The sequence below is a fragment of the Pseudomonas sp. GW821-FHT07G10 genome, assembly GCF_059418545.1.
In genome coordinates this window covers 1-53,756 of sequence record NZ_JBWKQB010000037.1, presented here as the reverse complement: position 1 = coordinate 53,756, position 53,756 = coordinate 1, and the positions used below count along the sequence as shown (strand labels likewise).

The window sequence follows — 53,756 nt, the reverse complement described above, 5'->3', positions numbered from 1 at the left end:
CCACCCGGTTCAACACCGAATGGGGCTCGATGACGCTGAACTCGCCTTAGGCGACGTTCATGGTCTTGATCGTTCCCACGCTCTGCGTGGAAATGCCGCCCCGGACGCTCTGCGTCCGCTGTAGAGATGACGCAGAGCGTCACAAGATGCATTCCCACGCGGGAGCGTGGGAACGATCAACCCCGGCTCACAAAAAAGCTCCACCCGGCTCAACACCGAATGGGGCTCGATGACGCTGAACTCCCCTTAGGCGACGTTCATGGTCTTGATCGTTCCCACGCTCTGCGTGGGAATGCCGCCCCGGACGCTCTGCGTCCGCTGTAGAGATGACGCAGAGCGTCACAGGATGCGTTCCCACGCGGGAGCGTGGGAACGATCAACGCAAAAAAGCCCCACCCGGCTCAACACCGAATGAGGCTCGATGACGCTGAACTCGCCTTAGGCGACGTTCATGGTCTTGTGGGTATCGATCAAATGCTGCACCACACCAGGATCTGCCAGGGTGGAGATATCGCCCAGACCGTCATATTCGGCGGTGGCAATCTTGCGCAGGATACGGCGCATGATTTTCCCCGAACGGGTTTTCGGCAGGCCCGGCGCCCACTGGATAACATCCGGCGAAGCAATCGGACCGATCTCTTTACGCACCCAGTTCTTCAACTCAAGACGCAGCGCTTCGCTCGGTTCTTCGCCACCGTTGAGGGTGACGTAGACATAGATGCCCTGCCCCTTGATGTCGTGCGGCACACCCACCACCGCCGCTTCGGCGACTTTCGGGTGAGCGACCATCGCGCTTTCGATCTCGGCGGTCCCCATACGGTGACCAGAAACGTTCAACACGTCATCCACACGACCGGTGATCCAGTAGTAACCGTCCTCATCGCGACGCGCACCGTCACCGGTGAAATACATGCCGCGGAAGGTCTTGAAGTAGGTGTCGACGAACCGGTCATGGTCGCCATACAGCGTGCGTGCCTGGCCTGGCCACGAATCGAGAATCACCAGGTTACCCTCGGCAGCGCCTTCGATGATGTTGCCCAGGTTATCCACCAACGCCGGCACTACACCGAAGAATGGTCGTGCTGCGGAACCCGGCTTGAGCGCGTGAGCACCCGGCAGCGGGCTCATCAGCGTGGCGCCGGTCTCGGTCTGCCACCAGGTATCGACGATCGGGCAGCGCGACTGGCCGACGTTTTTGTAGTACCAGTCCCAGGCTTCCGGGTTGATCGGCTCACCGACCGAACCCAGCAGACGCAGACTGCTGCCATCGGCGCCTTCGAAAGCAGCCTTGCCCGAGGCCATCATCGCGCGGATCGCGGTCGGCGCGGTGTAGAGGACATTGACCTTGTGCTTGTCGACGACCTTCGCCACCCGAGTGATATCCGGGTAGTTCGGCACGCCTTCGAACAGCAGAGTGGTCGCGCCATTGGCCAGCGGGCCATAGACAATATAGGTGTGGCCGGTGACCCAGCCGACGTCGGCGGTGCACCAGTAGATTTCGCCCGGGCGGTAGTCGAACACCCGCTCATGGGTCAGCGCGGCGTACAACAGATAGCCCGCAGTGGTGTGCTGCACGCCCTTCGGCTTGCCAGTGGAACCTGAGGTGTAAAGGATGAACAGCGCTTCTTCAGCGCCCATTTCTTTCGGCGCACACACGGTGCCCGCCACTTTCATCAGGTCTTCGTACCAGATGTCGCGGTGCTGGTTCCACTTGATGTCGCCACCGGTGCGCTTGCACACGATGACCTTCTGGATGCTGCTGGTTTCCGGGTTGGTCAGCGCGTCATCGACGTTGGCCTTGAGCGAGATTTTTTTGCCGGCACGCAGGCCTTCGTCAGCGGTGATCACCACTTTCGATTTGCAGTCGATGATCCGACCGGCCAGGGCTTCCGGCGAGAAGCCACCGAACACCACCGAGTGAATCGCGCCGATCCGGGCACACGCCAGCATGGCGACCACGGCTTCGGGAATCATCGGCATATAGATAGTCACCACGTCGCCGCGGTGCACATCCTGGCCACGCAGGGCGTTGGCGAACTTGCAGACTTCTTCGTGCAGCTCGCGGTAGGTGATGTGGCGGCTCTCGGCAGGGTCATCGCCTTCCCAGATGATTGCCACCTGATCGCCACGCTCGGCGAGGTGACGGTCCAGGCAGTTATAGGAAACGTTCAGGGTGCCGTCGGCAAACCATTTGATGTCGACATGGTGATCATCAAAGGAAGTCTGCTTCACCGTGGTGAAAGGTTTGATCCAGTCGAGGCGCTTGGCTTGCTCGCGCCAGAAGCCGTCCGGGTTGACCACCGACTGCTGGTACATGGCCTTGTAGGTCGCCTCATCAGTCAGCGTGTTGGCCGCAACCTCGGGACGAACGGGATACAGAGAAGCCGCACTCATCTTTCTTACCTCGGTGACATAGTTGTAGTTGTTGTATGCCCCAGTTGTAGCCGGGGCGGGCCTATAGAACCATTCGACGATGGTAGTAACAAGACCCTACAAAATGTCGTGTTTGCCCCTCAAGCCGCTCAAAACCGGCGCATACCGCGATTTTTACCCCTTTGAAAATGCTTGTTTCAGGACCCTTGAGGTCGTTTTCGGGTGATTGTTACAAAAACCGCCAATAGTCTTTATCAAAAGCACGGCTATATGAATGACATTCCCCCGCTTAAAATCAGCCTCGCCAACAACGGCAAAGTGATTAACCACGTTACAGCCCCCACGAAGGCACGTTAATCCAGGTTCTCTGTTCAAGCTCCACACGCAACCTCAAAAGGGTTGCGTGCTCCCTCACGACCCTAGAAAGGTAATATGGATATGAAAGCTTTATTAGTTCTGTCCCTCAGTAGCCTTTGCGCCACCGCCATGGCTGATGAGATCGCGACAGACGCTGCCAGCCAGCAAATGCCGGTGGAGGAATACACCTACTCAACCGACCTGGACATCGCCAAAGTTGTATCGATGAGCGAAATCCCCAATGTTTGTGAAGTTGTACCGGCCCGCATGGAATATGAAGACTCCAAAGGCCAACGGCATATTCTGCGATACAGCGTGATGGGCAATGGTTGCTCTAACGGTTAATCGCCCACGTTAGACCCAGAACTCTTTACCACTGCCGGCCGCAAGAAATCACTCTTGCAGCAAAGATGCCCGGATGCACACCCGATCCTGGGACTGTTGCACCGCATCGCCCAATAGAAGTGCGACCAAGGCACTCGCACTCACCTGATTCTTTACCGCTTGATCTACCGCGCTGCGACCTTCTGGCCGCAAGTGCAAGGAACGTCGAGCACTACACATCGATTTATACGATTGTTTTAAGCATTTATTTGCGCTTTTTAATCGAAATAGTCCGAGTAGTATGAGCTTCACACCCACTGAACAAAACGCACAACACCCGGAGCTACCCTCATGAAAACCAAACTGATCCTCGCCCTGACCCTCTCCGTACTGGCTGCCAACACCTTTGCTGCCGATGGCTATGACCGCACCGTCGCCGCCGACGGCTACGATCGCACTGGTTCCGCCACCGTCGCCGCTGACGGCTACGACCGCACTGGTGCTGCCACTGTTGCCGCTGACGGCTACGACCGCACCGGTTCTGCCACCGTCGCCGCTGACGGCTACGACCGCACCGGTTCTGCCACCGTCGCCGCTGACGGCTACGACCGCACCGAAGCCAGCCGCCTCAGCTAATAGCTGAGCGCGACGTCACAGCCCGGCCTCGGCCGGGCTTAGTTGTTTCTGGATACCCAAAAAACCCCGTAACACCGCATAAACCATAAACCGTAGGAGCGAGGCTTGCCCGCGATGACCGCGCAGCGGTCAATCTCAAAAACAATCCACCACCCGAACCGAACACAATTCCCTCACCCAATCCCGCCAAACTCTCTGCAACTACCGCTGCAACGCCGCTCCACCGACCTGACGACACAACTCGATGACCTCCCTTCCTCCAATACAAAAAACTCATGGCCCCAGGCAAAAAAAAATCTCCTGCGGTCAAAGCCCTATAAACCCTTGCTCCGCCTTAAAAAGCCCCTCGACAGTCGATCCCTATGCCACTTCGTCGCACCACAAAAGCAAAAAAACACCTATAATGCCGCGGTAAATCGGGCCCGCAACATCCCCTTACAGGAGGATGAAAGCAACGCTGAGGCCACCGCAGGAGCTGACGACGTCATCTCCACCCCTCAGCGACTTCAGAACACCCGTACACATTTCTGTTTATTGCCTGCGTAGTGCTGCAACAAACGATTCCTTTAGATCCAACGCGGCCAGCAGGTCGTGTGAAACACCCACCATAAGTGTTTTTCACACGGGCAATCTGGCCCTCACGCAGGAGACGACACGTCATGCTGAGCTGGGACGAATTCGACAAAGAGGACGGTGAAGTCGCCGCCAAAGGCGCCAACGCCGGCCACGCTTCTGAAGCCAACATGGACCGCCTCGACAGCGCCGGTGGTGCCGCAGCTCAAGAAGCCCGCGCCGTAACCGCCACCGACTCCGCCGCCATCATCCGCGCCAAGGCTGCTCTCGATAACCTCGACATCGCCGAAGGCCTGGCCGAGCTCGAAGGCGCTTCCGCCCGTGTTGCCGTCGACGAAAAGCGCATGATCAACTGCCGCGCCGACCTTAACCAACTCGTACCGTTCAAGTACGACTGGGCCTGGCAGAAGTACCTGGACGGCTGCGCAAACCACTGGATGCCGCAAGAAGTCAACATGACCGCCGACATCGCCCTCTGGAAAGATCCGGAAGGCCTGACCGACGACGAGCGCCGCATCGTGATGCGCAACCTGGGCTTCTTCTCCACCGCCGACTCCCTGGTTGCCAACAACCTGGTACTGGCCGTGTACCGCCTGATCACCAACCCGGAATGCCGCCAGTACATCCTGCGCCAGGCGTTCGAAGAGGCGATCCACACCCACGCCTACCAGTACTGCATCGAATCGCTGGCCATGGATGAAGGCGAGATCTTCAACATGTACCACGAGATCCCATCGGTCGCTAAAAAAGCCACCTGGGGCCTGAAGTACACCCGTTCGATCTCCGATCCGAAGTTCGAAACCGGCACCGTCGAGACCGACAAAGAGCTGCTGCGCAACCTGATCGCCTACTACTGCGTTCTGGAAGGCATCTTCTTCTACTGCGGCTTCACCCAGATCCTCTCCATGGGCCGGCGCAACAAAATGACCGGCGTCGCCGAGCAGTTCCAGTACATCCTGCGCGACGAATCCATGCACCTGAACTTCGGCATCGACGTGATCAACCAGATCAAAATCGAAAACCCACACCTGTGGGACGCCGAAATGAAGGAAGAAGCTTCGCAGATGATCCTGCAGGGCACCCAGCTGGAAATCGAATACGCTCGCGACACCATGCCGCGCGGCGTACTGGGCATGAACGCCGCGATGATGGAGGACTACCTCAAATTCATCGCCAACCGTCGCCTGTCGCAGATCGGTTTGAAGGAAGAGTATCCAGGCACCACCAACCCGTTCCCATGGATGAGCGAAATCATGGACTTGAAGAAAGAGAAAAACTTCTTCGAGACTCGGGTTATCGAGTATCAAACCGGTGGCGCGCTTAGCTGGGATTGATTCCCGGAGCTGGCCACGATCTGCCGCTCATGAATTGAATCGGCAAATCGCAAAAATCAAAAAGCCCTGAACCTGTTCAGGGCTTTTTTATGGGAGATGGTTTATCAGAAAGCGGCTTGCGCCGAGACCGGAAATCAAAACCGGACAACACCCGACAATCCGCTTTTTGCTGCTGTGCCCGAAGACGATTTCCACGCGGTAATTTCAATAGCCGGAAAAAACAGTGAATTTTTAGCCACTGGAAAATCACTGAAAGAACGGCATACGACCAATTTCAAATTGATATTACGCCCCAGACTTTTCTCACTACGCTCTCCTTCGGATGGAACCACACTCAGGAGAAATCATGGACAGGTCACCGTCACACTCATCGCCTCAAACAGCCGTCACCGTCGTTCCCGAATCCAGGTTCATGCAGAACTACCGCATTGCCAGCGCCGTTCATGGCGGCAGCTCGGCGTCGGCGATCATGAACGGACAGGGCAACGTGGAACTGTTCACCAGTGGAACAGACACCTTGGTCTGGAACATCTACCCCGACCCCAACAGTGAAACGGCCAGCGCTTCAACCCAGACCGGCCTGGCCGGTGAAGTCATCGCCACCGGCGTCACCCCTTCGGGCAACATTGTGCTGTTCGTGGCTCAGGGAACCAACCTGCTCTACACCGTAGAACAACCTCAATCCGCAACGCGCTGGTCGCCGGCCAGGTTGATCGACGTGCCCTTGCCGTCCAAGGCTCGGCGCATTGCCAAGATCTCCACCGCGCAGATCAGCGGCAAGCTGTACATCGGCGTCCTGGTCGAAACGGCCGGCAGTGTGGGCATAACCTACAACTTCAGCTACGGCATTTGGGACAGTAAAGCGCCAACGACCCTGAACCGCACCACCTTGCAGATCCAGACCCTGAATGCGGTCTGGACCGGCAGTGCCGACGTCACCGCCGCCTACAGTGTCTACGACACGATCATCCTGCAATATGTCGTCAGTTCCGGGCAGGTCGTTCGCCCACGGATCGCCGCCAGCTTCCGCACCATCGATGTGGCGGCCGCCACTGACTCGGCGGGCAATACCCAGGTTCTGGCGATCCTCGCCGACGGTAATGCCTACACATTGGTCGGTGGAGGTGCGCAGCCCTTTAGCTGGGCGCAGATGAGCATCGGTGCTTCATTCAAGCAAGTCTCCTTGCTGCCCTCCCGCCCGCAGATCAATGGCTTGCTGCTGGGGACCGACAACACCCTGCACCACACGATCCAGTCAACCCAAACGACTATCGGCTGGTTGCCTCCAGCCCCCATTTTCAAGGGCGCCCAGTCGTTTTGCGCGACGCTGGATGATGGCGGTATTGAAGTGTTCGCCCTCAAGGCGCAACAAAATACGGTCGTGCACCTGACCCGTGAAACCCTGAGCAGTAACTGGGAAATCGCGCAACTGGAGATTCAGGCCAGCGGCAGCATCGAGGACTTCGCGTCTTACAGCACGGATGTGGCATTGTTCAGTCAGCTTGGAACGCCGTTGGTGGAAACACCGGTCCAGGTGTGGACGGCCGAGCCTTCGCGCCTGGCCATCAATGGCAGTGTCTACTACGTCACGCCCCGGCGCCCGGTCCGAGTGCTCACCAACAACGCCGGCGTCTTGTCCATTGCCCAGCAAACCGATGCGCTGGCGATTCCCGCGATACTGATCAATGTCCCCACTCTGATGTCGCCGGGCGAGTCCATCGAGATACGGCAAAATGCCGAGGTCCAGGACTCATTGCGCAAGGCCGATGGAAACGAGCTGATGAATGCCAAGCTGGCGAATGGCACTCCCTTGTTGACTGGCCAGTACCATAAACAGGAGACCGCCAACGCGGTAGCCGAGGCAGTCAACCGCTGCATGAATCTGACCGATTCTGCGTTCATGTTGCCGCAGACAGGCACCCCTTACCTTGACCCTCGCCGTCCGAGAGCGGGTGTCTCTCTACGCTCGGACACTGCGCAGCTGGCGCAGACTTTCGATCGCGCAGAGGTGCCGGATCAACATTGGCGGCTGTCGGTGCAAAACGGTCAGCTGGTGTTTACCGATCTGTCGGCGGAAACCGCCCATAGCGAGCTTCTGTATCTGCGCAGCAGCGCGATTTCGGCAGGTTTGTTCGGCTGGCTGGAAGATATCGGCGATTTCATCGCCGGAGTCGCCCAAGGCATCATCGAAGTGGTCGACTATGTCGTCAGCAAGGTGGCAGCCGGGATCCAGGCGGCTTTCCACTTCATCGTCAATGGCGTGACGTATCTGTTCGAGACCCTGATCGACACGGTGGAGAAAGCCTTTGACCTGGCCGAATCGGTGTTCGCGGCGGTCAAGGTGTTCTTCCAGGAGCTCTATGAGTGGCTGGCATTCCTGTTCAACTGGAATGACATTTTGCGCACCCACGATGCACTGGCTCACATCGTCAATACGGGGTTCGATTTTCTCGCCGGCGCGGCCGGCGGTATCCAGAACAAGGTGGATACCGGGATTAATACGTTGCAGGGCCAGTTGCAGCAATGGTTCAACCAGGCCAAGACCACCATTGCAGGTAGCCACAGCCTCGGAGGGTATGAGCAGGCAAACACCCCGGATGATCCGGCCACCAGCAAGTCGGTGGCCAACAACATCATCTACAACGGCCTGGTGAACAATGCGTCCTCCGCAACGTCCGCCCAGGGAACCTTCATGCTGGCCAACGAACTGGGCGACCCGATCAGTGATTTCATCGCCAAGCTCGGGACCCTCGTCGACGTCACCGAAGCCTCCCAGGCCTTTGCCGATGCCCTGACCTACCTGTCGGACCTGGGAACCAACCCGGACCAGATTTTCCGCAAGTTGCTGGCGGCCTTGATGAGCGTCGTTGAAGGGGTGCTCCAGGCCATACTGTCCGGTGTCCAGGCCGTGGTCGATGCCCTGCTGCAACTGGTCCAGTCATTGGTGACCAGCATCAAGGGCCTGCTGAACGCCGAATGGAAAATTCCGTTTGTCAGTGATCTCTATCGACTGATTACCAACGGGTCGGCGTTGACCACCCTGGACCTGGTAGCGCTGGTGCTGGCCGTGCCGGGCACGATTCTCTACAAAGTCCTCAAAAGCACTGCGCCGTTCCCGAACAGTGACAGTGTCGTGCACTTCAAGACAGCCTTCAATGCCCAGCGGCTGCTGGTCGCCACGGGCTTGGGATCGGCCAATGGCCGTGTGCGCAACCGGATCACCGACGATGTCTGGACGGGTTTCCTGCCCAGGGATCTGGCGTTGGTGACGGGCGTGCTGGGGTCGGTTTCCTACTTCTTCTATGGAGCCCTGACAGCCCTGGGCGATGGCATGCCGCCGGAGCAGGCACCACCTGCCATCGTCGGCTACGTCGCTTATATGCTCGAGCTGTCCGCTCAGATTTGCAGCTGTCCGTGGTTCCTGTCCGCCGGTGCACCAGGGTGTGCCACCGCCGATGGCGCCGGTCGCACGCTGTGGATCTATACCTGGGTCGGTCTGGTGCTGGACATGGTGTTTCTCGCGCAATGGAAACGTATGCCTGAGAACAAGGACGACCTGGGCGTGGTCGCCACCTTCATTTATGGCCTCGGTCATCTCGGAGCGGCTATCCCGGCGTGCATTGGCCAGAGCGCCACGACCGTGGCCTTGAACGTCGTACCGTGCATCCCGGAAATCTGCAAGCCACTGCGCCTGACCCAAGTGGTCGCCGCCACCGAGGGCTTCTCGCTCGCAGGGCAAGCCGCCCTGGATGCCATTTGCTACACGTCCACCACGGTGCTCAACGTGGTGGCAGTCAGTGCCGCAACCAACCCACCCACCGAGGATGTTGCGCCGACGCGCACCACCATCCTCCCAGCCTGAGTCAAAAGGAGTTTGACATGTTAATAGTCTCTAAAGAGTCAGCCACCGTTGGTCATGGATACCTTTCGCGCTTGCTACGCGGCCCGGCAGTTCTACCGCAGGCTGATCAGCCCAGCCTCCGGGGTGCCTATAACCAGGGTATCTACATGCGCCCTAACCAGAGTAACCAGGGGACCGTGCCGGCGGGATCGCCTCTGTGCGCCTGTCCTGATATCTGGATTGCCGGACTTACGCCGGTGACCAATTACCAGACCGCGCTGGCTACTGCCGCCAGCTACGCGACCCAGTCCAGCGACTCCATCACTCAAGGTGGCCCTAACTACCTCTACGTCCGGGGCAAGAACGGCACGGCGGTTCCACGCACGACCAAAGTCCAGCTGTACGGTGTGCCCTGCGCCGCCATTCAGTGGCCAGGAAACTGGGCCAACTTCGCCATTCCCACCGATCTCGACCATCCGGACGGCACACCGCCGATCTATACCTCGTCCATGGTCAACCTGGGGTCCGGCAACATTGGTGTGGCCGCCGATACTTTTGTCTGGGCCAACCCGCAACCCCCTACTGACGGAAGCAGCCATTACTGCCTGATTACCTGGCTCAACAATGAGAGCAACCCATTTCCCGATGTGCTGACACAACTGGACATGGCGACCCTGGTGACGAACAACCTGCAATTTGGCTGGCGAAATGTGGCCATGGCTTCCGCCCAGTCACCGACGATACAGATCAATACTCAACTGATCATCCCGGACGATGTCTCGCCGGGAAGTCGGGAATATTCCTTGCAAGTCACGAACAATGGGTTCACGCCTAACACAGACAACAACGGCTGGACCTTCAGCCTCTCCTGCAGCCGCAACGACGCCAAAGGCAACCCTATTTCGATCGGCAACACCGCCATGCCCGCGCTTAGTCACTTCGTCGGCGTGCGTTGCTGGCTCGAACCGGGCTATAGCGCCACCCTCACACTCAACCTGTATCGCAACAACGGGCCGGCAGCCCAAACGGGCGCGTCGATGGATGTCACCCCGGCTTACTACTCAGATGGCACTCCTCAAGAACTTGAAGAGGCTTTGCAAAGGGGGCTGGTGGACTTTGCGATGTCCCACGCGTTGCACAGTGCCTATCGTGGTACCACCAACGCCAACATCCGTCCACGAGCCGTTGTGTTGCTGGGCGCTGATGGTCTGCGCATCAAATAACCGAACAAGGAGTTCACGTCATGAGCGAAGCCGTCGTTAACTTATTCAGCCGTAGTACCCCGAGCGCCGAAGATATTTATCTGCGTAACAACCTGAGTTCCAAAGGCGTCGTGCCCTTTTCACCGCCATTGGGGCTCTGTCCCGATATCATTCAGAGCGATGTTCCGGTCAAGGATTTTCAGAACGAGTTCAGCTCCGTAGACAGTTGGCAAAAGGCCTACAATGTCGAGCCCCTCGGGGCGCAGCAAAACTACTATTACGTGCGTGGCATGAATGGTAGCCAGTCCACGCCAACGGACTCGTTCTCCTTGTACTACGCCCAGGCACAGGTCTTCATGCTGCCGGTCATTTGGAAGGGCAATCTGCTCTCTACCGCCCTGGGCTGCGAGGCATCGACAGTCACGGCAACGCCGGGGCATATAGGGGTCGGCCAGGAGGCGTTTGTATGGACGCCGCCACCGGTCAATCTCGACAGTTATTTCAACCTGATCGCCCAGGTCAACACTGGGAACCAGCCGAACCCCGTGCCCACGGTGGGTGGTTGGCTGGACCTGGCGAAGCTGATTGGCCAGACCCCCACCTTCGGATTTCGCAATCAATCCATGGTGGAAGGCAATCAGTGGGTACGCCGCCAGCAACTGCGTGTCCCAGCCAACTTCACGTCGGCGCCCATCAGTATTGCCATCTCGGCCACCGGGCTGACCGGAACCACGGCCAGCCTGTTATGCGACACCGTGGCCCCCAACCAGAAGCCGATTCTGCTCGGCCCACTGACGATCCCGGCCGATGGTCTCGTGACCGGCGCACAGTTCACGTTACCACCGGGGTACACCGCCAACCTGGCCGTCCAGTTCTGGAACCCCGACAACGTCAAGATTGCGCCAGGCGCCAGCTTGCGGGTGACGTTCAGCTATCCGATCACCACCGGCGCCGAGTTTGAACGGGCGGTGCAAGAGCAGTTGGTCAATCACAGCGTCAATGACGAACTGAATCGGCCGATCGGGGCCTCGATCCAGCCCAAGGCCATGGCAATCGTCAGCCAACTCACGTTTACCTTCAGCGCGGAAAATCCGTTGAGCCGACACTCGTAAGCGGCTGCTTACCTGGACAGCGCTGCTCTCATCCAGTGAGGGCAGCGCTTGAAAGGGAGCGGGGAAATCGAGGTCGGGTTGGCGGGGACTTACCGAGACTCGCCCGCGTAACGATCGCCAAAAGCCAGGCCCTGGACGATGCGATTGCCATCCTTGGGCGACTCCACCTATCTTTAAAATATCAAACGCCGAATGCGTCTTATCAGGCGATAGGGTGGAACAGGTGTAAACCTATTTCAGGACTAGATAGTTGATGAAAATCTACCCGTGAGCGACCTACATCTTTGAAGGATTTCCTCAGGATGCGTGAAGGTCTAATCATTTTAACCTGTAGGAAATCTCGTAGACGTCGTACTCGCCACTCAAAGAGGCGATCCACACCCACGCCTACCAGTACTGCATCGAATCGCTGGCCATGGATGAAGGCGAGATCTTCAACATGTACCACGAGATCCCATTGGTCGCTAAAAAAGCCACCTGGGGCCTGAAGTACACCCGTTCGATCTCCGATCCGAAGTTCGAAACCGGCACCGTCGAGACCGACAAAGAGCTGCTGCGCAACCTGATCGCCTACTACTGCGTTCTGGAAGGCATCTTCTTCTACTGCGGCTTCACCCAGATCCTCTCCATGGGCCGGCGCAACAAAATGACCGGCGTCGCCGAGCAGTTCCAGTACATCCTGCGCGACGAATCCATGCACCTGAACTTCGGCATCGACGTGATCAACCAGATCAAAATCGAAAACCCACACCTGTGGGACGCCGAAATGAAGGAAGAAGCTTCGCAGATGATCCTGCAGGGCACCCAGCTGGAAATCGAATACGCTCGCGACACCATGCCGCGCGGTGTACTGGGCATGAACGCCGCGATGATGGAGGACTACCTCAAATTCATCGCCAACCGTCGCCTGTCGCAGATCGGCTTGAAGGAAGAGTACCCAGGCACCACCAACCCGTTCCCATGGATGAGCGAGATCATGGACTTGAAGAAAGAGAAAAACTTCTTCGAGACTCGGGTTATCGAGTATCAGACGGGTGGGGCTTTGAGCTGGGATTGATTCCCGACCTAAACGCGACAAATCAAAAATTTAAAAGCCCCGAGCTCCTCGGGGCTTTTTTTGTGCAAGAAATACTTTGTTTGCTACATCATTACTCAACAACCAACTACGCATTATCCCAGAGAGCAATCGAAGGTGTCTGATACCAGACTAAAGGGTTATCCTCACAAAGAAGCAAAAATACAAACTCCTCCAACATAGGAAGCAGAAACCCTTCAAAAATCAGGCGACACCCACCAGCATAGTTCTCCGAAGAAATGTGATACTCCGTTTCCTTATTATGTACGACAGAGCATCTAATCCTGTAAACCAAAGAAGCAAAAAACTTATAAAAATTACCACCAGAATGACTCACATGACCTTGAACCCTCACCAAAAAGTCATTTATAACACTAGTGTGCGCTGTATTTACCGCTAAAAAATTTCTCCAGGACTGCTGTACAAAGACACCGAAACTTGCCGACGAATGATTTAATAAAAAAGCAGACTTCACTAAATCCTCGAGTGCGCCAAGCTCATTGACATCTACTCCTTTATAAAGCCTTTTGAAATCGCGAATCGAAAACATCGCACCACTATTCGTGCGCTCCAACTTTACAATTGGAGCTCTAAACATAAAATTCTCAACAACATGATATATTGACAAAAACTTAGAGAGCGCATCATCTCGCTCAATATATTCACCGAGAATACCTACAACCTCCACAAACTGAGCATACTTCTGGGACGGATCAAACTTATTAATCGAGGAATTCACAGGCCTCGATGGATACCTAGTAACTTTATTAATCCTCTCTCCTACAGAAACCATATGAAGCTTCAATAAAATTAAAACACTCTTTTGAAAAGACGCCACCGCATTAATTTCACGACAAATTACAACATCATTCTGTCGAGAAAAATCAAACCTTGATGAGAGCAGCAATACTACATAGAGAAGTTCAACATTATTAACCATCGCAAGTAGTGAGTCGAGTGAGCGTTGATCACAAAGCTTGACCCAAACAATATTGCGATCAAAATCTTGAATATTGGTCGAAAAAGCCTTTGAATCATAATCCAGATTAGCGGTAAAAAAATCAAGACCGCCTAATACATTCTCATCCGCAACCGACGTGGTGAACCCAGCGATTTTTTTTGCAACGCAAAGCACAAAATTGATACGCTCAAGCTCTAGTATTGGGCAGGTCTGAAAAGCTGAACTAAACTCAATAAAAGTAGAATGCAATCCACCAAACTCAGAGTAAATTTCAGCATCATGAAAACAACTGGAAAGCGCATCCCTATGCGCTCCAAGCCTTTCACAAAAACCGTCGAACACAGAAACTTGATCCAAACTCAATCCAACACAATAATTTTCAATATCAGCACTGTCTTCCGAGCAAAGAACGTCTATTTGAGATATCAAAAAATCATATAGAGCATTAATTTTCTTCATAAGACGCCCCACCGAAAATAGACGACCATTCAATGGGGGTTTTAAAATCAGACCGAATGAATGCGGTGAACGCATTAAAAATATAACGCTTATTTACTCCCCCCAAGTTCACCTTTGCCGGATCTAGATTTTTTCGATATTCTTCGTATTCAGATAAATTACAGAGACTTATCTTCGCCCCTAAAAGCCTCACAAGATTTTTGATATTATTCAGATGATCGGTCTCGTGTCCAATAGCAGCAAATAACGCTGCCAACGTCACTTCACGACCAAACCATAACACCCCTTCACTTCCATATACAGCGGCAACATTATCATCTAGAAACTTTATAGAGCTTAGAAAGTCCTCTAAAAACTCATACGTAAATAGCTCCATCAAAGCCATGTAACTGTCTTCGTCGCTTTGCATTTTTTGAACGAGATCAGAATTGGTAGTTACAGGCTTCTTCTGGACATAGGACAAAAGTGCCGAAATCAAATGCGAAAAGTGGTATACCCCCACACGTCGCTGACTATTAAAATTCGATGAAGAAACATGCTTCTCTTTAATTATCTCTACCGACCTTGACTTAACTTGCTCCATCACAGGAAGAATATTATTAAATAGAAGCTCTAACTGATGCTTTATATTCACAGGCTTATGACCAGCATTCAACATAAGCATCTTCTTAACCTCATCTTGCGGCGTAAGGTTCTCCCACAACTCGAACCATTGATAATTATTATTGAAGCAATCCTCGAGCGCCTCTCGCCCATTCTTCTCGCAAAAAGATTTAATCGCGACAAGTATGTTACCGGTTGATCCTATCTCGGAAACCTCCTTCCTAAATTTCCTCTTAAGCTGAAAGTCTGTCAACCCAGACGAAAACTCCTCCAAATTACGCAAATACAAATCCTTTGTATTTTTTATTATTTTCAGGCGATGAGTTCGCTGCAGCCCATCCAGAATCTTGAAATTTATTAGCACTTCACCGCCGGAATCAAAGCTATCCTCATCGGCAATAAGAGTTATTGACGGAATATGACCTTTAGACAAGACCGTATAAACAAGACCATCCAGGTATATATTATTTACTATCGCTCGCTGTATGTCATACGCAGCATAGTCCGCTGGAAGCGTTTCCATATAATCTGACAGCGTTGCCTTGATCAAAAGACAAGTCTTGTCGCCTTCCTTCTTCTCATCCAAAATCGAATATTTCATCCAAACTCCATGAGACCAAGCCAATATTTTCAGCGAAAAATAAAAAAATCAATTACAAACACCTAAAAACCTAACCAAACCGCTTTCAACCCTTCCCCAGAGCCTCTGAAGGTACAAAGCATCTTATAGTCCCTGAGGATAGGTTGAAACGAGTAAAAAAACCAACTAAAAACTGATAGTACCTACCATACCGATACTGACCTACAGAGGGACGCAAAAATCCTCTCACGCAGTGAGGAGTGTATCCGCACCATGCTTTTAAACTGCGAGCGAGGCCTTTCGATGCTCAGCATTGCGCTGTATCGACATAATTCCTGAACGTGTGCGAGGTTAAGCATTGGCTAGGCCTCGCTTAAGCCGACACTATGCACTACCCAAAGCTCAAACTTGGGGACGGCTAGGGCGCATCAAAATAGGTAAGCTTCTTTTACCAACGATGGATCACTAAGGGCGACATCAAGATTGCGCCCATCGAAGTTGATCTCACTCGACCAGCAAGTGTCGCACTCTAACTATTCGCGCCAGCGCCGCGAGCGTGGCTCAATTCAACTATCAAAAGGGTTAAAGATCCACCGTAGGAGAAATGCAATGAGCTACAAATGGTAAATCTACTGGCAGCTCTCGAAGCGATGCGCAAACCCGCAGAGTGCTGTTATCCTCAAGGACGGCGTCGACTGCTCAGCACTTTTGCTATAGATGTGACCGAGTGAATGTAATTCTTACACCATTTTAAACATTCACTGACAAGACTGCTGAAAAAATCTGATCATCAGGCAGATAAGCTCGCTCCTTCTCTTGGATCTTCTTACATGCTACTGCATAGACAACCGAGGCTATTTTGTTAGCAAGCAACGGGGGCACAGCATTTCCAACCTGATGAAACTGCTGGGTCCTATTCCCCTGAAAGAAATAATTATCAGGGAAAGTCTGAAGTCGAGCAGCCTCTCTGACAGTCAAGCTTCGACATTGCTTGGGGTCGTAGTGGATGAAGTAATGACCGTCCTTTGATATATGGCTAGTGATGGTCGTTGCCGGAAGCTCCTCAAGCTGCACTCTGAAGCGATCACTGAACTTTCCAGTTTCCCAGTTCTTATGAGCTGGTGCCAGCCCGGACAGACTAAATTGTTGATGTCCTTTCGGAGACGTCTTGTAGGCCCGAGCATAGACACTAGCAAACATGTATCTGCGCAGGTCAGAAGACATGTGCCCGCGCGCATCGTGATTCAGCCAGTGCTCTAAGTTGTCATCGCGATACCATCGGTCCAGATTTTCATCGTAGGTTCTTCCGTCCCCCTTCCGGCGAGGCACTCGAAGCGCGCCAACATCAAGAGAGGCTGAGAGAAGAGCTTCACGTGCAATCTTCATCGCGGAATCGAGTTTCGGCTCTACTCTGCCGTCGACTTCCGATCTGAGCTCATCGAGCTGATTGGCAACTTCCTTGTACCAAGCTTCGCTGTCATCACGCTGTTTCGTCAATCGACTACGAAGTTCTGGAAGATCACCGAGAACCTGCTTTGTGCTGACTCGTCTAGTGATCTCGAGGATGCTTCCGTAGTCAGGAATATTTCCCTGATCGTCTTGGGCGATACCCAAGAGAATTACCCGATGCCTGGCTTGAGGAATGCCGTGTTCCTCCGCTTTAATGATGAAGCCGCGAGGATCCACCTTCTCCAAATCGTCACCAGGGCCGAAGGACTGGCCAGTTACGAGGGAGCAGATGCGATATTTTGTGCCGGGCTCGGGATCGCCGAGCGCCTTGTTAGGGTCAGTAAGGTCCTGCAAAATCTGCGCAAAGATACTCTCACCGGCAACCTTAGAGGACAGGATGCCCTTCACGTTTTCCATCACAAAAACAGCAGGCCTCCTTTCCTTGATGATTCGTAGATACTCCTTGTAGAGGAAATGACGATGATCATTTTCGGCGCTGTAATCGACCTTCGCCTTATTTCGTGCCCGACCTACTACAGAATAGGCTTGGCAAGGAGGCCCCCCAATAAGCACCCAAGGTCGATCTTCCAGTCGTTTGTCGAGAATTTTGTCGAGCTCTTCGTCGCCCTTCTCTGATCCCAAGGTGATACACCTAGCCTCTTTTTCAGCCTCCAACCACTCGGCTTTGCTCTTATCACTGAAAGGTTCTTGACTATAGCCGTTGCAGAAATCGTAGTAATCGCAAAGCCGATCAGGATTTTTCAGCTTGAGAAGTCTGAAGAACGCTCTCAGCTTTAGCGTTTCCCGAGCAACCGGGTCCATTTCAGCTGAGACCACGATCTCGAAACGGGTTCCGTCACCCGATGACGCAAACCCCTCGCCAAGCCCTCCAGGGCCGGCAAAGAGATCGACGATCTGGATTGGCTTCGAAAGCTCAGTGTTGCATTCGATAGCTTTATCTCGGCCTAACGGCAAATTCATCTGGGGCTCGGTCATGGACATAGTCAGCAAAGAAGTCAGGTCTCGCATGATGGCCGCTATTCGCGGCAGCAATACATCTCCCGAGATGAAGGTCCGGAAGCTGCTGCATCGGCATGGCTTCAGGTATCGACTGCATCCTCGGAAGCTTCCAGGTCGGCCAGACGTAGTGCTTCCTCGCTACAACGTCTGCATTTTCATTCATGGCTGCTTCTGGCACAGGCACCCTGGCTGCAGGTATGCCACAACCCCTCGGACTCGCGAAGAATTCTGGCGATTGAAATTCGACCAGAACGTGGAGCGAGACCTCAGGAACAAAACCGAGCTGCTCCAACAGGGGTGGCGTGTCTTCGAGCTTTGGGAGTGCGGCATTCGCGGGCCTGAAGCAGAAATGTACTGGCTTCTGGAAGCCGTGCCGGATTGTAATCAAAAATACGTCTCCTGGCCCGAACTTCCTGTGGTGGGTATCTGATGGCTTGTGAATGGTCAATGCCCGATCGTTCGTCGCCTGCTTTGCCCGCCTTTATCTGAAGTAATCCAATCCGCTGTCCTGCGCAAAATAGGCTGGGCCAACAGGGCAGAAAATGGCAAAGTGATGTTACACATTGCAGGCAGTCTGGAAGTTGGATGGAAAGCCAAGTTCAGCGAACCGTGCCGATACCTATGGACAGCAAGTAAGGATTGTTTCGATGACAAACCCGCAGGTTGAAACCTTCGCCCGTCAGATCCGCGAGAAACTTCCTACACACGACTCTCCAGAGCAGGCTGCAGAAGCCTTGAAGAGGGATCTCACCAGCATCGGATTCTCGTTTACCTCTGAGATGGACCAGAATCTTGCAGTAGCGCTCGAGCAGGTAGTCGCGTCGTTGGAAGATGTCGAGATTTTGCGTCGCAGCTCGTTGATCAAGAAAAGGGACCCTTGGTACAAGGGGGCTGGCTCGAAGGATGTTCATTGGCCAGCTCTGAAGGGCTATCTCACGAACAGCAAGGGCTGGGATAAAAGCACCATCGCGTCTATCGATGAGAGCTCGTCAGAAGTTGTCTCGCTGCTTGCAAATCCAAATAACGAAGGTTTTCGCCATCGTGGTCTCGTAGTGGGTTATGTCCAGTCCGGCAAGACAGCGAACATGACCGCCGTGATCGCCAAGGCTGTGGACGCCGGATACAACCTGATCGTACTGCTGGGCGGTGTGACCAACAAGTTGCGTGCGCAGACCCAGCGACGTATCGAGCACGACATAGTAAATCGCCACCGCCATTTCTGGCAGTTGTACACCACCGAGCAGGATGACGGGGACTACACGTATCCTGCGAATGGCTCGTTCACGATGCCAGTTCCCGGACGAGCGCAGCTAGTCGTGATGAAGAAAATCACCTCACGGCTCGAGACCTTCCGCAAGACGATTATTGATGACAAGGGCAAACCAAAAACGCCCTTGGCCATTCTTCGGCAGCTCAAGGTACTTCTGATTGACGATGAGTGCGATCAGGCATCGGTTAACTCGTCGAACAACGATTACGACATGACGAGGATCAATGCCGAGATCCGCAAGATCATAAGAGCGCTTCCCGCGGTATCTTATGTGGGTTACACGGCGACACCATTTGCCAACGTATTCATCGATCCGTACCCGCTGAATCAGAATGATCTGGACGACCTGTATCCGGAAGATTTCATTACTACTTTGCCTCGCACTGATGGCTACTTTGGTGCCCGTGAGGTCTTTGGATACGCGCCAGCTAATCCTGATGGTCCGGAGTCTCCCGAAGAAGCTGGCAGAAACATGATTCGCCATGTGCCGGATGAAAAGCTCAATCTGTTGCGACCAGTCCGCACCAGCGAAAAGGATTCGTTCCACCCGCAGATGGCTGAGGAACTGGAGCATGCAGTGCTCTGGTTCCTGCTCAGTTGTGCAATCCGACGGGCGCGCGGCCAACAGGACCAGCACATGACCATGCTGGTTCATACCTCCCCTTACATCATTCAGCACAAGCGGATGGCGAAGCTCATCGAGCAATGGATCGAAGGAAACTTGGCTGAATTGACCGGTGATTCTGGTGAACTCCAAAACAAGATGAGGCGGGTGTTGGAGGAGGAGACTGCCCAGGTTCCGTTGGAGTACGACCGTATTTATTCGCTGGCCGACCTGCGTCCTCATCTCAAGAACACCCTGGATGCTCTGGAGTTCGCTATCGAGAACGGTGAAAGCTTTGAAAGGTTGGATTACACCCAAGAACCAAAGACTTACATCGTGGTGGGGGGGACAGTACTGGCTCGCGGACTGACGCTTGAAGGTCTGTCCGTTTCATTCTTCCTACGCACTTCCATGCAGTATGACACTCTGCTTCAGATGGGCCGTTGGTTCGGTTATAGAAAGGGGTACGAGGATCTGCCTCGCCTCTGGACGACCGCTGAACTCGCGTCCAACTTCCGTGCACTGGCGCGTATTGAAGAAGAGATCCGCGAAGACATCAGCAACTACCGCAAGCATGGCGTCACTCCCAAGGAGTTCGCCGTTCGGGTTCGTTCCATTCCAGGTATGGCGATTACTGCTGCATCCAAGATGCGACATGCCTATCGCAGCAATATCAGCTTCGAGGGCCGACATGTACAGACCATTCGCTTTGATCACCAGAGTGTTACCAAGGTAACGCGCAATTGGGAAGCTGCCGTTCAGTTCGTCGACGATGTAGATGCTAAGTACTCATTTCAAACTCAAGGTGGTGGCAAGCGTCATCTCGCGCGAAACGTACAACTCCAAGAGGTACGTAGGTTTCTAGTGGCTTATGACATCTGTGAGCACCACATGGATCTGAAGAAGAATCTTCTTCTCGGTTACATCGATCAAGCAGCAGAAAGTCTGCAGGAATGGAATGTCGGCATCATCACTCCGACTGGCGTGAGAGAGGCTGAAAAATCACTGGGCGTTCTTGGCCAAGTGAATGCTGCTCGCCGCTCTCAGTTGAAAGACAACGAGAGAGGATATGCCGACATCAAAGCGTTGATGTCCAAGAGCGACATTCTTATCGACACCATGGACCCGGAGACAGTCAAAAGTAATGGTAGCTGGGCAGAGATCAAGAATGATCGCCCACAAGTCCCGCTCCTTTTGCTGTATGTGATCGATGGTAAATCCGAGGCACAGTCGACATCTCGCAAGGATCTGGACGCCGTTGGTGATCTGATAGGTATTGGTATTGTTTTCCCGGGAGCGCCCGATCAAGCGGGCGACTATTTCTCGGTGGAGCTGGACGCCCCTGTACCCGAGCAGATTGCGTCGGAAGAAGAATTGCTGGCCGAAGTGCTGGATGGGGCGGTTGATGACTAAAAGGGCGATCGAGCGTTGGAGGCGTCTGAAGGCGACCGGCACGGGTGATGGGGTGATTGAGGTTCCCAGTATTGATTCGGGAATCGCGACGGGCTTTGGCACGGCGCGGTACGCGATCGGAGCTCAAGGGCAGCCTCGCCTTCTGGTGCCTATCGGTGGACAGATTGCGGCCCGTGGGCTGACGTCAACTTCAAAGCTTCTCGTGACAACCTCGAGCTACACGGTATCCAGCAAGGGTACGTTGTTTATCGACATCATGTGCTTGGACCGAGCTCTTGATATGGTGTTTGCTGAGCTGGCGGAGGAAATCCTTCGACGGATCAAGGAGGGGTTTTCACCGCTCAAGGCCGTCACTGCATCTATCGACGATTTCCGGGAACTCTTGAAAGAGAAAACTCGTGAAGAAGTCCCGGAAAACAAGGTTCAGGGGTTGGTAGGCGAACTTGAAGTGATGCGGCGTCTTGTCACTCACAATCAGGTTGCTACGGAAACTTGGACTGGACCTTTTGAACTCCGCCATGATTTTCGGCGAGGCATCCATGCGCTCGAGGTGAAGACCTCTGGTCGATCCGATGCAACTCGAGTATCCATTCATGGCATCGACCAGCTGGCTGCGCCAGCAGGAGGTACACTTCACCTTGCCCATGTTCGTCTGGAACGAGTCGAAAATGGCCAACTTTCAGTAGGCTCAGTCTTTGACGGTCTGCTTATGTTGGGGGCTGACAGAGAAACGCTCGAAAAGGGATTGGAGGCCCTAGGATGCTCGGATCCTCATGGAGGTGACTGGAATCGCCTCTCTTTTGATCTTGAAGGAATGAAGGTCTACAGAGTTTCCGAAGGATTTCCACGAATCATTGGTTCTAGTTTCACTGGAGAGTTTTTGCCTGCCGGCGTTTCGTCTCTGGAGTATCAGATCGATCTAAGCCATGCGAAGACCTTTGAACTTTCGACCAATGAATTCAAAATCGCCTTTGAAAGGATTGCTGGATGAAGCGACTGGAGCTTTTTAGCGAACCCTTCGCCAAGACAGGAAATATCGCAGCAGACGGTTTCAGACGGCTGCTGGGCTGTCCTGCTCAAGATCTTCTGCAGACAATGCTCCGCGAGTCCATTCAGAACAGCATTGATGCTGCTTTGCCGGGGTTCGGCCCATCGCTGTTGATTCGATTACGCACGCTGACATCCCAACAGTGCACTGCATTGAGGGAGTTTGCGCTGGTAGACCTTCCCTTGGGCGATCACACCCGGAATGAGATAGCAACCTCAATCGGAACAGCTGGGCTTAAGGTGCTGGAAATCTGTGACTTTCGCTCCACCGGTCTGTGTGGGCCGACGTCGGGGGATGTCGCGTCAGATGGGGGCGAAGCGCTCGACTTCGTAAACTTTCTGCGAAACGTGGGTGTTGCTCGCGACACTTATCACGGTGGAGGGACCTACGGTTACGGGAAGACATCTCTATATGCGATGAGTGCGTGTTCGACGATTCTCGTGGATAGCCAGACGACTTGCGAAGGTAAACCTGTGCGTAGGTTCATGGGGTGTCACTTGGGTTCGGCGTTCGATGCCAATACGGCCGATAACAAGCGCAAGAGATTCACAGGGAGGCACTGGTGGGGCATCAGTGATGGAGACGGTGGCATCGATCCCCTGACTGGATTCCATGCAGAAGAATTGGCGGCGTCGCTTGGGATGCCTGATCGAGATCTTAATAATACGGGGACTTCAATCCTGATCCTTGATCCTTACATCGAGGAGGGAGAAGAGGCGAGGTCAATCGACCACTATGTCCAAGAAACTATTCTCTGGAACTTCTGGCCAAGACTTACTGCGTCAACGCCTGAGGACAAGAAGCTAACCATTCGGGTGGAAATCGAGGGGCGCGATGTCGCATTGCCGGTTCCGGACGACTTTCCTCCGTTTGATTTGTTCGCCTCAGCTATGAAAGCTTACAGAAATGATTCTGATGATGTGCAAACTATCAGGAGCGAACGTCCTAAAAAGGATCTGGGTAAGCTGATCATCAAAAAAGGGCTTTGCGCCGATCGTCTGGGTTCCGCTCGGGATGAGAACTCAGGGATACCTCAGCAGGCCAGCCATATCGCCTTAATGCGACCTGTTGAGCTGGTCGTGAAGTATATCAAGGGTACTCCTTTTGCCGACGCACGTTTTGAGTGGGCCGGAGTATTTGTATGTTCCGATGAGGACGAAGTGGAATCCGCGTTTGCCATGTCCGAGCCTCCTGCACATGACGATTGGATTCCTGACAACCTTCCAAACCGTAACGCGAAAACATTCGTGCGTGGTGCTCTCAAGCGAATCGAGCAAGCCGCCAGTAACTTCGCGACACCAGTCATGTCAGTCGCAAGTGAAAGCAAGGAGCGTGGTCCTTCGCTTGCTGGGACTGCCAGCCGCTTGGGACGCCTGCTTGATTCAGTTTCGGGAAAAGGTCCGGGCAGACCTAGGCCGGTCGTACGACCACCATCCGTAAAGCAGGAGCTCTTCATATCGCCTGCTCGGTTTATCCGTCTTGAAATTGACGCTAAGAATCGGCGTTGTGCCATTTTTGAAGCGGACCTGCAGAACGATGGGATGAACGCAACACTTGAAGTCTCGGCTGAATCTCATCTTGTTGCAGATGGTGCCATAGCTGATGGTGAGGATCTGCCGGCTGGCTTTGAAACCCGGGTAATCGGGATGTCATTCGATGTCATTAACGAAGCCACTCCTGGGCCAACAATCAAGGTAGGTACTGAAAGTGGCACCATCAGCATTTCGGTCGTGAGTCCACTTGAAGCAGCCGTAGGAGTGCGACTTCGCTTTCTGAACGAGGCTATAGAATGAGCCGTATAGCCCTCCCATTTCTGACCTTTCCGAATGAAGTGGTCAACTTTAGCGGCTGGATGATCGGCCCCCCCGGTGAACCTTTATCCCCGGCTTCTGATATTCTGGAGAACTGGGATTATGAACAAGACATCCAAGTTAATGTTCATGTCGATATAGACTTTACTGAAGCAGCAGATCGATTAGGAATTGATGCTACTGATCTGAAACTGGCGGTAGTGCTCATGGCCGGCACCGGCTCTGGCAGCTTGCCCCGTCGAGTAGATCGCCTGAAGACTGCAGTATTAGATATCAACGAACCAGAGGTTACGCTCGAGGCGACAATTCCAGGACGCACCCTGTCAGGGCAGCTGCAGCTTAGCCTCAGAATCGTTCTTGAAGCCCCTGTTAACTCTGGGAGTCCGTTATCGCCGAAGCAGCGGGGCGCGCGCCTCTGGCAGCATCACAAACATATCCTTATCGAAGATGGTGGCGATTCCAGGTTCCCTGTTGAGCTTGCCAGCTTTTCCGAAAGCTTCAAGGCCAGGCCAGAGCAATATGCTCCTTGGCTTGTAGATTGGAGCCCCACAACATTGGATGCGGACTTCAGCGGAAACGTAAGGCTGTACGTCAATTCCGATATCGAAAGCATTTGCGCAAGGTTCGTCGAAGGTGATGCGCTGACGCTCCAGGCAATGGTCGCTGATGTGATGACACAGATCATCGAAGCGGCCCTAGACGTAGAGAGTGAAGCGGAACTTGATCGATATGAAGAAGGTTCGATCGGTTACCAAGCGAGAGCGTGGATGGAGATGTCATTTCGTGGACAAAATCTAGAACAAATCCGACAAATGCGAAGCTATGCGCCTGGGAAGTTCAAGGCGTTGATTCTTGCGACAGCCGACTTTGGAGAGGGTGAATGATGCGTGTTCCACTTCTGCCGCGCCTGAAAGCTCACGGTGTCGCCACAATTCTTGAGAAAATGAAAAGTGAGGCCCCATCTGCCAGAGACTGCATCGATCGCTTAAGAGAATACGCAGCCTTGAAGACGAGCGCCCCAAGCGGTGGAACCAGAGCTGATAGCGTGGCCGTCAACATAACCGCTGAGCTAAGAAGGATTGCTCAGAAATCGGGTTTTCCAATTTCCAATACCCAAGCAACTAGAGCGCAATTCGACCAGGACGCAGCCATTTACCTTGGCCAGTTGGAGGAGTTGCGGAGTGGCGAAGCATTACGTGATGACATCTGGGCGTTCATGACAACTGTATTGGCCCCTGACATCGTCGCATGGCGTTTCACCGACAAGAATCGCGAACGCGTAGCGCGGTTTGCAGGCGGTGTTCGCAACGCGTTTCAGCGGCTGTGGGTACGAGGTACTATTTTGGACAGAGGCGAGAGCCACGCGCATCGCTGGGAGCTGTTAAAGCAATTGACCGAGGATGCAATGGTTCAGATTTTCGAGCGTGCGTCGATAGGTGGGAACCCTCCCCTTGCCATCGCAATAGCTGAAGGTTGGCTCAACACGGCAGCCAAAGTCGGTCGAGGTCCTATGGAGGGTGTCATGCGTTCTGCCACCAAAATTCTTCGAGTGAAGAACCAGATCATTGATCTGGGATATCTAACTCCCGAGGAGCTCGAGCACGTAGTCTCAAATACGTTCAATACTGCGGCACACGCGTTCATTAACACTGTTGAGCCTGAGCTTGTGACCTGAAAGAGAGATCCTGGATGCTGGCGCTCAATTTCAGCTGACAAATGATGACCGAATTTGAAGGGTTGACCGTACTGCATTGACGCCCTAGGCTCTCTAGTCGGCGCCTAAGAAACGCCTCAACCAGAGCGGTCCTCCGCACCCGACAATCATGCGGCTTTTTTTCGCCAGCGGTTTTTTGACGCCTGTGAAAAAATCCCCGTTATGTCGGGAGTGGGCGAATACAAGACCCGAAAGGGGAATATGTCCGGCCCGTCTCTGGTGGGTTTCTTAGCTCCCGACACCCATAACGAATGCCCTAAGAAAGCAGCCAGAGGTAACGGATATGCCTAAGCATCTGACCTTCACGATGAAGGTGAACCACCGTATTCACGCAGTCCCCCCGACGCTTCCAGATCTGGAGGCCCGTCATGTCTGAACCACTCATCCCCACCCTTTTTACCCGCCACAACATTCACCTTCATGCCCTCCTTGTGGAGAACCAGGCCTGGTTCTGTGCTCATGATCTGGGGCGTTTGATGGGCAAGTACCTCGACGAGCGCATGTCGCGCAAGCTCGATGCGGACCAGCGGCAAATGATGTTGGTGTACGCCCACGGCGCAGCAGAAGAGCGACTGATGCTGAGCGAGTCAGGTGTGTATGCTCTGTTGGTTTATCATTATTGCCCGGATTATCGACTGCTACGCGAGTGGCTGACGCATCAGGTGGTGCCTACGTTGCGTGATGCGCGACCTTCGCGAGCAGTCGAACGGCCAACCTTAAGTATGCTGGACTGGCCGAAGATGTCGCTTTGCATGCTGCACTGGCAGGATGAGCCGTGGATTCGGTTGCGGGATATGCCTTGCGTGCTGGTGGATGATCCGTTCAATCAACGTCAATCCTGGTGGAGGAAGGCGTCACGGGTGCTGCGAGGGTTTTGATTGTTTCTTGCTGAAATGAAGAAATCCGCTACCTGAAGTTCAGGTGGCGGATTTTGTTTATGCGACATATTTACCGACGCCATCGCGAGCAAGCTCGCTCCCACAGGGGATCTGCGGCGGGTTTGGAAATCTCAGTGTTCCGCCCCCGTCACAATCGCGCCGAAACCACCCGCCCCCCATACTGCGGAGTAATCCTGTCAGCGCCTCATAGGCTGCCTTCGATTCCATCGATGATGTCCTTGGGCGTCTTGTCAAAATCCGCAGATATCCGAATTTTCCCCTTCAACCGCCCAGGCTTGCGTACCCGAGGCGCATCGACATGGGGCAGCAGATCCAGATAAGGCTTGCCGGCCTTGGCGATCACAACCTTGTCGCCATGCCATGCACGCTCAGCAAGTTGGGAGAGCTGGGATTTTGCTTCGTGCATGTTTACTTGTACCCGTTCAGTCATATGGCACCTCCACAGAGAGGGCTAAGCTAGCCGAAGCCGTGGATTTTCGATAGGTAAGGTGTCGAGCTGACCGTCTGTCAAAAATGACTTCTCAAGACTCCCGACTGCCGATGAAGCAATTCTGAGCTGTCGCGTTGCGCCTGAACTGTCATCGGCGCTGCCATCACTCAAGCGACAAAGATGAGTTCACCTTGTCGCTTTATGAGAAGGTGAAGCGGTTGAAGCGCGAGTAATAGGCGTCCGTTGCTCGGCCTCTGTGCGCATGTTGGGTTTTGTAGTTGGCTGGGGGATCGCCATCGCGGGCAAGCCTCGCTCCTACAGGGGATCGTTGCCAGTTTGGGAGCTCAGTGTTGAAAGGGCCGCAGGAATATCCTGCGGCCCTTTTTTCTGTCCGCAACAACCGCTACGCAATCACCTCCCCAACCCACTAATCCGCCACGGACAAACCGCTTCCCTCACCCCGCTCGGCCCAACGATCTCCGGTGTCTGCCCCAACGACCGGGCACTCAGGACGCTGGTGACTCGGTCGATCAGTTGATCAAACCCCAGACTCGCGTCTTCTTGGTGAAGTTTGCGCAGTTGTTCCACCAGGGCGTAGGTGAAGGCGCCGTAGCTGTTGGCGCCGACCTGGTATTCGCTGGCTTTTTCGTTTTCCCGGGCAGCGTAGAGCATCAGGGGCATGTAGGGGCCGTGGTGGCCGTAGAGTTTGCCCTGGCGCAGCAGTTGGTTTTTTTTCTCGGGGCGCAGGCCGGTGGCGGCGCCTTGGGTGCTGCGGGTGCGGGTAAGTACGCTGGATTTGCTGTCGGCGGTATGTGCGCTGAAGTCGCGGCCGTCGCTGTCGGCCGCATACACCCGACGGTCCCAGTCGCCGGCGTAGGGGTCCCAGCGCAGCATGCGGTGGCGGATGTCGCTGGGTGGGGTGATGCCGCGCACGCGGCCGGTGCCGCGGGTCATGCCGCCGGCGTAGCAGCAGTCGAACATGACGGTGAGTTTGGCGCCGTGGCCGTTCGGGTCAAAGGGCAGATGGCTGTAGAACTGGCGGAACAGTTTGTCGGTGAAATGTGTGCTCTCGTCATCCCAATCGAAGTCGTAGAGCACCAGGGTTTCGTCCATGCGGTCGGCTTCGCCGCTGCTGCTGTAGGCCGGCAGTTGGGTGCCGTGGCCGGAATAGAACAGCACCCGCTCGTCTCCAGCGCGGGCGCCTTCGACCAGCCATTCCAGGCGTTCGACAAAGTTCGCCTGGGTGGCTCGGGCGTCATGCAGCAAACGAATGTCGCCGGCGTCGTAGCCACTTTCCTGGAGCATGCGGCTGATCAGGTAGGTGTCGTTGATGCAGCCGTCGAGGCGTGCGCTCGGGTCGGGGTAATCGTCGATGCCGACCACCAGGGCGCGGCGTTTACGTTGGCCGCTGCGAGAGAGGAACGCCGGTACTTCCAGGATGCGCGCCGCCACCACGTCGCGGGCCAGTTGCGGCCAGAGGCTGGTCTGGCTGGCGGGTGCCGACAAGTAGGCTTGCGCGGCGTGATTGAGGTCGAGCAGGTCATCACGCAGCGGCACGCTGAACTCGGTTTGCAGGTCGATACGCGCCGAGTCCGGCGAAGTGATCGGCCGGGTCAGCAAGCCGTCGTTGGGGTTATAGAGGTGGAACCAGCGGCGGATGCCTCGACCGTTATCGCTCAAGCGCATGACCCGCCCACCCCACACTTCGCGCATCACCAGCGGCAGCGCGATGGGTGAGCCGAAGCTGACGAACACCCGGCCATCGATGCGCTTGAGCGCCGAGCCTTTTTTGGCCACCGAACGGCGCAAGGCGTCGTAACCGATCAGGCTGCCCAGCCCTTGAGCGAAGATGATCTGCGGGTCGAACGCGTCGATCTTCGCCAGCAGATGCTGGGTCAGTGCGGTGCGCAAATCGGCGTCTTCGATCCATTGCACGATGGCGCCGACGGTGCTGCGCAGCATCTGATTGACCGGCAGGCCCCAACTGCCGAAGGTCTCGTCAGCCTTGCCACTGGCGTCTGCCCGCAACATTGCCAGGCCTCGGGTGATCTGGGCGAAATCCGGCCCCTCCTTGAGTTGGTCATCGAAGGGTAGAAAGTCGATGTCCTGATCATCGATCTCGCGACCGTTCTGTGCCAGTTGGCTGCGGATCAGCGCACGCCATTGTGCCTGCCAGTTCGCGTCGGTGCCGCCCTGCCCGCTGGCTGTCTGGGTAAATCCCACACCGGGCAGGCACAGGACTCGCAGTCGCGAGGGCGCAACACCCGGCCCCGGCTCTGCCTGAAAGGCTTTGCTGACGGGCTGCGCAGCGGCTGGAGCCGGGGCGGGTTGGCCGTATGCGGTGACCATCAGGTCCTGCAGGCGACGCAGCTTCGCCTCCAGGTTGTTCGCACTCGGCACGGCGGACGTGAGGGCGGCTTGTCCGGGATCACGCAGTGCCCGGGTGCGGTTGTCGAGAAAACTGCTGACGCCTTGGGCGCTGTTCTTCCAGACTTGCTCCGGATCAAGACCGTCGAGGTACCCCGTGGCGCTGTCCACCACCTGCCGGCTGAGGGTCGCAAGTGTAGACTCGATCAATGGCAGACCGGCGCGGCTTGGCACCGCGGTGGGTGCCAGTTGCAGCGCTGCAGTCACGCTCGCGGCGCTACGCCAGATCGGCGCATTACCGAAGTGCTGGGCCGCCACCACCCGTGGACCAAGGGCGCTGCGCGGTAATTTGAAATGATCGCAAAGAAAGGCCAGCAGGCTGGTGTGATCGTAATGCTGCGCCTGGAGTGTGCCCGTCCAGGGAATCAAACCCGGCTTGAGCCACGGCGATGCGAGGATCGCCGGCACACGAATGCCGAGTCGGGTGAAGGGGTTGGGCCAGTCGACATCGGATGTTGCGTTGGGCGAAACACAGGTCGGCGGCACCACATGGTCATGGAAGCCGCCGTGCTCGTCGTACAGCAGCACGAACAACGTCTTGTTCCACAGGTCTGTGTTGGCCGACAACGCGTTGAACACATCACCGACAAACTGATCGCCGAAGCGCAGATCTTCCGGTGGATGATGCGACACGTTGGGCCCGAGCTTGCCGTTGAGCAGGCCATAGCTCGGCTCGATCCAGGACAGTTCGGGGAGTTTGTTAGCGGCGACATCCGATTTGAAGTCGTCGATGCCCAGATGCTGCAAACCACCCTTGACCAATGCCGCCAGCGGGATGGCGCCGTCGGAGTAGATGCGTACATCGTGGCCCTTGTCCCGCAGCAACGAAAAAATACTGTCACCACCAAATTGCGCAATCAGGCTTTTGATACCGGCCAGCACCGTGCCCGTGGACGGCATCAGCACGCGGCCGTTGCTACTGCCAAGCATGGCGAAAAAACGGTTCGGCCAGGTCGGGCCCGGCACCGACGCAAACCAACGGTCGCACACCGTAAAATGACGCGCCAGTCCCTGGATCGCTGGCAGCGGATCGGTGGCCGGCGTGGCACCGAACGGGATGTAGTTCATCGCCCGCTGAGCCATGGATTGGGACCAGGTTTTGTAAACTTTAAGGTCGGTGCGGGCCTTGTCGTAGGCGTCCTGCGCAAAGCCATCGAGCTTGGGTGCGCTCAGGCTGGTCTTGAGTGACACATCCAGTTGCTTCACTACATCGACGAACTCATGGCCAAGATCGAAACCTTCGCTGTCCTTCGCAGGCGTTGCCGGTGGCGAAGGCGCGGGCGGTGCCCACAGGCTGAAGTAATCCGGCAATTCCGCCGTTTGAGTGATCACGATCGAACTGCCACTGGCGAGCGTCAGCGGGTTGGTACTTGGGGCGTTGCGGTCGATGCCATCGCACGCAGGATTGATGCTTTTGTAATCACCCAGTAAATGATCGAAGGAACGGTTTTCCATCATCAGCACGACGACGTGCTCAATCTCGGCGGGCCAGTTGTTCGGCATGTTGCGCTCCCTGAAATGAAGTCCCTGATTTCGATGTCTCTGGTTTCAAAGCGCTCAAGGCTTGGGCTGCGGATCGGCTTTGCTAGCTGATCGAGCGTAGCTGGCGAGTTGTCTTTCACGAGATTGCTGGCCATCTGCATGCCCGCTGCAAGCAAGGTGTCATTGCGCACCAGGCCTTAGCATCCCGAGAATCGCGTCCAGCACGACCGATCCAGACACCCCCGACCTCCTTGTTGGCGCGGCTAACGACAGGACGGGCAGTGCGCCACTACACACCTCATGACAAGGAAGGGAGCGCGGCCACCCGTGCACAACGCTAGTTAAGGTATTGGCCCTTGTCCATTGGCGAGTTCATCCCACCCGGCACTGGCAACGAACGTGAAAGAGTTGGTGCACCCCACAGCCCCACCCGCTATTAATAGGCCATCCCCTTTCAGGATCAGCAAGCGAATGAAATTCGACAAAGCCTACTGCCTCAGCCTCGATGAAAAGCTGTCGATTTATGACGTGCGGGATTTGAATTTCGACGAGACGATGGCATTCGATTCGGCCAGGGAAAGCTTTCAATGCCCTAACGATGCATGCCGGGCGGCGTTCGATGCACAGAACGTGTTGGGTACGTTCAATGCGAAGAACGTCAACTATATAAGGACGCCACATTTCAAGAATGTGCCCAGCACCCGGCACGTTGATGGCTGCCCTTACCTCAGTCCTAAAGCTTTGGCCTCGGGGCTGGATGCCGAGGGCGATAACGATCGGGAGGAGCATTTCCCGTCGGAGTTGCTGCTCACCCGTCGCCAATATGTGCGCAAGCCATCCAGTCCGGCGACAGATGTTGCCTCTCCACAGGATGAGCTGAAGACGCCGTCTGCGAACAACGCCACGGAGCACGCGCCCCGTGAAACAGCGCCGGACAAGACCAGCGTGTTTGCCCATCCGGTGGAATGCTTTGTGTCGAACATCGATGACAAGGAGCGGCTCAAAAGCATGCCGCTCAAGATCGGTGAACAGACAGCGTCCTACTGGTCGTTCTTCAAGAAGATTGAATACCTGCAAGACAACAAAGGGCTGATTTACTGGGGCAAGATCAAGGAGATCAAAGACTACAAAACCAGCTTCCGGATCGATTTCGAGAAGAAGGTCTGGGTCGAGAAGAAGCCTTACTCAGTGAACGTTTACCTGAGCAAACAGCTGATTGAGAGCTACCGCAAACGCAAAGCCTTCCTGGAGGAGATCAAGAACGCCATTGGCAGCGAGCGGGACCTGTATTGCTTCTTCTATGGTGTGACGCCGGAGTTGAAGCAAGTACCGAGCAAGAAAAACCCCGAACAGACCTTCGGGGTGTTCAGTGGTGATATCGAGAACCTCGATCACTTCATCATTCGTGAGGCGCCGGGGTTGGAGGCGAAACAGTGAGCCAAAAAAAAAAAGAAGCCACTGCCGCTACACCCCCTGTAGGAGCCGAGCTTGCTCGCGATGGACGTTAACGATAACGCGTATTTTCTGAATGAACGCGCTGCCCTTGAGTCCATCGTCGGAACGCCGCCCGGAGCAAGCTCGGCTCCTACAGGGGGGTGTAGCGTTTGCCTCAAGCCTACAACAGCTCAAAACTCTGCTCTTTCACATCCTGAGAATCCAGACCGATTTGCACCCGGAACTCGCCCGGCTCGGCGGCGTATTTCAACTGTGTGTTGAAGAACTTCAAGTCGCTCTCATCAATGGTGAAGTGGACAGCTTTCTCCTCCCCGGCCTTCAGCATGATTTTTTGAAAGTTTTTAAGTTCTTTGACCGGACGACTGACGGATGCAACGACCTCTCGGATATACAGTTGAACGACCGTTTCGCCGTCGCGCTTGCCGATGTTTCGCACCGTGATGCTGGCATCGACGTTGCCATTGCTCTTGAGTGTTGGAGCCGACAGGGTTACTTCGGACAGGCTGAAATCGGTATAGCTCAGTCCATAGCCGAAGGGATAAAGCGGACCATAGGATTGATCGAAATATTGAGAAGTGTAGTTGCGAGGCCCACCCGGTATGTAGGGGCGACCGGTGTTCAAGTGGCTGTAGTAACTCGGGATCTGCCCCACGGAACGCGGAAAGGTGATGGGTAGCTTGCCGGACGGGTTGTAGTCACCGAACACTACATCGGCAATGGCGTTACCCCCCTCAGAGCCGCTGTACCAGGTTTCCAGAACCGCATCGGCCTGTTCCTGCTCCTTGCCGATGGACAGTGGACGGCCGTTCATCAATACCAGTATCAGCGGTTTGCCAGTAGTTTTCAGGGCGGCGATCAATTCACTCTGGCGCCCTGGCAGATCCAGGCTGGTTCGGCTTGCCGCTTCATGAGACATACTACGAGGCTCACCCACCACGGCAATCACAACATCGGCTCGCTGTGCAGCCTTGACTGCTTCATCAATCATTTCTGCTGCCGGACGAGAGTCGTTCTCGACTTCGGACACTCCCAGGTATTTAACAACCTCCTGATCCTCCGTGAGATTGGCTCCTCGGGCATAGATCAGCGAGCCCTTGTTCATCGCGCTTTTCAGCCCGTCGTAGATCGTCACGGATTGCGAGGCCATGCCGCTTGCAGACCAACTGCCCATGATGTCGACGGTACTTTTTGCCAGCGGGCCAATAAGTGCGATCGTTCCCTCTTTTTTTAGCGGCAAGAGCCCATTTTCATTCTTCAGCAGCACCAACGTCTTGCGTGCCACTTCACGGGCTTGCGTTCTGTGCAGACGGTTTTCGGCGTTGATATCAACGGGGTCGTCACTGGCAACGCCGATGCGCCGGTAAGGGTCTTCGAACAGCCCCATGTCGTACTTGGCCCCCAGGACTTCCCGCACTGCGTTATCAATATCGCTCTGAGAAATAGCGCCAGACCTAAGCAGTCCTGGTAGCTCCTGACCATAGGAGGAATCGTTCATGCTCATATCAATGCCAGCCCTGATTGCGAGCCTGGCAGCTTCGCGGTCATCCTTCGCAACACCATGCTGAACCAACTCGGTTATCGCACTATGGTCGCTGATGACCAGGCCCTTGAAACCCCAGGCTTTGCGAAGCAGGTCTTGCATCAACCATGTATTGGAAGCTGCTGGCACACCATTTATCGAGTTAAGCGCCACCATGACTGCTCCCGCGCCACCATCAATCGCCGAACGATAAGGTGGCAGGTAGTCCTGGTACATCCTGGCCAGGCCCATGTCGACGCTGTTGTAGTCGCGTCCCCCCTCGACAGCACCATACAACGCAAAATGTTTAGCGCTGGCCATGATGCTGTCGGGTGCATTCGGGCTTTTGCCCTGATAGGCCTGAACCATCACTTTGGCAATGCGGGAAACCAGATAGGTGTCTTCACCGAAGCCTTCGGATGTGCGCCCCCAACGAGGATCACGGGCGATATCTATCGTCGGTGCAAAGGTCAAATCGACACCGTCCGCACTGGCTTCTTTCGCCGCCGTGCGACCGCTCAACTCGATAGCGTCCATATCCCAGCTGGAGGCCAATGCCAGGCCAATGGGAAAAATGGTTCGATGACCGTGTATCACGTCCCAGCCGAAAAACACTGGTATTTTCAGGCGGCTACGTTGAGCCGCATCCTGCATGGGGCGGTTTTTGTAACGGGTCACAGAACCGAACATACCACCGACTCGCCCGGCAGTGATCTCTTGGCGCATCCTTTCGGGAGTCATGATGTCATCAATAGCGATCAGCCGTAGTTGGCCGACCTTTTCTTCCAGGGTCATCTGCTCTATCAGGTTAGCCACGAAGGCATCCTTGTTTGACGATGCCATATCGGCCAGGGCCGGCAAACTGATAAAACCGATCAGGGTACACAGCAGACGTAATCTCTTCATGATGCCATTCCCTGGAAAAAACGTTGTGGTGCACACCGCCTGCTTGCCTTTAAAACGCAACCTTTGCGCGTATTGAAATCAGGAAGCTGACGTCCAATTGTTGCTTTTATTGTTAAACGTCAATTGAGCTTTTAGGGTCTTACATAAAATATCGTAGTCGACTGTCAGCTCTTACGGCGAGGCAGCGCTGAAAATTGGAGAAGCAGATGTAACCGGGCGAATTTTCCGGCCTCTGATGCCCAATCAAACTCACTTCACCCACAGACCGACCACCACCACCACCACCACCACCACCACCACCACCACCACCACCACCACCACCACCAGCACCAGCACCAGCACCAGCACCAGCAAACCGATGTAAACCCTGCCTGAGCGAGAAAAAATAGAATCGATCAAAAAATGAGTTTGATCCGGGTATAAAACAACTGTACAAAAACACAGTATTTTATTGAATCGCCACTCTCGAACCCCGGAGAAAACCATGGCCTCTCTTGCGATGAAAATCACCCTCGAACGTATCGCCCTTCATCAATTCACCCCCGAACACTGCGCACAGGCCCGCGAGCTATTGGGCTGGAGCCTGGAGCAGTTATCTCAGGAATCAGGGGTTTCGATAGCCGCCATCCAGCGGTTTGAAGCCCAAGGGGAGTTGCTGGACGTCACTCGTCTGGCCCTGGCCTATCGGCTGGAAGCGCAAGGCCTGGTGTTTTTCCCGGGCTTTGCGCCGGGCAGAGGCATGAACATCAAAGGCACGACACCTGATCCGGTCGGGCGGGCTGATTACGCGATGATTGAGTGAACACCGATACGAACAGAAGCCGGCTCCTCGGTTGGCAGCAGGCTTCGATCGACGAACTATTGCTGCCTGAAGGCCGGGGCCTGCCATGCCAGAGAGGCTTGCTCATAGCTATAGGCAAGTGCCAGGAGCCTGGCGTCGCTCCAGCGCTCACCATAAAAGAAAACCGAGGTTGGCAAACCGTCAGCGTCTATGCCTGAGGGCACCGTGATGCCCGGGTAACCGGACAAGGGCGCGACGAAAATCGCAGGTGATGCAACATCGGCAATCAATGCTTCCAGGTAACGCATTTAGCGCACTCATCCGGATGAGTGCGGTGAAGTGATATTTCAGAGTTCCATTCATGAATAGACATCCCGTAAATGCTGAAGGATGAGTGATTAATTCACTCTCTCGGTCAGCCTAGGGCAGGGCTCGGGATAGCCCCCCGAGCCCCTTTCCTCTTCACGTGTATGACTATTCAACCAGACGCGCAGCCTGTCAGGTCAGCGCGTTGTGCTCCGAGCACGGCACACTCTCCACCTCCAGCCACCACGCCCGTCCACGCTGGGGTTGTGTCAGGTTGAACGCTTCACCCATTTGGGGCGTGGTGATGGCGATATTTCGCTCCCAGGCCAGGGCCAGGATGCGGTCGAAGGGTTCGTGCCAGGCATGCATCGACAGATCGAACGTGCCGTTGTGGATCGGCAGTAACCAGCGACCTTTGAGGTCGATATGCGCCTGGAGGGTTTGCTCTGGCTGCATATGAATATGCGGCCATTCGACGTTGTAGGCGCCGGTTTCCATCAGCGTCAAATCAAACGGGCCGTACTGTTCGCCGATGCGTTTGAAGCCATCGAAATAGCCGGTGTCGCCGCTGAAGAAGATCCGTGTATCGCCATCGATCATGACCCAGGACGCCCACAGCGTACTGTTGCCATCGAACAGGCCGCGTCCGGAAAAATGCTGGGATGGTGTGGCGATGAAGCGAATGCCATCCACTTCAGTGCCCTGCCACCAATCCAGTTGGCGCACCTTGCTGGCGTCGATCCCCCATTTGATCAAGGTATCGCCCACACCCAGCGGCGCGAGGAAGTATCTGGTTTTGTCGGCCAGTTTGAGAATGGACTGATGATCGAGGTGGTCGTAATGATCGTGGGACAGGATCACCGCCTCAATCGGTGGCAGTTCTTCCAGGCTGATGGGTGGCTGATGGAAGCGCCGTGGACCGGCCCACTGCACCGGCGATGCGCGCTCGGCGAAGACCGGGTCGGTCAGCCAGAACTTGTCATGCAATTTGAGCAGCACGGTCGAATGGCCGAGACGGAACACGCTGTGATTTGGCGCAGCCAACAGCGCTTCGCGGGTCAAGGCTTGTACAGGGATAACCCCGGCCGGTCGAGTGTTGCGCGGTTTGTGGAACAGCATGTTCCAGAATATCCGCAAGGTTTTGCGAAAGCCTTCGCGCGGCACTGCTACAGGGTTGCGGAAATGACCTTCGTCCCGCAAAGAGCCTTTGAGGCTGGGGGCGCTGTCAGCGCGAGATGAGAGAGTGGCCATGATTGAGGTGACTCCAAGGAAACCGGTGAGGTTCCGGTGCTCCGTTGTTGGACGATAACTGGCCAATGCATACACGCATTAGCCGCAAGCTCTATTTTTTACCGCGCAATTACACTGCACAGTGTAGTTTCAAGATTGCAACAAACGAGAGAATAAGTAAACTGCGAAGTGTAATTTTCATTTCACCCGCCGAAGCCTATTTATGACAGTTGCACTGCGCCTCACCGACCGAAAACGCGAAGCCATCGTCCAGGCGGCCATTGTCGAATTCCGGACCAACGGTTTCGACATCACCAGCATGGACAAGATAGCCGCCACGGCCGGCGTTTCGAAGCGCACGGTGTACAACCACTTCCCCAGCAAGGAAGAGCTGTTCGCCGAGATCCTGAATAAATTATGGACCAGCATCAGCACCCAGCAGGACACGATCTACCGCAGTGATCTGCCGCTACGCGAGCAACTGGAAGTGTTGTTGCGGGCCAAACTGCACATGCTGGCGGACAACAACCTCCTCGACCTGGCGCGTGTGGCAATTGCCGCCACGATCCACTCCCCCGAACGGGCCCAGGACATGGTCGCCAGGCTGGGAGAGCGTGAAGAGAGCCTCACCGTGTGGATTCGCGCGGCCCAGGCCGACGGCAGGTTGAAACCCGTCGACCCGTGTTTCGCCGCGCAGCAGGTGCAGGGGCTGATCAAGGCATTCGCCTTCTGGCCACAAATCTCCATGAACCAGCCAGTGCTGTCACCCGAGATGCAGACCACCGTTGTAGCGTCTGCAATGGATATGTTCCTGGCCTGCTATCAGCTGTAGTCCCGTCCACTCGGGGAAGATTCCCTGGGGCCCTTCCTCGCCTGCTCTGCTGGGGGCGGCCTTCGCCCACCAGTACGCTTCAGGTCTATGCCTGCCTGCCGATGCTGACGCTCTACCCGCTGGCGGTAGGCACGGTGTGTTACCAGCTGGCAATCAAGTCAGTTAAGCGAACGCTGCCCCTTGTAGGAGCGAGCTTGCTCGCGATGACGTTAACGATAACGCGTGTTTGCTGGATAAACGCGTCGCCCTCAGGTCCATCGTCGGAGCGCCGCCCGGAGCAATCGAGCGTCGACCGGCTGCTCCTACATTTTGCCGGACATGCCTCTGGAGCAAGCCAGGGAGTTCGTGGAACGCTTGCGTGAAGTCTTCAGCAACTACCGCAGCCAGGAGATCCCTGAGCTTGAGGTGAGCTTGAGCATTGGTCTTGCCGCTTACCAGTTACCGTTCGAGGATGCCGCGATGTGGCTCAACTAGGTGGACAAAGCGCTGTACGCCGCGAAAAACTCCGGGCGCAACAAAATCAACGTCGCCACGAGCGACCCGGTCAGAGAACCCGCGATTGCCCGTCTGGCACAAGCCCACTGGATGCCCTTAGAGGATTTCCTCAATCGTGGGTACTCGGGGCTATAGTAGACCCCAGTCCCATGGCATTGCAGAGAGCACTATGAACTCAGTCAAACCCGAAGCAGAGCCTGGCTCTAAAGTCGATCACCTGCGCTTTCACCGCCCTCACGCCCATCTGGCGCCGACCTTCGGCACTGACAGTTTTGCCTTGAAGGCTGAAGCCTTTGCCCGTTTTTTCGGGACGCCGACCTTCCTCGGCGCGCAAACACTGATTGTCGCACTCTGGATTGGCGTCAACCTGGCTGGACTGACGAATTTCGATGTCTATCCGTTCATCCTGCTGAACCTGGCTTTCAGCCTCCAGGCAGCCTATGCCGCGCCGCTGATTCTGCTCGCTCAAACTCGCCAGGCGGCACGGGACAAAGCCCATTCCGATGCGGATGCCCTGCACCGTGAAACCCTTGCCCTTGCCAACGCCGAACGGCAGACACAAGCCGCCCAGACCACAGCACAACTACTGGAATTACTTGAGCAAAACACCCGTTTGACCGAGATGACCAAGACCCTGACCGAGCGCATCGAAAACCTGACCTCCGAAATGCATCAGCATTTTGTGCGCAAGGATGAGCCCAAGGTTTGAACCCATCGCGCCGGAGGAACAGAACTAAGGCAAACGGACGCTGCGCGCCAGTTCATCGAACAGCGTCACCACCGAGCGCAAGGTGCGGCAGTCCGGGCGGGTCAGCAGCCATAGACTGGTGTCGTAACCGTGCAGGGGCTCACTCAAGGCTTGCAGTCCCGATTCACCGATCAGGAAGTCCGGCAGCGCCGCGACGCCCAACCCGGCACGCACCAGTTCGGTGACCGACAGCATGCTGTTGCAGCGGTAATTGGGCAGCACGCCGGGCAACTGCTGACGACGCCAGGCCACGGTTGGATGATCCGGCAGGAAGTCATCCGGGGCGATCCAGGCAAGCCTGGCCAGGTCACTGGGGTCGACCGATTGCAGGTAAGCCGCACTGGCGCAAACCCGGTACGACACCGAGCCCAGGCACCGCCCGACCAGATGCTGCGGCGGTGTGCAGGTCAAGCGCAACGCGATGTCGGCGTCGCGGCGGCTGAGGTTGGCAAAATCGTTGGACGTACTCAATTCGATGGTCAAGGCCGGATATGCCGGCATGAACTGCGCCAGTGCCGGCAAAAGCAAACCTTGCAGGACCGAATCGGTGCAGGTCAGGCGGACCGTGCCACTGATAACTTCCCCACCTTGCTCCACACCAATGCGTGCCGCTTCCAGCGCTTGCTCGGCACGCTCAGCCTGTTCGGCCAAGGCTTGCGCCATGCTGCTCGGTAGATAGCCTGCGCGGCTTTTCTCGAACAACTCCTGACCCAAGGCGGCTTCCAGTCTGCGCACCGCACGAAATACCGTCGACACATCGACCTTCAACAGCGCGGCTGCACGGGCCAGAGAGCCGCCACGCACCAGCGCCAGGATCAGCGACAGGTCCGGGTAATCGAGTTGATAGTGCGTTGATGCATTGAGCATTTGGGTAAACGCCAATATTGATTGCGTGAGCGCCAATCTATAGTGGGCTCCAGGAATCAACAAGCCTTGGCCGCACCAGGAGAACCACATGCAAACCCCTTCAGATAAGCCCCTCATCCATATCGCTCTGATCGGTGACTACAACCGCGATGTCATCGCTCACCAGGCGATCCCGATGGCGCTGAGCATGGCGGCCGAGAACGCCGATCTGAAGGTGCAGTTTGAGTGGCTGCCCACCGAAAGCATCACATCGGCCACCCAGCTGAATGGCTTCGACGGTTTCTGGTGTGTGCCGGCCAGCCCTTACCGCGATATGGACGGCGCACTCCTGGCCATCCGTTATGCCCGCGAACAACAACGACCCTTTCTGGGGACCTGCGGCGGTTTTCAACACGCAGTGCTTGAGTACGCACGCAACGTGCTCGGCTGGGCCGATGCCGAGCATGGCGAGACGTCACCGGACGCCGCCCGCGCCCTCCTCACGCCGTTGAGTTGCTCGTTGGTCGAGGCCGTGGATGGTATCTGCCTGGTCGAAGGTTCGTTGATCGCCAACGCCTATGGCGCACTGCAAATCCGCGAAGGTTATCACTGCCGGTACGGCGTCAATCCCGAGTTCGAAACGCAGCTGCTGACACAAAGCCTGCACGCCACCGGACACGACTCGGCGGGTGATCTGAGGAGCGTCGAGCTGCGTGGTCATCCGTTCTTCGTCGCCACGTTATTTCAGCCCGAACGCGCCGCACTGGCCGGCACGCCCCCGCCTCTGGTCAGCGCATTTCTCAACACCTGCGCGGGGAACCCGGCATGATCGCCAAGACACCAGCGACGCCCTACTACGCGGTGATTTTCACGTCCCTGCGAACCGAGGGGGATCAAGGCTACGAGCAAGCCGCCGGGCGCATGCTCGAGCTGGCCCGCGAGCAACCGGGATTTCTCGGTGTTGAGTCAGCCCGCGGTGAAGACGGGCTCGGCATCACTGTTTCCTATTGGGCCAGTGAGGCTGCAATCCTCGCCTGGAAACATCACGCCGAACACACCGAGGTCCGCGAGCAGGGGCGCTCGACCTGGTATGAGGCTTGTCATACACGGGTGTGCAAGGTTGAGCGCGCTTATCGGTTTGAAAAATAGTCGAGCGTCGGGGGGCGTTAACTGCCGGGCCAACGAGTACTGCACAGAGCCGCACAAAAGCACGGAAATACCGGCTCTGACATACGTAATGTCGGTATGGCGATAGCACAAGTGGCGTTCAGTTGTTAAAAGGTAATCCTTGGACATCGCTCTCTACGAAAGGACTTCGAATATGCCCGTCACCTTCCGCAAAAGTGCCCTGTTGCTGAGCCTTATGCTCGGCCTTGGCCAGGCACAGGCCACCAGCCAGCCGAGCCCGACCGCTCTGGCCAGCGCCATAGGTGTTCCACACCCGGCGGTCATTGCCCACCGTGGCGCATCCTTCGATGCACCGGAATCCACCGCGGCCTCCTACAAACTGGCGCGTGACCTGGGTGCCGACTACCTGGAAATGGACCTGCAACGCAGCAAAGACGGTGTGCTGTTTGCCCTGCATGACAACAACCTGCAACGCACCACTGACGTTGCCAGTAAATTTCCCGAGCGCAAGGACAGTCCCGCCAACGAGTTCACCCTGGCCGAACTGAAAACCCTGGATGCCGGCAGTTGGTTCAACAAGGCGTACCCGGACCGTGCGCGCCCCTCGTATGTGGGCCTGAAGATCCTGACCCTCGACGAAATCATCGATATCGCGCAAGGCAACCCGCAGCACAAACCCGGGCTGTACATCGAAACCAAAGAGCCAAAGCAGTTTCCGGGTATCGAACGTGACCTGAAAAATAAATTGCAGGACCGTGGCTGGCTGAGCCCGACCGGCTCGAAACTGGCGAAAAGCGATTTGGCGGTCGGCCAGGGCAAAGGCAAGGTCGTGCTGCAAACCTTCGAGAAGAGCAGCCTGGAACTGCTGCAAAAGGAAATGCCGCAGGTACCGAAAATCCTTCTGCTGTGGGTCGGTGAAGGCAGTATCGAACCCAAATCCAATGTCAGCTTCGCCGCCAGCGGTGAAAAGGACAAGGCCGCCTGGTACGCCAGACAGGAACCCAGGGACAAAGCCGAATTCGAGAAATGGGTCAACTACGCCAAGGCTCAAGGCGCCATCGGTACAGGACCTTCAGCAGCCCTGACCACAGGTGGCGATCAAAGCTATTCGGACCTGGTGCAGCCGTGGATGAACACCTTCACTCACGACAAAGGTCTATTGGTGCATGCCTACACCATCGACGAACCGGTGGATTACAAGAAGGTGATGGACGCCGGCGTTGATGGCATCTTCACCAACCGCGCCAGCGAGCTGCTCAAGTACTTCAAACGCCCGGCGCCGGCCAGCGTCGCGCAGTTGCTTGAGGCTAACGGCTATTAAATGATCAATCGGCCGTGAGCCGGGGCGTATAGCGCCCCATGCAGGAATGGGCGAACGAAACCGTCAGCGCCGAGGTGCAATTAAGGGTGAATTAAGTTCGGCGGACTACGCTGGTCCCACTTAAACAGTTCACCCCAAGGAAAGAACTCATGAAAACGTTGACTGCCCTGTTCGCCGCGGCTTCCTTGACCCTGACCGCCGGCCTGGCCCGGGCTGACGTGCGCCCGGATCTGATTCCGGGTCTGCTCAAAGATGGCAGCATCATGGACCTGGAAAAACTCAACCAGGCCGCCCTCGCCCAGTATCCAGGAGCTACGGCAGCCAACATCACCGACACCGAGCTTGAGAAAAAAGGCGCGGATTACGTCTACCAGGTCGAAATACGCGACGCCAAAGGTGTTGAGTGGGACGTGCACCTGGACGCCACGACCGGTCAGGTGCTGAGCAACAAACAAGACAAGTAACGGGAACACTGTAGAAGCCGCGCGACCTTTTGGTCGCGCGGCTTTTTGCGTTTTAGCGCAGAACACAAAGCCCGCGTTCGCGCTCGATCACCGCAGGCTCCCGACGTTATGCCGAGGTACTGACCAACGAGCCCGAGGTGCTGCTGCTCGAGCTCTGCAAGGCTTGCAACAGCGCGGCAGTAGCGGTCTGCAATGAGCCTGAGGTGGTCGCGATCTGCGATTGCGCAGCGGCCACTTCGGCGGCTTTTGCATCTGCACTTTTCTGACTCGCTTGAGCCGCTTGCAGTTGCTTGTGTTGTTCCTGCAATTGCTTTCGCAGTTCAGCAATCTGCTTGCGCAAGGCTTTCACCGCATCCGACTCGCTACTGCTGCTCGTACTGCTGCCGCTGGACGCCGGTGCACCGCCTGCTGCGACCTTCGAAGTGTCGGTGGCGGCTGAGGTGGCTGAGCTACCTGCTGCCGTTGACGAGGTGCTGTCGGTCTTGCTGGTGTCGGCACTGTCAGTGATCGTGGTTTTGCTGGACGTTGTAGAAAGGCTCTGATTGATCGAAACGGAAGTGATGCTGACCATGGGTGGTTGATCCATGTGAGTTTAGGGATAACCTCCTCATCGACGTAAGCGGTACAAGCTTGAGATTTATCGTGTACCGGCCCGGATACCGAGCCGATACACAATCACGCCTGGGGGGTGTCCGGTCACGCACTCAGACGTGCAGTCACCTCGTTCAGTTGCCCCGACAACCCGTGCAGATTCTGGCTCGCCGCTTCGGTGCGCTGCACGTTATCCAGGTTGGTACTGGCGATGCAGGTGATCTCGGTGAGGTTGCGCGAAATATCTTCGGCGACCGAGGTCTGCTGTTCGGCGGCGGTGGCAATTTGGCGGTTCATGTCGCGAATCGCTTCCACCGCCACAGTGATGCGCTCCAGCATCGCACCGGCCTGAGTGACCTGCTCGACGCTTTCTTCACTGCGCGACTGGCCACTCTCGATCGCCTGGGCCGCATCCACTGCGCCGGTTTGAACGGTCTGGATGATTTGATTGATCTCGATGATCGACGCCGCAGTGCGCTGAGCCAGGCTGCGCACTTCATCAGCGACCACGGCAAACCCACGCCCGGCCTCACCGGCACGGGCCGCTTCGATGGCCGCGTTGAGCGCCAGCAGGTTAGTCTGTTCGGCGATCCCGCGAATCACTTCCAGCACCTTGCCGATGCGCCCACTGTCGGCCTCCAGACGCCGGATAACCATAGCGGTATTGGCGATTTCACCGCGCATTTGAGTGATGGTGTGAATCGTCCCCTGCATGACCTTTTCGCCCTGCTGAGCAGAGTGATCGGCATCATCGGCAGCCCGCGCCGCGTCGGCGGCGTGGCGGGCGACTTCCTGAGCGGTGGCAGACATTTCGTTCATCGCCGTGGCGACTTGATCGGTGCGGTTGAATTGCTCGTTGGTGCCGTGGGTCATGAGGCTTGCAATGGAATTCAGCTCACCGCTGGCACTGTCCAGATCCGAGGCACTGCGCTGCAAATGGCTGAAGGTTTCTGCGAGAAAATCCCTTAGTGTATTGGCGGCAACGGCCAGCTTGCCCAACTCATCCTGACGATTGCTCGCCACCCGCTCGGCAAAGCGACCCTGACTGAGTTGCGCCACATACTCGATCAGCTTGCGGATCGGCTCCACCAGATGGCGGTTGACCAGCCACAGGCTGAACAGACCGATCAACAGGCCCGAAGCAAGCATCACCACAATTCCCAGCAGCACAGTGCGATCGGCGCTGGCGCTGATCAATGTCGATTGCTCGGTGCCTTGCTTGCGTAACTCGTTGACCAGCTCGCTCATTTGTTCACTGGCGGCGCGGTCCACGCCTTTGACCGCAGCGTCTCCTGCCGTTGGATCAGCACCTGCCGCCAGATAAGCGTCGCGGCCCTTCTGATAGGCCGTACCCAAGACCCGGTGCTCCTCACGCAGTCGCTCGATGCGTGTCTTGAGCTGTGCATCGATTCCCGGTTGGCTGGCCAGCTGGCCAAGAATGCCCTGAACATCGCGTTGGCGATCTTCAAACTGCTTCCAGTACTTGTCCAGGTCAGCCGGCTGCTTGCCACGCAGCAGGACGTTTTTCCATTCCTGTACCTGAACTTTGAATTGCAGGTTGGCCTCATCGATCAGTTGTGAAGTATGCAGCGGGCCATCGATCAGGTTGTGATAGCTCTGAACACCGCTGGAGAGAAAGTGGAAGCACGCCAGAGCAATCAACAGCATCGCAATCAAGCTGCCGCTCAGCATTGCCAGAATTTGAGCTCTCAGGGACTTTTTCAAAAACATCGAGTGGGATCTCATGACAGGGATAAAGCAGGCCATCCAGGGGCATGCATGACGTCTAGACATCCCTGTCACCAACAACCAGGCCTATGGCCAAATCGCGAAAGATTACGTGAGCGTGATCGGCGCGCCGTTCGCATTCTTTAAAGGGTTCCGACCACTGGTCATCGCTCACTCGCCCGCGTCGCCAAACTGTCACAAAACCGTCAAACAGCCTTGCCATGATGCGGCTCACGTGAACCTGTGAAACGTCCTACAGGTACCTCCCGCCAGCGAGACTCCATGAACCACAGTATCGACCAACGCCATCGCGACTCTGATCTGTTCGGCCTGCTCTACGGTTTCAGTTTTCGCCCCGGCGAACGCGGCCGTGAAATCGATTCGGCCAAGGCTCTGGAATGCTTGAAACAACCCGCTGACACCGACGAGTTTCTCTGGTTGCACCTCAACCTGGCCCACGCCGCCTGCGAGCGCTGGATGAAAACCCATCTGGATTTGCCAGAAGAATTCTTCGAAGCGCTGCATGAAGGTTCACGCTCTACGCGCATCGAACACGTCGATACGGCGCTGCTGGCAGTGGTCAACGATGTGGTGTTCAACCTGAGCAGCATGGTGTCTTCGGACATCTCGACCCTGTGGGTCTGCGCCCGCAGCCGCCTGATCATCAGCGCCCGCCTGCAACCCTTGCACTCAGTGGACAAGCTGCGTTCCTCGGTCAAGGCCGGTGAACGCTTTCGCTCGCCACTGGAACTGCTGGTACATCTGCTGCGTGATCAGGGCGAAGTGCTGACCCAGATCGTGCGCAAAACCAGCATCAGCGTCGACCAGATCGAAGACCAGCTATTGTCCTCGCGCCTGTCCACCAACCGCGCCGAACTGGGTACAAACCGCCGGGTGCTGGTGCGCCTGCAACGCTTGTTGGCGCTTGAACCGGGGTCGTTGCTGCGGCTGCTCAACCGCCCACCGCAGTGGCTACAGAAGGAGGACGTCAAGGAGCTGCGCAAGTCCACGGAGGAGTTTGCGCTGATCATCAACGACCTCACGGCCCTGGGCGAACGCATCAAACTGCTGCAAGAAGAAATCGCCGCCAACCTCAACGAACAAAGCAACCGCACCCTGTTCACCCTGACCGTGGTCACTGTGCTGGCGCTGCCGATCAACATCATTGCCGGCTTCTTTGGCATGAACGTCGGTGGCATCCCGCTCTCGGGCGACCCCGAGGGCTTCTGGATTCTGGTGGCACTGGTGGCGACCTTTACCGTGCTGGCCGGGCGTTGGGCATTTCGCAAGCGCCAGGATTATTGAGTCAAGCGGGCTTGCACAATCCCTGTAGCAGCTGCTACGGATCGCGTTGCGGCTGGGGCTATCGGGCAGTTTGTATTGGCTGTTTATGCAGTTGTTCCAAGCCTCGCTCAACAACTGAAAAAATCCCGGACCGGGCAATCGGTTCGGGATTTTTTTATCCCGCGAATCAGACTCAGGCAAGCGCAACACGCATTTCGTCGAAAAATCAGCGTATTAACGACCTTTTGCTCCAGCATCCGCTGGATTGCACTTCAGTTTGTTACCTTTGTGCCGACTCTTTAGAGACCCAACGTATTCAGGAGGGGGAAACCGTGAATTTGTATATTAATCAGCTTCAGAAGAAAGCTGACTTCAAAAGCGCCATCTACGCTGGCGATATCTTCCTGAACACCCAGCTCAACGCAGCCAAAGAACTGTGCGCATTCGCCCGGCAAAGCATCACCGTGGCGTTTGACGGCGAGACTGATCACCAGTCCCTGCACACGCTGATGCCGGTCGAAGAATTCGTCATCCAGGTAACCCGGCTCAAGGGCCAGTTCACCAACAGTCTGCAGGTCAAGGAGCTGATTCGCGCCTTCACCCTGGAAATTGGCGCCGACCCCAAGGACTACATTTTCGATGTGCCGCGCATCCGCGTGGTGCCGAACTACGACTACCTGCACGCCGGCATCAGTTATGCCTACAAACCGCACCGGGACACCTGGTACGGCGGCGTGGACTGCCAGATCAACACCTGGATGCCGGTTTACACCATCGCCCCGGACCAGACCATGATGATCAATCCGGGCTACTTCGATGTGCCGGTAAAGAACACCTCGGCGCAGTGGAGTTTGTCCGACTGGATCAACGTGCAGCGTGAGCGAGCCAAGGACAACGTCAAAGAAGAAGTCCGCGTGCACCCGGTGCCGCTGGAAGAGATCAACACCTCATCGGAAATCCGCGTCGCCGGTAACACTGCCGAGATGCTGATTTTCTCTGGCTCGCACCTGCATGGCACCGTCCCCAACTACACCGAACAGACCCGCTTCAGCGTGGATTTCCGGCTGATGCACCTCGATGACCTCAAGCACAAACGTGGCGCAATCAATGTCGACAGCGCGTGCCCGGATGTCGGGGCCGGCTTCAAAGACTATTTGCACGTCCACGATTTCTCGAATTTCCTAGGAGCCAAATAATGACCAAGCGTCGCCTTACGCCTGCCGAGACCGAATACAACGAAACCCGTGCCAACGTCCTGAAACGGGTCGATGCCGAGTACGTGGCCGATGCGCCATACGTGTTCGCCAACCGCATTGGCGTGACCGCAGCATTGTCGCGCATGGAGTTGTTCAAGAAAGTTGCCGAGATACCGGGCGCGATCATTGAGTGCGGCGTGTACAAGGGCAACTCGCTGATGCTCTACATGCACTTGTCGATGATTCTGGAACCCTACGCGATCAACCGTTCGATCGTCGGTTTCGACACCTTCGAAGGTTTCACCAGCATCAACAAGGACGAAGACCCGACGGACATCAACGAGAACATGTTCTCCGACACCGACCAGTCGCTGATCCAGGACATGATCGACGCCAACGACTTGCTGCGTCCGGTCAACCGCATCCCGCGTTGCGAGCTGGTCAAGGGTGACATCTGCAAAACCGCACCTGAGTACGTCAAGTCCCGGCCGGACCTGGTCGTGGCCATGCTGATCCTCGACACCGACCTCTACGAGCCGACCAAAGTCGCGCTGGAAACCTTCCTGCCGTACATGCCAAAAGGCGCCATCGTGGTGCTGGACGAAGTCGCCTATCGCAACTTCCCGGGCGAAACCAAAGCCCTGCGTGAAGTGTTCGACATGAACAAGATCGAACTCAAACGCCTGCCGTTCGATTCCTGCGTGGGTTACTTCCACATCTGATCGCCCTTTTCAGGCTCGGCACAACCCCTGTTGCAGCTGGCGCAGCCTGCGTTCGGCCGCGCAGCGGTCGTAAAATCCGACACCGCGGTTTTTCAGGTTAACCGTGGAGGCAGGATTTACGACCGCTGCGCGGCCGGACGCAGCCTGCGGCAGCTGCTACGGATCGCGTAGCGGCTTGACTGACTAGCCGCGAAGGCGTCATCCGCGAGATGGCTCTCGGCGTAACATCATCCTCTCACGCACCACGTCATATGCCCAGTGGTAGACGTAGGTGTACGGCAGGAAAAACAGCAACACGCCGATGTCCAGAATCAGTGCCTGCAACAGGCTGATGTTCAGCCACCAGGCCACCAGCGGCACGCTGACGACCACCAGGCCGCCCTCGAACAGTAACGCATGCAACATGCGGGTCCAGCCATTCTGGACCATGGCGAAACGCTCGCGCATGCGGTCGAACATGCCATTGAAGAGCACGTTCCAGCCCAGAGCGATAAAGCAGTTGGCGATGGTCACCACGCCCATGTCGAACAATGGCTTATCCATCAACCAGGCGAACAGTGGGGCGCACATCAGCACCGCGAAGACTTCGAAGCCAATGGCCTGGAAAACCCGTTCAGTCAGGGATTTTTGGGTACTCATGATTAGACTCTCTGGGTAACGATGGTTGCCATCATTGCCCACCAGCCCGATACTTCATAACCAATAACCATCGATCAAGGCGATAGTTCATGGCATCTCATGAAGTGCTGCTGGCCTTTGTCCAGGCCGCGACCCAAGGCTCGTTCTCTGCGGCCGCACGCAAACTGGGCAAGAGCCAGTCGACCATCAGCGCGGCAGTCGCCAGCCTGGAAATCGATCTGGACGTGATTCTGTTCGATCGCAGCAGCCGCAAACCCGGCCTGACACCCGCCGGGCATGTGATGCTGCAACGTGCCGAAGACATCCTGGCTGCGACCAGTCGGCTGGAAATGGCCGCCAGTCAGCTGTCACAAGGCTTCGAACCGAAGCTGACCGTGGCCATTTCCGACACCTGGCAGTCCGACCGTTTCGAGGCGTGCTTGAGCGAGTTCGAGCAGCGTTACCCGGACCTGGAACTCGAATGCCTGATCGCCGAATGCGACGATCTGGTGGCGCTGGTCCAGCGTGGCCGGGCGCAGATTGCCTTCGCCGAGATGCAGCCGAGCTACCCGGCGGACCTTGCCAGTTCGACAGTCGACGAACGCACGGAAATCGCCTTGTTTGTCTCTCGTGAGCATCCACTGGCCGCGCTGCAAAGGGTCGACAAGGACACCTTGCAACAACACCGCGAGTTGCGTCTGGCGACCATCGTCAACCCGTATGAAACCCGCGCACAAGGCCGGGTCTGGTCAGCACCGAGTTATTTGATGCTGCTGGAAATGGCTCAAGGCGGTTTCGGCTGGGCACCGTTACCGCGCTGGCTGGTGGGCCGCTTTGGCGCAGGCTCGCTCCATGAACTCACCGTGCGCGGCTGGCCACGGCCGGTGGCGGTGGATGCACTGTGGTCACACCTGCATCCGCCGGGGCCTGCGGGGAGTTGGTTGCTGGGAAAAATGCTGGAGTGAAACCGTTCGTAGAACCTGTTGTAGTCGCGCAGAGAACACCCGTAGGAGCACGGCTTGCCGGCGATGGCGTCCTTAAGATCACCCGTAGGAGCACGGCTTGCCGGCGATGGCGTCCTTGAGATCACCATCGCGAGCAAACGGAGCACCACCCGGCTGGCTCCTACAAAAAGCCATTTATTTCATTCAATGCGCTATTTTTAGTTCTAGTAAGAGAAAGGTTTCAGCGCTTCAAGCCGCCGCTCGATAAACCGCCGCTCCGGTACTTGCCGAGTCAACTCCAGGGCGCGCTGATAAGCCTCTCTGGCCTGCTCGACGCGCCCGAGCTGCCGGCAGAACTCCGCCCGGGCCGAATGTGCCAGGTAGTAATCGAGCAGCTCGCCTCGCGCCAGAATCCCCTCGATCAACTCCAGCCCCGCCAGCGGTCCATCACGCTTGGCCAGGGCCGCCGCGCGATTGAGCTCGATCACCGGCGAAGGCACCGCCCGCAGCAATACGTCATAAAGCCCGACGATCTGCACCCAGTCGGTTTCCTCCGCGGTCGGCGCTTCGGCATGTACCGCTGCGATCGCGGCTTGCAGGCAGTATGGGCCGAAGCGACGGGTGCTCAGCGCCTGCTCCACCAGAGCGCAGCCTTCGGCGATCAGCCCGGCATTCCACAGCGAGCGGTCCTGTTCATCCAGCACAATCAGTTCACCCGAGGCCGAAGTCCGGGCCGGGCGTCGCGACTCGTGCAGCAGCATCAGCGCCAGCAGCCCCATGACCTCGGGCTCCGGCAGCAACTCCATCAGCAAACGAGCAAGGCGTATGGCCTCGGCGGTCAAATCTTCACGCGTCACCTGCTCGCCCATCGAGGCCGAATAACCTTCGTTGAACACCAGATAAATCACCCGCAACACGCTGTCCAGACGCTCGGGCAGTTCGGCCATGGACGGCACTTGATAGGGGATCTTCGCGTCACGAATCTTCGCTTTGGCGCGCACGATGCGCTGGGCAATGGTGGCCGGTGCCGTGAGAAAGGCCCGAGCGATTTCCTCGGTCGTCAGGTCGCAGATTTCCCGAAGCGTCAACGGCACCTGAGCATCCGCCGCCAAGGCCGGGTGGCAGCAGGTGAAGATCAATCGCAGACGATCGTCTTCCACGTCTTCCTCGCTCCAGTCGGTCTCTTCGAGCTCTTGCACCTGGCTGACCAACGCCGCCCGGGATGCACTGAAACGCGCCCGCCGGCGCAACCCGTCAATGGCCTTGAAGCGCCCGGTAGACACCAGCCAGGCGCGCGGATTAGCCGGCACGCCATCACGCTGCCAACGCTCGACCGCGACGAAGAAAGCTTCATGTAATGCCTCTTCGGCGAGGTCGAAATCGCCGAGCAAGCGAATCAGGGTCGCGAGTATCCGCCGTGACTCGGCGCGATAAACCGTCTCCAGCTGTGCCTTGAGCGCCCCGCTCGCCTCGCCCGGCATCAGTCAGTCATGCCTTCGGTCACCAGCGTCACTAACCGGTCCAGGCTTTGTCCCCAGCCTTCATGAAAACCCATCGCCTCGTGGGCCTGGCGATCCTCTTCAGTCCAGTGCATGGCGCGCGCGGTGTAAAGGGTTTTGCCATCGACTTCCTCAAGAGTCACCTCAGCGCTCATGAAGGGTTTGCCTGAAGGAATCCAGCCCGGTTTGAAGGCATCGGTGAAGACAATCCGCTGTGGCGCGACAATCTCCAGGTACACCCCCTGGGTCGGATATTCCTTGCCATCCGGCGCGCGCATCAAGGTGCGAAACAGACCACCGACCCGCAGGTCTATTTCACATTCCGGCGTGGTCATACCATGGGGCCCCCACCACTGCACAAGCAACTGCGGTTCGGTCCAGGCACGGAAAATCCTGCTGCGGGGCGCGTCAATCAAACGGCTGATGGATAACTCGAATTCAGCAGGTTGTGGTTGAGCCAATTGAGCGTTCATCAGGGTCTCCTGCTTATGATTGTTATGAGGGATTCAATTCACGTACGGGGCGCACTTCGACACTGCCGACCCGGGCCGCCGGAATGTTGCCGGCGACCTGGATAGCCTCGTTGAGGTCCTTGGCATCGATCAGATAGAAGCCGGCCAATTGCTCTTTGGTTTCAGCGAATGGCCCGTCGGTGATCGACAGCTTGCCGTTGCGCATGCGCACGGTGGTCGCGGTCTGCACTGACTCCAGCGCCTCGGCGGCGAGCATCCGGCCACTGCCCTGAACGGACTCGGCGTAGGCCATGCACTCAGCGTCTTTCGGGCTGTCGGGCAGGCTGTGCAACAGATGCTCGTCGCTGTAGACCAGGCATAGGTATTTCATGAAATTCTCCGTCATCAAGCTGATCAACTATGGCTGCTGATTCGAGGTTTGGTGAAAATCCCGACGATCAGGGTTGCAGATCGAACAACGCCGTACCACTCATCATGTCGAACGGTGCCGACCAGTGCTCATGCACCACCAACCATTGGCCATTGATGCGTTGATAACCGGCGGTGACCCGCATCCAGCACGCTTTGGTTTCACCTTTTTCGTCCGTGCCGCCGCAATGGGCCAGCCAATGGGCAAAAGCGATGTCGGCGGCCGGCACGACGTGCAACTGGTGAAACTCGAAAATGCCGGGACCGGGGCAGACCTTCATGCACTCTTGCCAGTGCGCACGGTAGGCCGCTTTGCCCTTGAATTGCAGCGTGGTCACGGCGTCGAATGAAGTGATGTCGTCGGAGTAATAGCTGACGATTTTGTCGATATCCTTGGCGATGACGGCTTGCTGCCAAGTCTCGATCAAGGCGCGGATTTCAATTTCGGTGTTGTGAGTGTTCATGAGGGTTCTCCTTGCGATTGGTTTGCACAGGCTCATCGGGCGGCCTGATTAGTGGCACTTGAATCGTGAAGACACCCCTAGTCGTATGGCGCAAACCGAAATCGACAAGTTCGACGTGTTGCCACAAAAATATTTTTGCCCGCCGCAAACTCGTTAGAATCCCGGGTCTCACATTTGTCGGTACCGCTCGTGACTACTCAGCTTGTGCCCTACGACAGCCTGACCCCGGTTCAGCGCCAACAAGTCGAAGCCATCGAAATCCTCCCACAGCAAAAGGAATTCTCCGGCGATATCGACGGCGCCTTACACGCCCTGCGGTCCAACGCCAACCCCGGCGTCAAAGGCTTTGCCCTGCTTTGGCAAGAGGTTCCGGTGGCCTTCCTGCTGCTCAAACGCCCGCCGTGCCTTCCCCATTGGGCCGATGAAGACACCGCCACACTGCACGCCCTGCAAGTCGACCACCGCGCCCAGGGCAAAGGCTTCGCAAAAGCCTGCCTGCAAGCCCTGCCGCAAGTCGCTCGCCAGACCTGGCCGCACATCAACGGGTTGATGCTCTCGGTGGACACCCACAATGAAGCGGCGCTCAACCTGTATCTCAAGCAAGGTTGGGTCGATACCGGCGAAGCGTACAAGGGCCGGATCGGTTATGAACGCAGGCTGTCGCTGGCCTTCTGAACATGCGACATGTTTGATCGTTCCCACGCTCTGCGTGGGAATGCAGCCCGTGACGCTCTGCGTCACATCCAAAGCGGACGCGGAGCGTCCGGTGAGGCATTCCCACGCAGAGCGTGGGAACGATCA

The 53,756-nt window shown here is 56.3% G+C and carries 44 protein-coding genes and 3 pseudogenes; 29 read left to right on the top strand and 18 right to left on the bottom strand.

The window, feature by feature from the left end; genetic code table 11:
• Nucleotides 1-438: 438 nt before the first annotated feature.
• Entirely contained in the window at nt 439-2,394 is a 1,956-nt protein-coding gene (acs, locus tag AC07O1_RS27450) for an acetate--CoA ligase (RefSeq protein ID WP_494992725.1), read from the bottom strand.
• Nucleotides 2,395-2,811: 417 nt separating this feature from the next.
• Here acs and AC07O1_RS27445 point away from each other — a divergent pair, with 417 nt between their 5' ends.
• From AC07O1_RS27445 to AC07O1_RS27415, 7 genes and pseudogenes are all read left to right on the top strand, one after another.
• The gene (locus tag AC07O1_RS27445) at nt 2,812-3,075 is read left to right on the top strand and encodes a DUF2790 domain-containing protein (RefSeq protein WP_495090819.1); all 264 of its coding nucleotides are present in this window, start codon (nt 2,812-2,814) and stop codon (nt 3,073-3,075) included.
• Nucleotides 3,076-3,405: 330 nt separating this feature from the next.
• Entirely contained in the window at nt 3,406-3,690 is a 285-nt protein-coding gene (locus tag AC07O1_RS27440; RefSeq protein ID WP_495090818.1) for a hypothetical protein, read from the top strand.
• Between the two features lie 659 nt (nt 3,691-4,349).
• The gene (locus AC07O1_RS27435) at nt 4,350-5,597 is read left to right on the top strand and encodes a ribonucleotide-diphosphate reductase subunit beta (RefSeq protein ID WP_494992722.1); all 1,248 of its coding nucleotides are present in this window, start codon (nt 4,350-4,352) and stop codon (nt 5,595-5,597) included.
• A gap of 346 nt (nt 5,598-5,943) precedes the next feature.
• Nucleotides 5,944-9,459 (top strand): phage tail family protein, encoded by a 3,516-nt coding sequence (locus tag AC07O1_RS27430; protein ID WP_495090817.1) that lies wholly within the window; start codon nt 5,944-5,946, stop codon nt 9,457-9,459.
• Nucleotides 9,460-9,476: 17 nt separating this feature from the next.
• On the top strand, nt 9,477-10,661 hold the full coding sequence (locus AC07O1_RS27425) for a hypothetical protein (RefSeq protein ID WP_495090816.1): 1,185 nt from the start codon (nt 9,477-9,479) through the stop codon (nt 10,659-10,661).
• Between the two features lie 20 nt (nt 10,662-10,681).
• The gene (locus AC07O1_RS27420) at nt 10,682-11,752 is read left to right on the top strand and encodes a hypothetical protein (RefSeq protein ID WP_495090815.1); all 1,071 of its coding nucleotides are present in this window, start codon (nt 10,682-10,684) and stop codon (nt 11,750-11,752) included.
• Nucleotides 11,753-12,116: 364 nt separating this feature from the next.
• Nucleotides 12,117-12,809, top strand: a pseudogene (locus AC07O1_RS27415) (ribonucleotide-diphosphate reductase subunit beta); the annotation flags it as partial.
• Between the two features lie 106 nt (nt 12,810-12,915).
• Here AC07O1_RS27415 and AC07O1_RS27410 read toward each other — a convergent pair.
• The 3 genes from AC07O1_RS27410 to AC07O1_RS27400 all read right to left on the bottom strand — a co-directional run bounded on the left by AC07O1_RS27410 (nt 12,916) and on the right by AC07O1_RS27400 (nt 17,875).
• On the bottom strand, nt 12,916-14,247 hold the full coding sequence (locus AC07O1_RS27410; RefSeq protein ID WP_495090814.1) for a hypothetical protein: 1,332 nt from the start codon (nt 14,245-14,247) through the stop codon (nt 12,916-12,918).
• Nucleotides 14,234-15,451, bottom strand: coding sequence for a hypothetical protein (locus AC07O1_RS27405; protein ID WP_495090813.1), 1,218 nt, complete (start codon nt 15,449-15,451; stop codon nt 14,234-14,236). The genes AC07O1_RS27410 and AC07O1_RS27405 overlap by 14 nt, the downstream gene beginning before the upstream one ends.
• A 729-nt stretch (nt 15,452-16,180) precedes the next feature.
• The gene (locus AC07O1_RS27400) at nt 16,181-17,875 is read right to left on the bottom strand and encodes a DNA cytosine methyltransferase (RefSeq protein ID WP_495090812.1); all 1,695 of its coding nucleotides are present in this window, start codon (nt 17,873-17,875) and stop codon (nt 16,181-16,183) included.
• On the opposite strand from AC07O1_RS27400, the gene AC07O1_RS27395 reads away from it, so the two are divergent.
• From AC07O1_RS27395 to AC07O1_RS27365, 7 genes are all read left to right on the top strand, one after another.
• The gene (locus AC07O1_RS27395; RefSeq protein ID WP_495090811.1) at nt 17,874-18,329 is read left to right on the top strand and encodes a very short patch repair endonuclease; all 456 of its coding nucleotides are present in this window, start codon (nt 17,874-17,876) and stop codon (nt 18,327-18,329) included. The genes AC07O1_RS27400 and AC07O1_RS27395 overlap by 2 nt on opposite strands.
• A 217-nt stretch (nt 18,330-18,546) precedes the next feature.
• Nucleotides 18,547-21,186, top strand: coding sequence for a Z1 domain-containing protein (locus AC07O1_RS27390; protein ID WP_495090810.1), 2,640 nt, complete (start codon nt 18,547-18,549; stop codon nt 21,184-21,186).
• Complete coding sequence (locus tag AC07O1_RS27385) at nt 21,179-22,177, top strand: PD-(D/E)XK motif protein (protein ID WP_495090809.1); 999 nt, start codon at nt 21,179-21,181, stop codon at nt 22,175-22,177. The genes AC07O1_RS27390 and AC07O1_RS27385 overlap by 8 nt, the downstream gene beginning before the upstream one ends.
• On the top strand, nt 22,174-24,027 hold the full coding sequence (locus tag AC07O1_RS27380) for a hypothetical protein (RefSeq protein ID WP_495090808.1): 1,854 nt from the start codon (nt 22,174-22,176) through the stop codon (nt 24,025-24,027). Before AC07O1_RS27385 ends, AC07O1_RS27380 begins: the two co-directional genes overlap by 4 nt.
• On the top strand, nt 24,024-24,929 hold the full coding sequence (locus tag AC07O1_RS27375) for a hypothetical protein (protein ID WP_495090807.1): 906 nt from the start codon (nt 24,024-24,026) through the stop codon (nt 24,927-24,929). Before AC07O1_RS27380 ends, AC07O1_RS27375 begins: the two co-directional genes overlap by 4 nt.
• Nucleotides 24,926-25,720: a DUF6339 family protein gene (locus AC07O1_RS27370; protein ID WP_495090806.1), complete on the top strand. Its 795-nt coding sequence runs from the start codon at nt 24,926-24,928 to the stop codon at nt 25,718-25,720. Before AC07O1_RS27375 ends, AC07O1_RS27370 begins: the two co-directional genes overlap by 4 nt.
• A gap of 407 nt (nt 25,721-26,127) precedes the next feature.
• On the top strand, nt 26,128-26,637 hold the full coding sequence (locus tag AC07O1_RS27365) for a BRO-N domain-containing protein (protein ID WP_495090805.1): 510 nt from the start codon (nt 26,128-26,130) through the stop codon (nt 26,635-26,637).
• A gap of 205 nt (nt 26,638-26,842) precedes the next feature.
• On the opposite strand, the gene AC07O1_RS27360 is transcribed toward AC07O1_RS27365, so the two are convergent.
• Nucleotides 26,843-27,088, bottom strand: a complete 246-nt coding sequence (locus AC07O1_RS27360) for a type II toxin-antitoxin system Phd/YefM family antitoxin (protein ID WP_495090804.1) — start codon at nt 27,086-27,088, stop codon at nt 26,843-26,845.
• Nucleotides 27,089-27,213: 125 nt separating this feature from the next.
• Here AC07O1_RS27360 and AC07O1_RS27355 point away from each other — a divergent pair.
• Nucleotides 27,214-27,321, top strand: a pseudogene (locus tag AC07O1_RS27355) (HNH endonuclease); the annotation flags it as partial.
• 178 nt (nt 27,322-27,499) lie between these two features.
• Here AC07O1_RS27355 and AC07O1_RS27350 read toward each other — a convergent pair.
• Nucleotides 27,500-31,018, bottom strand: a complete 3,519-nt coding sequence (locus AC07O1_RS27350) for an alkaline phosphatase family protein (RefSeq protein ID WP_495090803.1) — start codon at nt 31,016-31,018, stop codon at nt 27,500-27,502.
• Nucleotides 31,019-31,468: 450 nt separating this feature from the next.
• On the opposite strand from AC07O1_RS27350, the gene AC07O1_RS27345 reads away from it, so the two are divergent.
• A complete protein-coding gene (locus AC07O1_RS27345) occupies nt 31,469-32,434 on the top strand; it encodes a hypothetical protein (protein ID WP_495090802.1) in 966 nt (321 codons plus the stop codon).
• Nucleotides 32,435-32,612: 178 nt separating this feature from the next.
• Here the strand turns inward: AC07O1_RS27345 and bglX are convergent, their stop codons facing one another.
• A complete protein-coding gene (bglX, locus tag AC07O1_RS27340) occupies nt 32,613-34,877 on the bottom strand; it encodes a beta-glucosidase BglX (protein WP_495090801.1) in 2,265 nt (754 codons plus the stop codon).
• Nucleotides 34,878-35,126: 249 nt separating this feature from the next.
• Nucleotides 35,127-35,276 carry a hypothetical protein gene (locus AC07O1_RS27335; RefSeq protein WP_495090800.1) on the bottom strand — a complete coding sequence of 50 codons (150 nt, stop codon included), beginning with the start codon at nt 35,274-35,276 and terminating at the stop codon, nt 35,127-35,129.
• Nucleotides 35,277-35,361: 85 nt separating this feature from the next.
• Here AC07O1_RS27335 and AC07O1_RS27330 point away from each other — a divergent pair, with 85 nt between their 5' ends.
• Nucleotides 35,362-35,679, top strand: a complete 318-nt coding sequence (locus AC07O1_RS27330; RefSeq protein WP_494992715.1) for a helix-turn-helix domain-containing protein — start codon at nt 35,362-35,364, stop codon at nt 35,677-35,679.
• A gap of 56 nt (nt 35,680-35,735) precedes the next feature.
• Here the strand turns inward: AC07O1_RS27330 and AC07O1_RS27325 are convergent, their stop codons facing one another.
• Nucleotides 35,736-35,966 carry a hypothetical protein gene (locus tag AC07O1_RS27325; protein ID WP_495090799.1) on the bottom strand — a complete coding sequence of 77 codons (231 nt, stop codon included), beginning with the start codon at nt 35,964-35,966 and terminating at the stop codon, nt 35,736-35,738.
• A gap of 190 nt (nt 35,967-36,156) precedes the next feature.
• Entirely contained in the window at nt 36,157-37,215 is a 1,059-nt protein-coding gene (locus AC07O1_RS27320) for an MBL fold metallo-hydrolase (protein WP_495090798.1), read from the bottom strand.
• Between the two features lie 202 nt (nt 37,216-37,417).
• Between AC07O1_RS27320 and AC07O1_RS27315 the strand changes: the two genes are divergently transcribed.
• The 3 genes and pseudogenes from AC07O1_RS27315 (at nt 37,418) to AC07O1_RS27305 (ending at nt 39,230) form a co-directional block, all read left to right on the top strand.
• Entirely contained in the window at nt 37,418-38,026 is a 609-nt protein-coding gene (locus tag AC07O1_RS27315) for a TetR/AcrR family transcriptional regulator (RefSeq protein ID WP_495090797.1), read from the top strand.
• Between the two features lie 306 nt (nt 38,027-38,332).
• Nucleotides 38,333-38,497 (top strand): annotated as a pseudogene (locus AC07O1_RS27310) (diguanylate cyclase); the annotation flags it as partial.
• Nucleotides 38,498-38,690: 193 nt separating this feature from the next.
• Nucleotides 38,691-39,230, top strand: coding sequence for a DUF1003 domain-containing protein (locus AC07O1_RS27305; RefSeq protein WP_495090796.1), 540 nt, complete (start codon nt 38,691-38,693; stop codon nt 39,228-39,230).
• Between the two features lie 24 nt (nt 39,231-39,254).
• Here the strand turns inward: AC07O1_RS27305 and AC07O1_RS27300 are convergent, their stop codons facing one another.
• Entirely contained in the window at nt 39,255-40,199 is a 945-nt protein-coding gene (locus AC07O1_RS27300; RefSeq protein WP_494992780.1) for a LysR family transcriptional regulator, read from the bottom strand.
• Nucleotides 40,200-40,224: 25 nt separating this feature from the next.
• Between AC07O1_RS27300 and AC07O1_RS27295 the strand changes: the two genes are divergently transcribed.
• The 4 genes from AC07O1_RS27295 to AC07O1_RS27280 all read left to right on the top strand — a co-directional run bounded on the left by AC07O1_RS27295 (nt 40,225) and on the right by AC07O1_RS27280 (nt 43,028).
• On the top strand, nt 40,225-40,944 hold the full coding sequence (locus AC07O1_RS27295; protein WP_495090795.1) for a CTP synthase C-terminal region-related (seleno)protein: 720 nt from the start codon (nt 40,225-40,227) through the stop codon (nt 40,942-40,944).
• Nucleotides 40,941-41,264, top strand: coding sequence for an antibiotic biosynthesis monooxygenase family protein (locus tag AC07O1_RS27290; protein WP_494992710.1), 324 nt, complete (start codon nt 40,941-40,943; stop codon nt 41,262-41,264). The genes AC07O1_RS27295 and AC07O1_RS27290 overlap by 4 nt, the downstream gene beginning before the upstream one ends.
• 172 nt (nt 41,265-41,436) lie before the next feature.
• On the top strand, nt 41,437-42,564 hold the full coding sequence (locus tag AC07O1_RS27285) for a glycerophosphodiester phosphodiesterase (protein ID WP_495090794.1): 1,128 nt from the start codon (nt 41,437-41,439) through the stop codon (nt 42,562-42,564).
• 149 nt (nt 42,565-42,713) lie between these two features.
• A complete protein-coding gene (locus tag AC07O1_RS27280) occupies nt 42,714-43,028 on the top strand; it encodes a PepSY domain-containing protein (protein ID WP_495090793.1) in 315 nt (104 codons plus the stop codon).
• A gap of 106 nt (nt 43,029-43,134) precedes the next feature.
• Here AC07O1_RS27280 and AC07O1_RS27275 read toward each other — a convergent pair whose 3' ends face one another.
• The gene (locus tag AC07O1_RS27275; protein WP_495090792.1) at nt 43,135-43,599 is read right to left on the bottom strand and encodes a hypothetical protein; all 465 of its coding nucleotides are present in this window, start codon (nt 43,597-43,599) and stop codon (nt 43,135-43,137) included.
• 125 nt (nt 43,600-43,724) lie between these two features.
• Complete coding sequence (locus AC07O1_RS27270) at nt 43,725-45,350, bottom strand: methyl-accepting chemotaxis protein (protein ID WP_495090791.1); 1,626 nt, start codon at nt 45,348-45,350, stop codon at nt 43,725-43,727.
• A 279-nt stretch (nt 45,351-45,629) separates the two neighbouring features.
• On the opposite strand from AC07O1_RS27270, the gene AC07O1_RS27265 reads away from it, so the two are divergent.
• The 3 genes from AC07O1_RS27265 to AC07O1_RS27255 all read left to right on the top strand — a co-directional run bounded on the left by AC07O1_RS27265 (nt 45,630) and on the right by AC07O1_RS27255 (nt 48,549).
• Nucleotides 45,630-46,652 (top strand): transporter, encoded by a 1,023-nt coding sequence (locus AC07O1_RS27265; RefSeq protein WP_494992707.1) that lies wholly within the window; start codon nt 45,630-45,632, stop codon nt 46,650-46,652.
• A 311-nt stretch (nt 46,653-46,963) separates the two neighbouring features.
• Entirely contained in the window at nt 46,964-47,827 is an 864-nt protein-coding gene (locus AC07O1_RS27260) for a 2OG-Fe(II) oxygenase family protein (protein WP_495090790.1), read from the top strand.
• A complete protein-coding gene (locus AC07O1_RS27255) occupies nt 47,827-48,549 on the top strand; it encodes a TylF/MycF/NovP-related O-methyltransferase (protein ID WP_494992705.1) in 723 nt (240 codons plus the stop codon). Before AC07O1_RS27260 ends, AC07O1_RS27255 begins: the two co-directional genes overlap by 1 nt.
• Nucleotides 48,550-48,747: 198 nt before the next feature.
• Here the strand turns inward: AC07O1_RS27255 and AC07O1_RS27250 are convergent, their stop codons facing one another.
• Nucleotides 48,748-49,188, bottom strand: coding sequence for a multidrug/biocide efflux PACE transporter (locus tag AC07O1_RS27250; protein ID WP_495090789.1), 441 nt, complete (start codon nt 49,186-49,188; stop codon nt 48,748-48,750).
• An 89-nt stretch (nt 49,189-49,277) separates the two neighbouring features.
• Between AC07O1_RS27250 and AC07O1_RS27245 the strand changes: the two genes are divergently transcribed.
• Nucleotides 49,278-50,132 (top strand): LysR family transcriptional regulator, encoded by an 855-nt coding sequence (locus AC07O1_RS27245; protein ID WP_495090788.1) that lies wholly within the window; start codon nt 49,278-49,280, stop codon nt 50,130-50,132.
• 203 nt (nt 50,133-50,335) lie between these two features.
• Here AC07O1_RS27245 and AC07O1_RS27240 read toward each other — a convergent pair whose 3' ends face one another.
• The 4 genes from AC07O1_RS27240 to AC07O1_RS27225 form a co-directional block, all read right to left on the bottom strand.
• Nucleotides 50,336-51,592, bottom strand: coding sequence for an RNA polymerase sigma factor (locus AC07O1_RS27240; protein WP_495090787.1), 1,257 nt, complete (start codon nt 51,590-51,592; stop codon nt 50,336-50,338).
• The gene (locus tag AC07O1_RS27235) at nt 51,592-52,083 is read right to left on the bottom strand and encodes an SRPBCC family protein (protein WP_495013531.1); all 492 of its coding nucleotides are present in this window, start codon (nt 52,081-52,083) and stop codon (nt 51,592-51,594) included. Before AC07O1_RS27235 ends, AC07O1_RS27240 begins: the two co-directional genes overlap by 1 nt.
• Before the next feature lie 22 nt (nt 52,084-52,105).
• Nucleotides 52,106-52,453, bottom strand: a complete 348-nt coding sequence (locus AC07O1_RS27230) for a YciI family protein (RefSeq protein ID WP_494992700.1) — start codon at nt 52,451-52,453, stop codon at nt 52,106-52,108.
• 67 nt (nt 52,454-52,520) lie between these two features.
• Nucleotides 52,521-52,955, bottom strand: coding sequence for a YybH family protein (locus AC07O1_RS27225; RefSeq protein WP_495090786.1), 435 nt, complete (start codon nt 52,953-52,955; stop codon nt 52,521-52,523).
• A 189-nt stretch (nt 52,956-53,144) separates the two neighbouring features.
• On the opposite strand from AC07O1_RS27225, the gene AC07O1_RS27220 reads away from it, so the two are divergent.
• Nucleotides 53,145-53,630, top strand: coding sequence for a GNAT family N-acetyltransferase (locus tag AC07O1_RS27220; RefSeq protein ID WP_495090785.1), 486 nt, complete (start codon nt 53,145-53,147; stop codon nt 53,628-53,630).
• Nucleotides 53,631-53,756: the final 126 nt, after the last annotated feature.

Coding starts and splice junctions, on each gene's coding strand:
- AC07O1_RS27360 (WP_495090804.1), bottom strand. CDS start 27,088: ATGACTGAACGGGTACAAGTAAACATGCACGAAGCAAAATCCCAGCTC.
- AC07O1_RS27350 (WP_495090803.1), bottom strand. CDS start 31,018: ATGCCGAACAACTGGCCCGCCGAGATTGAGCACGTCGTCGTGCTGATG.
- AC07O1_RS27250 (WP_495090789.1), bottom strand. CDS start 49,188: ATGAGTACCCAAAAATCCCTGACTGAACGGGTTTTCCAGGCCATTGGC.
- AC07O1_RS27445 (WP_495090819.1), top strand. CDS start 2,812: ATGAAAGCTTTATTAGTTCTGTCCCTCAGTAGCCTTTGCGCCACCGCC.
- AC07O1_RS27265 (WP_494992707.1), top strand. CDS start 45,630: ATGAACCACAGTATCGACCAACGCCATCGCGACTCTGATCTGTTCGGC.
- AC07O1_RS27430 (WP_495090817.1), top strand. CDS start 5,944: ATGGACAGGTCACCGTCACACTCATCGCCTCAAACAGCCGTCACCGTC.
- AC07O1_RS27255 (WP_494992705.1), top strand. CDS start 47,827: ATGACCAAGCGTCGCCTTACGCCTGCCGAGACCGAATACAACGAAACC.
- AC07O1_RS27365 (WP_495090805.1), top strand. CDS start 26,128: ATGTCTGAACCACTCATCCCCACCCTTTTTACCCGCCACAACATTCAC.
- AC07O1_RS27275 (WP_495090792.1), bottom strand. CDS start 43,599: ATGGTCAGCATCACTTCCGTTTCGATCAATCAGAGCCTTTCTACAACG.
- AC07O1_RS27345 (WP_495090802.1), top strand. CDS start 31,469: ATGAAATTCGACAAAGCCTACTGCCTCAGCCTCGATGAAAAGCTGTCG.
- AC07O1_RS27285 (WP_495090794.1), top strand. CDS start 41,437: ATGCCCGTCACCTTCCGCAAAAGTGCCCTGTTGCTGAGCCTTATGCTC.
- AC07O1_RS27385 (WP_495090809.1), top strand. CDS start 21,179: ATGACTAAAAGGGCGATCGAGCGTTGGAGGCGTCTGAAGGCGACCGGC.
- AC07O1_RS27420 (WP_495090815.1), top strand. CDS start 10,682: ATGAGCGAAGCCGTCGTTAACTTATTCAGCCGTAGTACCCCGAGCGCC.
- AC07O1_RS27410 (WP_495090814.1), bottom strand. CDS start 14,247: ATGAAGAAAATTAATGCTCTATATGATTTTTTGATATCTCAAATAGAC.
- AC07O1_RS27400 (WP_495090812.1), bottom strand. CDS start 17,875: ATGACCGAGCCCCAGATGAATTTGCCGTTAGGCCGAGATAAAGCTATC.
- AC07O1_RS27380 (WP_495090808.1), top strand. CDS start 22,174: ATGAAGCGACTGGAGCTTTTTAGCGAACCCTTCGCCAAGACAGGAAAT.
- AC07O1_RS27375 (WP_495090807.1), top strand. CDS start 24,024: ATGAGCCGTATAGCCCTCCCATTTCTGACCTTTCCGAATGAAGTGGTC.
- AC07O1_RS27295 (WP_495090795.1), top strand. CDS start 40,225: ATGCAAACCCCTTCAGATAAGCCCCTCATCCATATCGCTCTGATCGGT.
- AC07O1_RS27225 (WP_495090786.1), bottom strand. CDS start 52,955: ATGAACACTCACAACACCGAAATTGAAATCCGCGCCTTGATCGAGACT.
- AC07O1_RS27325 (WP_495090799.1), bottom strand. CDS start 35,966: ATGCGTTACCTGGAAGCATTGATTGCCGATGTTGCATCACCTGCGATT.
- AC07O1_RS27370 (WP_495090806.1), top strand. CDS start 24,926: ATGATGCGTGTTCCACTTCTGCCGCGCCTGAAAGCTCACGGTGTCGCC.
- bglX (WP_495090801.1), bottom strand. CDS start 34,877: ATGAAGAGATTACGTCTGCTGTGTACCCTGATCGGTTTTATCAGTTTG.
- AC07O1_RS27315 (WP_495090797.1), top strand. CDS start 37,418: ATGACAGTTGCACTGCGCCTCACCGACCGAAAACGCGAAGCCATCGTC.
- AC07O1_RS27435 (WP_494992722.1), top strand. CDS start 4,350: ATGCTGAGCTGGGACGAATTCGACAAAGAGGACGGTGAAGTCGCCGCC.
- AC07O1_RS27280 (WP_495090793.1), top strand. CDS start 42,714: ATGAAAACGTTGACTGCCCTGTTCGCCGCGGCTTCCTTGACCCTGACC.
- AC07O1_RS27270 (WP_495090791.1), bottom strand. CDS start 45,350: ATGTTTTTGAAAAAGTCCCTGAGAGCTCAAATTCTGGCAATGCTGAGC.
- AC07O1_RS27390 (WP_495090810.1), top strand. CDS start 18,547: ATGACAAACCCGCAGGTTGAAACCTTCGCCCGTCAGATCCGCGAGAAA.
- AC07O1_RS27230 (WP_494992700.1), bottom strand. CDS start 52,453: ATGAAATACCTATGCCTGGTCTACAGCGACGAGCATCTGTTGCACAGC.
- AC07O1_RS27330 (WP_494992715.1), top strand. CDS start 35,362: ATGGCCTCTCTTGCGATGAAAATCACCCTCGAACGTATCGCCCTTCAT.
- AC07O1_RS27405 (WP_495090813.1), bottom strand. CDS start 15,451: ATGAAATATTCGATTTTGGATGAGAAGAAGGAAGGCGACAAGACTTGT.
- AC07O1_RS27245 (WP_495090788.1), top strand. CDS start 49,278: ATGGCATCTCATGAAGTGCTGCTGGCCTTTGTCCAGGCCGCGACCCAA.
- AC07O1_RS27305 (WP_495090796.1), top strand. CDS start 38,691: ATGAACTCAGTCAAACCCGAAGCAGAGCCTGGCTCTAAAGTCGATCAC.
- AC07O1_RS27290 (WP_494992710.1), top strand. CDS start 40,941: ATGATCGCCAAGACACCAGCGACGCCCTACTACGCGGTGATTTTCACG.
- AC07O1_RS27320 (WP_495090798.1), bottom strand. CDS start 37,215: ATGGCCACTCTCTCATCTCGCGCTGACAGCGCCCCCAGCCTCAAAGGC.
- acs (WP_494992725.1), bottom strand. CDS start 2,394: ATGAGTGCGGCTTCTCTGTATCCCGTTCGTCCCGAGGTTGCGGCCAAC.
- AC07O1_RS27235 (WP_495013531.1), bottom strand. CDS start 52,083: ATGAACGCTCAATTGGCTCAACCACAACCTGCTGAATTCGAGTTATCC.
- AC07O1_RS27440 (WP_495090818.1), top strand. CDS start 3,406: ATGAAAACCAAACTGATCCTCGCCCTGACCCTCTCCGTACTGGCTGCC.
- AC07O1_RS27395 (WP_495090811.1), top strand. CDS start 17,874: ATGGACATAGTCAGCAAAGAAGTCAGGTCTCGCATGATGGCCGCTATT.
- AC07O1_RS27425 (WP_495090816.1), top strand. CDS start 9,477: ATGTTAATAGTCTCTAAAGAGTCAGCCACCGTTGGTCATGGATACCTT.
- AC07O1_RS27240 (WP_495090787.1), bottom strand. CDS start 51,592: ATGCCGGGCGAGGCGAGCGGGGCGCTCAAGGCACAGCTGGAGACGGTT.